Here is a 57085-nt window from a genome sequence, read left to right on the forward strand (position 1 = left end):
TGTGTTAGGCCTGCCGCCAGCGTTCAATCTGAGCCATGATCAAACTCTTCAATTTAAGTTTGATGCTCGTGAATTAAACTTCGTAATGAATTACGTATGTTCACTCAGAGACTTGGTATTCATTTTTCGTCCGAGGACGTTAAGAATCCATGTCACTTTGAGTGCCCACACAGATTGTCTGATAAATTGTTAAAGAGCAGTTGCAACGCGGCTTTCAGCTCACCGTTGCGAGGTCCCGTATATTACGTTTTCCTCATTCAGAGTCAAGCGCTTATTTCGCTTTTCTCTGTCGGCTTTCAGCGTCGTATTTCACTGCTGAAACCCTGCTGACCCGGCGGCTTGTTTGCCGTTGTTCCGTGTCAGTGGAGGCGCATTATAGGGAGTAATTCTGAAGTGACAAGCATAAATTCAAAAAAACAATCCAAGCGCTCACTTTTCAACCAAATCATCGTTTGGACTTTAATTCTTGCCTGGTTTTTAAACAAAAACGAGCCCAGAGGGCCCGTTTTTGTCGTTTTGTGACTTACTGCACTGCCACGATACGGTCGTCTTTCACCACCAGCTCGACGGTTTTACCCGGAACCAGCTCGCCAGACAGGATTTGCTGGGCTAACGGGTTCTCTATCTGTTGCTGGATGGCACGTTTCAATGGACGCGCACCGTATACCGGGTCGTAGCCATTTTCGCTCAGCAGCTTCAGCGCCTCATCGGACATATGCACTTCATAGCCGCGCTCTTCCAGACGTTTATACAAACGCTGTAGTTGGATCTGCGCAATAGAAGCAATGTGTTTTTCACCCAACGGATGGAAGACCACCACTTCATCAATACGGTTGATAAACTCCGGACGGAAGCGCTGACTAACCACGCCAAGCACCAGATCCTTCATATGACCGTAGTCCAGCTCGCCGAAACGTTCCTGAATCAGATCGGAACCGAGGTTAGAGGTCATGATGACAACCGTATTACGGAAGTCGACCGTTCTCCCCTGCCCGTCGGTCAGGCGACCATCGTCAAGCACCTGCAGCAGAATGTTAAATACATCCGGATGCGCTTTTTCCACTTCATCCAGCAGGATGACGGAATAAGGACGACGACGAACCGCTTCGGTCAGATACCCGCCCTCTTCGTAACCCACATATCCCGGAGGCGCACCGACCAGACGCGAGACGGAGTGTTTCTCCATAAATTCGGACATATCGATACGCACCATCGCGTCGTCGCTGTCGAACATGAAGTTAGCCAGCGTTTTGCAAAGCTCAGTTTTACCCACCCCGGTCGGGCCGAGGAACAGGAACGAACCAATAGGCCGGTTCGGGTCAGACAATCCGGCGCGGCTACGGCGAATGGCGTTGGATACCGCTTCAACCGCTTCATCCTGGCCAATGACGCGGTGATGCAGATCCTGCTCCATACGCAGCAGTTTTTCGCGCTCGCTTTCCATCATCCGCGCCACCGGAATGCCGGTCCAACGCGCCAGCACTTCGGCGATCTCGGCATCGGTTACTTTGTTACGTAACAGGCGCATCGTTTTGCCTTCAGACTGAGTGGCTGCCGCCAGCTGTTTTTCCAGCTCCGGAATTTTACCGTATTGCAGTTCGGACATCCGCGCGAGGTCGCCAAGACGTCGTGCTTGTTCGATGGCAATTTTGGCTTGTTCCAGCTCGGCTTTAATAGTCTGCGTACCGGAGAGTGATGCTTTTTCCGCTTTCCACTCTTCTTCCAGCACCGAATACTGGCTTTCTTTGTCCGCCAGCTCTTCATTAAGCATATCGAGACGTTTCAGGCTCGCTTCATCGGCCTCTTTCTTCAGCGCCTGCTGTTCCAGCTTCAACTGGATGATACGGCGATCGAGACGGTCCAGCTCTTCCGGCTTCGAGTCGATCTGCATACGGATGCTGGATGCCGCTTCATCGATAAGGTCGATAGCTTTATCCGGCAACTGACGGTCGGCAATATAGCGATGCGACAGGGTCGCCGCCGCCACGATGGCCGGGTCAGTGATCTGCACGTGGTGGTGCAGTTCATAACGTTCTTTCAGACCGCGCAAAATCGCGATGGTATCTTCTACCGTCGGCTCAGCGACGAACACTTTCTGGAAACGACGTTCCAGCGCGGCGTCTTTTTCAATGTACTGGCGGTATTCATCAAGGGTGGTGGCGCCGACGCAGTGCAGTTCACCGCGCGCCAGGGCCGGTTTCAGCATGTTGCCGGCATCCATCGCGCCGTCGGCTTTACCCGCGCCGACCATGGTGTGCAGCTCATCGATAAACAGGATAACGTTGCCTTCCTGTTTCGCCAGATCGTTCAGCACGCCTTTCAGACGTTCTTCGAACTCGCCGCGATATTTCGCCCCGGCCACCAGCGCGCCCATATCCAGCGCCAATACCCGACGGCCTTTCAGCCCTTCAGGTACTTCGCCGTTGACGATACGCTGCGCCAGTCCTTCGACGATTGCCGTTTTACCCACCCCGGGCTCACCAATCAGTACCGGGTTGTTTTTAGTACGGCGCTGAAGTACCTGGATGGTACGACGAATCTCTTCATCACGACCGATCACCGGGTCCAGTTTGCCTTGTTCGGCCCGTTCGGTCAGATCGACGGTAAATTTTTTCAATGCCTGACGTTGGTCTTCGGCACCCTGATCGTTCACGCTTTCACCTCCGCGCATTTGTTCAATCGCCTGAGTCACATTGGCGGTTGTTGCTCCGGCAGATTTCAGCAGGTCGGTCAGCGTACCGCGTGATTCAAGCGCCGCCAGAACGAACAGTTCTGACGAAATAAAGTTATCCTTTCTCTTTTGCGCCAGCTTGTCGCAAAGATTGAGAATACGCACCAGATCCTGAGACGGCTGCACGTCGCCGCCGGTACCTTCTACCTGCGGTAAACGGCTCAGCGCCTGTTCGATTTGGCTGCGTAACGCCACGGCGTTAACACCCGCCGAGGTTAATAAAGGATGTACCGATCCCCCTTCCTGATTCAGCAAGGCGCTCATTAGATGAAGTGGTTCGATGAATTGGTTGTCGTGCCCGAGTGCTAGCGACTGGGCATCGGCAAGAGCAAGCTGGAATTTATTAGTAAGACGATCCAGACGCATAACTCCTCCCATAAACAGGTCAAATTTGCTACTGGAGATTAAATGAGGTCATCCCTCAATTATTCAAGGTTAAAGACCTGAACTATGTGAAAAATAAGTTTGCCTTCTGGATCGTCTTGATTCTCTAGGTTATATCAGCCAAATGAAACTTGCCATACGACCTGTGGTCTTGTCGCGACGATAAGAGAAAAAATCATCCTTTTCACTTAGAGTGCAACGATCGCCGCCGAAAATCTGCTCCACGCCGACGTTTGCCAGGCGCTGACGAGCCAATTGATAGATATTAGCAAAATATTTTTCACCGGCAGGACGGAAGGCGCTCTCCGCCTGGGCATCTTTGGCGATGAAAGCCTCGCGCACTTCCGCACCGACTTCAAACGCCTCAGGGCCTATTGCCGGACCAAGCCAGGCCAGGATATTTTCCGGTTTATCATTAAAGCAGGCGACCGTTTCTTCCAGTACGCCTTCACATAAGCCGCGCCATCCGGCGTGCGCTGCCGCCACCTCAGTTCCGGCGCGGTTACAGAACAGCACCGGCAGGCAGTCCGCGGTCATCACCGCACAAACGGTACCCGGCGTATTACAGTATGACGCATCGGCGCGTTTTGACACGTACGGCCCGCCATCCAATTTTAGTACCGTGGTGCCATGCACCTGCTCCAGCCACACCGGATAAGAGGGTAATCCGCCAGCGGCAAACATCCGCCGGCGGTTTTCTTCGACATGCAGGAGATCGTCGCCGCAATGGGCGCCAAGGTTCAACGAGTCATACGGAGGCAGGCTCACGCCGCCCACACGAGTAGAACTACAGGCCGCCACGCCTTTCGGCATTGGCCACTGCGGAACAATCAGCTTTGTCATAACCAGTCAATATCGTCCTTATGGGCTTCAAAATCGGCGCGCATGGCGTCGATCAGTTCCACCATATCCTGCGGGATCGGCGCGTGCCATTCCATCTCAATACCGGTAATTGGGTGATACAGACGCAGCATGGTCGCGTGCAATGCCTGGCGATCGAATTTGCGCAGCGCGCTGATGAACTCGTCCGATGCCCCTTTCGGCGGACGCGGGCGGCCGCCGTAAACCTGATCGCCCACCAGCGGATGGGTGATATGCGCCATATGCACGCGAATCTGGTGGGTACGGCCGGTTTCCAGACGCAGGCGCAAACGGGTGTGGATTCGGAAATGTTCCATAATGCGGTAATGGGTCACCGCCGGTTTCCCCATCGGGTGAACCGCCATATGCGTGCGCTTGGTTGGGTGACGGCTGATCGGTTCTTCAACCGTACCGCCAGCGGTCATGTGGCCGATGGCCACCGCTTCATACTCGCGGGTAATTTCGCGCAGCTGCAGCGACTCGACCAGACGCGTTTGCGCCGGAATAGTCTTCGCCACGACCATCAGACCGGTGGTGTCTTTATCCAGACGGTGGACAATTCCCGCGCGCGGTACATCGGCAATGGGCGGATAGTAATGCAGCAGCGCATTCAGCACAGTACCGTCAGGGTTGCCCGCACCGGGGTGCACAACCAAATCACGTGGTTTGTTGATGACCAGGATGTCGTCATCTTCATAGACGATATTGAGCGGAATATCCTGCGGTTCAAAACGCACGTCTTCCTCGATCTCAACATCGATAGAGACGGCCTCGCCGCCAAAAACTTTTTCTTTCGGCTTGTCGATGACATTGCCATTTACCAGCACGCGCTGGTCAAGGATCCATTCTTTTATCCGCGAACGTGAATAATCCGGGAACAATTCGGCCAAAGCCTGATCTAAGCGTTGACCGAGTTGATTTTCGGACACCGTTGCGGTGAGTTGTACTCGTTGTGCCATATACAGCTTCTTCGTTTAACGTTGGGTTTTACGGCTTTGCCGTTTAATATAGTGTGCTATTGTAGCTGGTCTTAATCGGGAGCAGGAACAGAGATTCTCCCGCATAAACATTTTGAGGAAGTCAAAACGTCATGACGCGCATGAAATACCTGGTGGCAGCAGCCACACTGAGCCTGGCTTTGGTGGGTTGCTCTGGCTCAAAGGAGGAGGTGCCTGATAATCCGCCGAATGAAATTTACGCGACCGCCCAGCAAAAGTTGCAGGACGGTAACTGGAAACAGGCAATAACGCAACTGGAAGCGTTGGATAATCGCTATCCATTTGGTCCTTACTCCCAACAGGTACAGCTGGACCTGATTTATGCGTATTACAAAAATGCCGATTTGCCGCTGGCTCAGGCCGCAATCGATCGTTTCGCTCGTCTGAATCCTACGCATCCAAACATTGACTACGTCATCTATATGCGCGGCCTGACTAACATGGCCCTCGATGACAGCGCTCTGCAGGGCTTCTTCGGCGTCGATCGTTCCGACCGCGACCCGCAGCACGCTCGCGACGCATTCAATGATTTCTCGAAGCTGGTTCGCGGTTATCCGAACAGCCAGTACGCCACTGACGCCTACAAGCGTCTGGTGTTCCTGAAAGATCGTCTGGCGAAGTATGAGCTATCGGTGGTGGATTATTACACCGACCGCGGCGCCTGGGTTGCCGTTGTGAACCGCGTTGACGGTATGCTGCGTAACTACCCGGATACACAGGCCACTCGCGATGCGCTGCCGAAGATGGAAAACGCCTATCGTCAGATGCAAATGAATGCGCAGGCTGACAAAGTCGCCAAAATCATCGCCGCCAACGGCAAAAACACCTGAGGGTGATAGCAGAAAGCAAAACGGCAGCCACGCGGCTGCCGTTTTTTTATTCAATGAACACCAGCGCTGAAGCGGTTTAGCGCCGAGTTAACTCATCAAATATGGCCCCCTTTCTTCATTTCGACAAGTAAAATCTCATCCGTTCCTGTCCTGTCTCACAAAATGAATTCGTTGACAAAAAGTGACATTTAAATGTGATTTAGATCACACATTTTGACATTGGGCGAGGTATGCTGGGTTCACCAAGACGGGAAAGACAAGAGGTAAAATTTATGACAATGAACATTACCAGTAAACAAATGGAAATTACTCCGGCAATCCGCCAGCATGTCGCAGACCGTCTCGCCAAACTGGATAAGTGGCAAACTCATTTAATCAACCCGCACATCATTCTCTCTAAGGAGCCGCAGGGTTTTATTGCTGACGCAACCATCAATACGCCGAACGGTCATCTGGTTGCCAGCGCGCGTCATGAAGACATGTACGCCGCCATTAACGAATTGATCAACAAGCTGGAACGGCAGCTGAATAAAGTGCAACACAAAGGGGAAGCCCGCCGCGCCGCCACATCGGTGAAAGAGGCAGGCTTTGTGGAAGAAGAAGAGTAATCCTTAACTTAAGTTGTGTCATGCCACGCGCCTTCGGGCGCGTTTTTCGTTTTTTATTGACAGGATGAAAACAGTACAGGTACTGTAATCCACACTAACCTAAGGAATTCATCGTGAAACGACTCCCGTTCTTCTTCGCATTCTTTTTTACCTTCCCCTGACTGGGAGGCGGTTCGTCGTATAAGAAAGAATGCGAAGACGAATAACAAGGCCTCCCACGCGGGAGGCCTTTTTTATTGATAACAAGAAAGGCAACACAATTATGACCGAGGAAAACCCATTACTGGCCCTGCGCGACAAAATAAGCGCCCTGGATGAAAAACTGCTCGCGCTGCTGGCCGAACGCCGCGGCCTGGCGGTGGAAGTCGGGAAAGCGAAGCTGGAATCGCACCGTCCGGTACGCGATATCGACCGCGAACGCGACCTGCTGGAGCGTTTAATGACGCTTGGCAAAAAGCATCATCTGGACGCCCACTACATTACCCGCCTGTTCCAGCTGATTATTGAAGACTCCGTTCTTACCCAACAGGCGCTACTGCAGCAGCATCTCAATAAGATTAACCCCCACTCCGCGCGTATCGCCTTCCTGGGGCCTAAAGGTTCGTACTCACATCTTGCCGCGCGCCAGTACGCCGCGCGTCATTTTGAGCAATTTATCGAAAGCGGCTGCGCGAAATTCGCCGATATCTTTGAGCAGGTCGAAACCGGTCAGGCCGATTACGCCGTCGTGCCGATCGAAAACACCAGCTCCGGCGGGATCAACGATGTGTACGATCTGCTGCAGCACACCAGTCTGTCGATCGTTGGCGAACTGACGCTGCCAATCGATCACTGTGTGCTCGTTTCGTCCTCAACGGACGCCGATAAGATCGAGACCGTCTATAGTCATCCGCAGCCGTTCCAGCAGTGCAGCCAGTATTTAAGCCGCTATCCGCACTGGAAAATCGAGTACACCGAGAGCACCTCGGCGGCGATGGAAAAAGTCGCGCAGGCAAAATCTCCCACCGTTGCCGCGCTGGGTAGCGAAGCCGGCGGCGCGCTGTACGGGCTGCAGGTGCTGGAGCACTGCCAGGCTAACCAGACGCAAAACATCACTCGTTTCCTGGTGCTGGCGCGTAAAGCGGTGAACGTATCCGATCAGGTGCCGGCGAAAACGACGTTGTTAATCGCCACCGGCCAACAGGCGGGCGCGCTGGTTGAAGCGCTACTGGTGCTGCGTAACCACAACCTGATCATGAGCAAGCTGGAATCGCGCCCAATCCACGGTAACCCGTGGGAAGAGATGTTTTATCTGGATATTCAGGCCAACCTGGAATCCCTTCCCTTACGTAAAGCTTTAAAAGAGCTGGCCGAAATTACCCGTTCGATGAAAGTACTGGGCTGTTACCCGAGCGAAAACGTCGTGCCGGTCGACCCGGCTTAACGTTCAATAAATTGCCGTTTCTTCATCCCTGCCACCGCAACCGGCAGGGTGAAGATGGCGCCGGAAAGCGGATATTGCGCCACTTCGTCGGCGTCCATATTTTCCCGGGTGGTAGTGATGTAGAGCGTTTTCATATCCGCGCCGCCGAAACACACCATCGTGGGACAACGCACCGGTAAGCGATACTCTTCCAGTTGTTCTCCCTTCGGCGAAAAACGGGCAATCCGCCAGCCGTCAAACATCGCGCTCCAGTAACAGCCTTCTTCATCAACCGCCGCACCATCAGGGATCCCCTCTCCCGGATGGAAACGACGAAACACTTCCCGTTTGCCCGGCTCGCCCTGCTCATCCAGCGGCGTGCGGTAAATCACCGCGTTTGGCGTATCGGAGGTATACATCCAGCGCTTATCGTCGCTAAATGCCAGACCATTAGCACCATGAATATCGCACTGCACCACCTTTGGCGTCAGGTCATTATCAATCCGTACCAGCAGCGCGCCATTGTAATCCCCCGGCCCCCAGAAGGTGCCTGCGTAAAAACGGCCATCCCGGTCGGTGCCGCCGTCGTTAAAACGCGCCAGATCCGGGTTACTTGGGTTATCACAGATTTTGCGTTGCAGCAGACCGCGGGCATCACAAAGCCAGATACCGCTACGTAATGCGACGATAAAACCGCCCTTCTCGCGCAGAGCAAAGCATCCCACTTCTTCGGGAAATTGCAGAACCTGGTGTTCTTTACTGCGTGTATCGTAGCGGTGAATTTCGCACTCCAGAATATCCGCCCAGTACAGTGCCTGCTCGGCATCGCTCCAGGTTGGGCATTCCGGCAGGTGCCCGACGTAATCAAACAGCGGTTGCGGTTGAGCCATCTTTTCATCCCTATAAAAAAAGCCAGCGGGTTACCCCTCTGGCTTTATTGTATACACGTTTAGCGGACTTACTGTCGATTATCATTCGCCTGACGCAACAGCGTGCGGCTTTCGCTCTGGAAGCGCTGGGCGTAATCGCCAAACCAGTGTTCGACTTTACGGAAGCTGTCGATAAACGCCTGTTTATCGCCCTGCTCCAGCAGGCCAATCGCTTCGCCGAAACGCTGGTAGTAGCGCTTAATCAACGCCAGATTATTTTCTGACGACATAATGATGTCGGCATACAACTGCGGATCCTGGGCAAACAGACGCCCCACCATCGCCAGCTCCAGCCGATAAATCGGCGAAGAGAGCGCCAATAGTTGCTCAAGACGAACGTTCTCTTCGGCCAGATGCAGGCCATAGGCGAAAGTGGCAAAGTGACGCAACGCCTGAATAAACGCCATGTTCTGATCGTGCTCAACGGCGCTGATGCGGTGCAGTCGCGCCCCCCAGACCTGAATCTGTTCAAGGAACCACTGGTACGCTTCCGGCTGACGCCCATCGCAGTAAACCACTACCTGTTTCGCCAGGCTGCCGCTGTCCGGGCCAAACATCGGGTGCAATCCCAATACCGGGCCGTTATGCGCCGCCAGCATCGCCTGCAGTGGCTCGGCTTTGATGGAAGCCAGATCGACCAGAATGCAATCTGCCGGCAGCGGCGGCAGACGTGAAATCGTCTCGGCTGTGGTATGGATCGGAACGCTGACGATAACCATCCCGGCATCGGCGACAATCTCTGTCGCCCGCGGCCAGTCTTCTTTTTCCAGTACCCGCACCTGATAGCCAGACAGCGTCAGCATCTTCTCAAACAGACGTCCCATCTGCCCGCCGCCGCCAACAATGACCACCGGGCGCAGATTCGGATGCAGCGTTTTGAAGCCTTTGTCGTTTTCACTTGAATACGATTCGCGCATCACCCGACGCAGAACATCCTCGATAAGATCCGGCGGCACGCCTAGAGCCGCCGCCTCTTCGCGGCGGGAAGCCAGCATCGCGGCTTCCCGTTCCGGTACGTAAATCGGCAGGCCATATTTACTCTTAACCTCGCCAACCTCCGCCACCAGCTCCAGGCGCTTTGCCAGCAAATCAAGCAGCGCCTTATCAACTTCATCAATTTGATCGCGCAATGCGGTCAGTTCAGCAACCATACAATCCTCTTAAGCCAGACGTGCCGCCAGATGTCCGCGCAGATCGCTATCGAGCTCGCGCAGCAGTGCATCGGTAGTTTCCCAGCTGATGCAGGCATCGGTGACGGATACGCCATACTTCATATCGCAACGGGGCTGCTCAGAAGACTGATTGCCTTCGTGGATATTGCTCTCAATCATCAGGCCAATGATGGAACGGTTGCCATCTTTGATCTGCGCGACGACGGATTCCGCAACCGCCGGCTGACGACGGAAGTCTTTATTGGAATTACCATGACTGCAATCTATCATCAGCGACGGTTTCAGTCCCGCCTGCGCCATCTCTTTTTCGCACTTCTCAACATCTTCCGGGCCGTAGTTAGGCGCTTTGCCGCCGCGCAGAATGACGTGACCATCCGGATTCCCCTGGGTCTGCAGCAGGCAAACCTGGCCGGCCTGGTTGATGCCGACAAAACGGTGCGGCATGGCGGCGGCGCGCATGGCGTTAATCGCCGTCGCCAGGCTGCCATCGGTACCGTTTTTAAAACCAACCGGCATCGACAGACCGGATGCCATTTCACGGTGGGTCTGCGATTCGGTGGTACGCGCGCCGATGGCGGACCAGCTGAACAGATCGCCAAGGTATTGCGGGCTATTTGGATCGAGCGCTTCTGTCGCCAGCGGCAGGCCCATATTGACCAAATCAACCAGCAGGCGACGCGCGATCTTGAGACCGCCTTCAACATCAAACGAGCCATCCATGTGCGGATCGTTAATCAGCCCTTTCCAGCCAACGGTAGTACGGGGCTTTTCAAAATAGACGCGCATCACCAGGTAGAGGCTATCGCTGACCTCTGCGGCAAGGGCTTTAAATCGACGAGCATATTCGATAGCAGCTTCCGGATCGTGAATTGAGCAAGGACCGCAGACTACCAGCAGACGCGGATCGCGGCCGGCAATAATATTGGAAATAGTCTGCCGGGAGTGGGCGATCTGCGCTTCCTGCTCCACGGTTAACGGGAATTCGGCTTTCAGCTGATCCGGGGTAATCAGAACTTGTTCATCGGTAATATGTACGTTATTCAGCGCGTCTTTTTGCATGATGGCGATCCTGTATAGCTCGTTTGCGATAGTTGTTGCCTCAGCGGGCATGACGTAACCATACCATATAAAGTAAAGATATCAATCCATATTACGTAAACTTTAATTTACACCAGCAAAATAATTGGCATCAGATTGGCCGAAAACTGTTCATATAAATGTACACATGACGAAAGACTCTTTTTGCCGCCGCGCTTTACTCATTCCTTTACTAAAATTCCTGGTAAGGATTATCTCAAAGCGGCCGGGGCAGCTAATGACGCTTTTTGCCAATAATGCTATTCTCCGCTCAGGCAACTGCGAACTGCGTTTCCCGTGCAATAACGATTTGACGGACCCGTTAATGAAAGAGTTTTACCGTCTATTTTTGCTTTTCTTTTTGCTCATCGCGGGAGTTCCCGCTTTTGCCGCTGAGACATCTGAGAACGTTCGCGCCATAGTTTCGGGGATTGTGACTTATACGCGCTGGCCAAATTTATCCGGCCCGCCGAAGTTATGCGTTTTTTCCACCTCCCGATATATCCGCAGTTTGGCTCAGGAAGCGCCGGAAAATTTACCTTATCAACCGGTGATAGTTCGAAATTCACAGGAAGCCCTAAAGGCCAGCTGCGACGGTTTGTATTTCGGCAGTGAAACCCCGGATCAGCAGTCTGCATTAACAAAAAAATATGGCTCCCGTCCCCTATTACTCATAGCGGAACAAAATACCGATTGCTCTTTTGGCAGCGCTTTTTGCTTGCTCATAAATGACGATAGGGTGAGGTTTTCCGTTAATCTGGATGTCCTGACGCATAGCGGTGTACGGGTCAATCCGGACGTACTGATGCTTGCCCGGAAGAAATCACATGAATAAGGATTTTTCTCAGGCCCCGCGCCCCACTTTCAAAAACGCGTTACGCCGAATCAGCATGATAAGCGTAGTGATTTCGATGACGCTGGTCTGGCTTTTGCTCAGCGCCGCCTCTGTCATCACGTTAAAACAGTACGCGCAAAAAAATCTTGAGCTCACCGCGGCAACCATGGGCCGCAGCCTCGAAGCGGCACTGGTTTTTGGCGATGCCACCGCCGCAGAAGATACGCTGGCGACGCTTGGAAGACAGGGGCAATTTTCCGAAGCCACGCTTCTGGACAGCCGTCAGCGTCATTTCGCCGACTGGCGTAATGACGCCTTAGTTAAAAACGAAAAATTCAGTGGTTATATTAGTAAATGGCTGTTTCCTGAACCGACTGTCCAGCCAATCTGGCATCAGGGAAAAATAATCGGTGAGCTTCGTCTGAAGGCGCTCGATCGGTTAATCAGTCATTTTCTCGGTGTTTCGCTGATCGTATTGACCGGCAGTATTCTGCTGGCGTCCGTTATCGCCCTGATGCTCACCCATTCTCTGCACCGCGGTATTGTCACCGCGCTGCAAAGTATTACCGAAGTGGTACATGATATCCGCGAAAACCGCCATTTCTCGCGCCGTGTACCGGAAGAACGTATTGAGGAATTCCATCTCTTCGCCCAGGACTTCAATAGCCTGCTCGGAGAAATGGAGGATTGGCAGCGTCAGCTGCAGGCAAAAAATGCGCAACTGCTGCGCAGCTCGTTACATGATCCACTAACGGGATTGGCGAATCGCGCGGCGTTTCGCAACGTCATCGGTAAACTGATGGACGATGACGCGGCACGCCATAGCTCGGCGCTGCTGTTTCTTGACGGCGATAATTTCAAACTCATTAACGATAACTGGGGACACGCCGCCGGCGATAAAGTCCTTATTGAGGTCGCCAGCCGCCTGATGGCATTCGTTGGCGACCAACACCAGGCATGGCGTCTGGGCGGCGATGAATTCGCCATTTTATTGCACGATGTGCATACAGAAACCGAAGTCCAGGCGCTTTGCGCAACGCTGTCCGAACAGTTTCTCCAGCCATTCAACCTTCACAATGGCCACACGGCAACGCTCTCTCTGAGTATTGGCTATGCTTTGACCTGGGAGCACACCTCGGTGGAGGAGCTGCAGGAACTGGCCGATCAGAATATGTATCGGATGAAAAACCAGCGTTTTCATCACACACAAAAATAAGAAGGAATTACTATGCTCAGGCAATTTATTGCACCCACTCTTCTGGCTGCATTTCTCCTCACCGGGTGCCAGGCGCCAGGTAAGTTCTCTAAAGAACAGGTCGCAGCAATGAAGTCTTACGGCTTTACCGAAGCCGCTGGTGATTGGTCTTTAGGTTTGTCTGACAGCATTCTGTTTGACAAAAACGACTATCGCCTGCGTCCCGAAAGCCAGCAGCAAATCCACAGTATGGCCGCACGGTTAGCTGAGACCGGTATTACCCATAGCCGTCTTGAAGGTCATACCGATAACTACGGCGAAGACAGCTACAACGAAGCGCTGTCATTAAAGCGCGCCAACAGCGTGGCGGATGCCTGGGCTGAAGGCGCGAAAATCCCGCGCAGTAATCTAACCACCCGCGGATTAGGTAAAAAGTACCCCATCGCCAGCAACGATACCGCTGCAGGCCGTGCTGAAAACCGCCGCGTTACCGTGGTGATCAGCACGCCTTAAGCAGGTTAGTCTACCGATTTAGCCAGCCTCATCGCTGAAGCCGCGCGCCAGCGCAGGTAATCAACCACGAGGCACGCCGCGAGGCTGACGCCCATCAGCGGCACCGCCAGCCCGAGCAGGAGCGCGATTAGCAGCGCAAGCGCCCGGGCGGCGACACTTAACCCCAACCACGCTTGCACCAACGTCTGTGCTGGATTAAACGCACTCTGCGTCGGACGGCGGATCCACCACAGGCGGTAGCCGACGATGATCATGACGCACAGAGCCACCCCGAACGCCACCAACAGCAACTGGTTAGCCAACCCGAACAGTAAACCCATATGAAAATCGACGCCCCATCGGGTCAGCTTAGCCATCAGCGGGAAATCGCTAAAGCGGGTACGATCCACGACTTGTAACGTCTCGCCATCAATGGCCACCGCATCGACCCGTGTCGGCCAGCTACGGTCAATTTCATTCACCGTCCACGCCATCCCCGCGCTTTTGGGCGGCCGGATCTCCAGCTTGCTGGCCGTCAGCCCTGCGGCCTGCGCCACCTGCAATACGCTATCGAACCGATCCGCAGTCACTTTCACCTGTGGCTCATCCATTGCCATATGCGCCATGTGGTGCCCGGCATGCGGATCGGGCGGCATCGCCTCCCCGCCATGAAGTTGCGTATTGACCTGCGGCGTTAGCCAGCCAAACGCGGCGCGCATCTTATCGACGTTACCGCCCGCCCACTGCGACCAGGTTAAGCCAGTGGCGGAAAACAGCAACATGCCAACCAGCAACATCCAGCCCAGCGTCACGTGCAGACGGCGGGTATTTTGCAGCCGATTGTTTATACGCCGCTTCGGACGGGTCATCGCCCATAGCGCAATACCGCCCAACGCCGCGACCCACATCCAGGAGGCCGCCAGTTCGCTGTACAGCCTGCCACTGTCACCCAACAGCAAGGATTTATGCGCGTAATCAATCCACTGGCGCAGCGGTAAAATACCGCTGGTACCGTAAACCGTCAGATCGCCTTTGACCCGTAGCGTCACCGGGTCAACAAAAATAGCCCGGTTTTCTGATTCCCCCAGCCGCGGGTCGGCAAACATCACCCGCGTCGTTTCGCCAGCAGTAATACCCGGGCGCACGGCCTGCAGGCGGAGATTGTTTTGCGTAGCCTCTTTGGCGACGGCAATTTGCGCGCTAAGCGGCTGTTTTTCGCCGTTGAGCGAGCCCTGTAAGGCGTCATGGTACAGCCAGTTTTCCAGCTGCGGCGTGGCGACATACAGCGTGCCGGTCAAGGCCGCGACAAAGATAAATGGTCCGATAAACAGACCAATATAGAAATGGAGGCGCCGCAGCAGGTTTAACCATGCCGCGCGCGAGGTGCAGGTTGTCATACTCTTCCTTTTTTAAAGCAAAAGAGGTCGTTGCGCAGTACGCAGATTCATTTTTATTAAAGGGAAAAAGCAGACAGCCGCGGCGGCGCGCGGGTTTCAGGGTAGAGCCAGGGGAAGTAGCGCCAGTGTTTTAATACCGGGCGAGAAACCGGCAGGCGAATGCGCCGTAGGATCATGGCGAAGAACAGCGCCAGCGCGAACAGCAGCCCCGGTACGTGCGCTAATAGCACGCAATAGCCGCAGGCTTCGGCGTGATCAACCGGCATGCTATGCGCCGGCTGTGACGCGCTGTCAGCGCCGTGCATCATGGTCATCTCATGCCCGGACATCCCGGCATCGGACTCGCCCATCGGCATAGCATGATGCATGCCCGGCATCGCGCTCATGGGATCTTTCTGTAGCGAAATGGAGATCAGCGGCGCCACCACAATCAGCAGGATCGCAAACAGCGCCAGCCAGGCGGCCCGCCGTTGCAATGCTGGTTGTGAGAAAATAGTGCCGTTCACCGCCCCTCCGAAATCCGGGCGATATTGTAATTGATTTACATCAAAATAGTTAAAATTTAGATAAAAAAAGGGCCAGCCATCTGGCCAGCCCTTTCTATCAGGATGTCGCGAAAGCGAATCTTAGTTAAGACGCTCTTTGATACGAGCAGACTTACCGGTACGCTCACGCAGGTAGTACAGTTTAGCTTTACGTACAGCACCACGACGTTTAACAGCAATGCTGTCAACTACCGGAGAGTGAGTCTGGAAGACACGCTCAACGCCTTCGCCGTTGGAAATTTTACGAACAGTGAATGCAGAGTGCAGACCGCGGTTACGAATAGCGATAACCACGCCCTCGAATGCCTGCAGACGTTTTTTGGAACCTTCAACAACCCATACTTTCACTTCCACGGTATCACCCGGACGGAAGGAAGGTACGTCCTGCTTCATCTGTTCTTGTTCAAGTTGCTTAATAATGTTGCTCATAATTTAATCTCTTATCCTGGGTAAACTGATATTGGGGGCTCACGCCTGCCCATCATGTTTATGCTGCTGTTGCGCGTGTTCGCTTTTGAACTGCGCCAGCAACTTTGCTTGCTCTTCAGTCAGAGCCAGGTTTTCCAGAAGTTCAGGTCTTCTAAGCCAGGTGCGGCCCAGCGACTGCTTCAGACGCCAGCGACGAATCTCAGCATGGTTTCCCGACAGCAATACTGGCGGTACTTCCATCTCTTCTAACACTTCAGGACGGGTATAGTGCGGGCAATCCAGCAACCCATCAGCAAAGGAATCTTCCGTTGCCGATGCTTCATGTCCCAGTACTCCCGGAATGAACCGGGAAACGGAGTCAATCAGCGTCATTGCCGGTAACTCACCACCGCTGAGAACGTAATCGCCGATTGACCATTCTTCGTCAATTTCGGTTTGGATTACGCGCTCGTCTATCCCTTCGTAGCGACCGCACACCAGAATCAGTTTCTGATTCGTTGCCAGTTCGCTGACGCCCGCTTGATCAAGCTTGCGCCCCTGAGGTGACAGATAAATCACCTTTGCGCCTTCACCTGCCGCGGCTTTTGCTGCATGAATGGCATCCCGTAAGGGTTGAACCATCATTAGCATCCCCGGTCCGCCGCCGTAAGGACGATCGTCCACGGTACGGTGCCGGTCATGAGCGAAGTCGCGAGGACTCCAGCTTTCGATGCTCAGCAGGCCATTTTTTACTGCCCGGCCAGTTACCCCGTAATCGGTAATTGCGCGGAACATTTCAGGAAACAGGCTAATTATGCCAATCCACATAGCGCCGTCTTTTACCGTTTATCCGGAGAATTTAAAAACCAGGATCCCAGTCTACTTCGATAGTACGAGTAGCGAGATCGACTTTCTTGATAACCTGCCCATCGAGGAACGGAACCAACCGCTCCTTGATGCCAAATGCATCTTTCAGGTTTGCCTTGATGACGAGAACGTCATTCGACCCGGTTTCCATCATATCAATGACTTTACCCAGGCTATAGCCTTCGGTGGTAACTACCTGGCAGCCCATCAGGTCTTTCCAGTAATAGTCGCCCTCTTCCAGCGCCGGCAGCTGCGATGAATCCACAATAATTTCGCAATTAGTCAGGAGATTCGCCGCATCACGATCGTCAATGCCTTTCAGCTTGATGATGATGTCCTGATTGTGGTGGCGCCAGCTTTCCAGCTCAACAACCTGCCACTGACCCGCCTTCTGGATTAACCAGGGCTGATAGTCAAAAATGCTTTCAGCGTCTTCGGTGGAGGAAAACACTCTGAGCCAACCACGGATACCGTAGGAAGAACCCATTTTCCCCAATACAATCGGATCAACAGGTGCTTGTGCGGTGTGTTGCTTGCTCATCATGACCACCGTGACAGATTAAGCTGCTTTGTTAGCGGCTTTGATCAGCGCGGCAACGCGATCGGAAACAGTAGCGCCCTGGCCAACCCAGTGAGCGATACGATCCAGATCCAGGCGGGTGCCTTCTTCTTTCTCGGTAGCGATCGGGTTGAAGAAGCCAACGCGCTCGATGAAGCGACCGTTGCGTGCATTACGGCTGTCGGTGACAACAACCTGGTAGAACGGACGCTTTTTAGCGCCGTGACGTGCTAAACGAATAGTTACCATAACATCCTCTTGTGTGAATAAAACAACCGGGCCCCATCGAGGAACGGAGCCCGGTGTCATATTAAAAGCCCGAAAATTTTACTGATTTCTGTGCAAAAATCAATTCAAAACTACATACGCTAAATAATTCGAGTTGCAGGAAGGCGGCAAGTGAGTAAATCCCCGGGAGCGTACACAAGTACGTGACCGGGGTGAACGAACGCAGCCAACGCATCTGCGGCTTGAATTATGACGCGTATTAGCGGCCAGGGAATCCTGGCGGCATCATCCCTTTCATCCCGCGCATCATCTTCATCATGCCGCCTTTCGACTTCATCTTCTTCATCATGCGCTGCATGTCGTCGAACTGCTTCAGCAGTCGGTTCACGTCCTGCACCTGCATTCCGCAACCGGCGGCGATACGGCGTTTACGCGAACCTTTAATGATTTCCGGCTTGGCGCGCTCTTTCATCGTCATCGAGTTGATGATCGCTTCCATACGCACCAGCACTTTGTCGTCCATCTGCGCTTTCACGTTATCGGGAATTTGCCCCATGCCCGGCAGTTTGCCCATCAGGCTGGCCATGCCGCCCATGTTTTTCATCTGGCGCAGTTGCTCAAGGAAGTCGGTCAGGTCGAAACCGTCGCCTTTCTTCAGCTTGGATGCCAGCTTCTCGGCCTGCGCGCGGTCAACTTTGCTCTCGATATCTTCGATAAGCGACAGCACGTCGCCCATGCCGAGAATACGAGAAGCGATACGGTCCGGGTGGAACGGCTCCAGCGCTTCGGTTTTCTCGCCGACGCCGAGGAATTTAATCGGCTTGCCGGTGATATGACGAATCGACAGCGCCGCACCGCCGCGGGCGTCGCCGTCTACTTTGGTCAGCACCACGCCGGTCAAAGGCAGCGCTTCGTTAAAAGCCTTCGCGGTATTCGCCGCATCCTGACCGGTCATCGCATCGACGACGAACAGCGTCTCAACCGGATTAATCGCGGCGTGGACCTGTTTGATTTCGTCCATCATCGCTTCATCGACGTGCAGACGACCGGCGGTATCCACCAGCAGCACGTCGTAGAATTTAAGCTTCGCTTCTTTCAGCGCCGCGTTGACGATATCAACCGGCTTCTGGCCCACGTCGGACGGGAAGAAATCCACGCCGACCTGCTCTGCCAGCGTTTCCAGCTGTTTAATCGCCGCCGGGCGGTATACGTCCGCGGAAACGACCAGCACTTTTTTCTTGTGCTTCTCGCGCAGGAATTTACCCAGCTTACCGACGCTGGTCGTTTTACCCGCACCCTGCAGGCCCGCCATCAGGACGACGGCCGGCGGCTGCGCGGCTAAATCCAGCGTCTGGTTTTCTTCGCCCATCGCCGCAACCAGCTCGTTGCGAACAATTTTGACGAACTCCTGACCTGGCGTCAGGCTTTTATTGACTTCATGGCCTACCGCGCTCTCTTTGACGCGGCTGATGAAATCACGCACCACCGGAAGCGCGACGTCGGCCTCCAGCAGCGCCATGCGCACTTCGCGCAGGGTGTCTTTAATGTTGTCTTCGGTAAGGCGTCCGCGGCCGCTAATGTTGCGCAGCGTACGCGACAAACGATCGGTTAAATTATCAAACATTGTCTCTCGCCTGAGGTGGAAACGGTCGGTCGCCGCAGCGACACAAAAATACGAATTTGGCGCAGTATAACACGACATAAACCTGAATGTGCTGCAACGGTTGGAGCAGACGTCGCGTGACGCTATACTGCTTCTCTTTCTTATTTAGTCAACAGTCGACGCTCCTATGCCTGTGTTTGCTCTACTTGCCCTTGTCGCCTACTCCATCAGCCTTGCGCTGATCATCCCTGGCTTGCTGCAAAAAAACAGCAGCTGGCGACGGATGGCGATTCTCTCCGCGACGATAGCGCTGATTTGCCACGCCTTCGCGCTGGAGTCACGTATTTTCCCCGGCGGCGAAGGTGGGCAAAATCTCAGCTTACTTAACGTCGGCTCGCTGGTCAGCCTGATGATCTGTACGGTGATGACCATCGTCGCCTCGCGTAATCGCGGTTGGCTATTGCTACCTATCGTATACGCCTTCGCGCTGATCAACCTCGCCTTCGCCACCTTCGTGCCTAACGAGTACATCACCCACCTCGAAACCACTCCTGGGATGTTGGTGCATATCGGCCTGTCGCTCTTTGCCTACGCCACGCTTATCATCGCCGCGCTGTACGCGCTGCAGCTGGCGTGGATTGACTACCAGCTGAAAAATAAAAAGCTGGCTTTCAGCAGCGAAATGCCGCCGCTGATGAGTATTGAGCGTAAAATGTTTCATATCACCCAGGTTGGCGTAGTGCTGCTGACCCTGACGCTATGCACCGGGTTGTTCTATATGCACAACCTGTTCAATACCGAAAATATTGATAAAGCGGTGCTGTCTATCGTGGCCTGGTTTGTCTATATCGTACTGCTGTGGGGGCACTACCACGAAGGCTGGCGCGGCCGCCGGGTGGTCTGGTTTAACGTCGCCGGAGCCGGGTTGCTGACCCTGGCTTATTTTGGCAGCCGCGTCCTTCAGCAGTTTGTTAGTTAAAGACTAAGGAGTCTCTCCTGGAACACATTTCTACCACCACGCTGATCGTCACGCTGATCATCATGGTGATTATCTCCGCCTATTTCTCCGGTTCCGAAACCGGCATGATGACGCTGAACCGCTATCGGCTGCGTCATATGGCGAAACAAGGCAACCGCCCGGCTAAGCGTGTGGAAAAGCTGCTGCGTAAGCCGGACCGCCTCATTAGCCTGGTGCTCATCGGCAACAACCTCGTCAATATCCTGGCCTCAGCGCTGGGGACCATCGTCGGCATGCGTCTGTACGGCGACGCTGGCGTGGCTATCGCCACCGGCGTGCTCACCTTTGTCGTGCTGGTGTTTGCCGAAGTCTTACCTAAAACCATTGCCGCCCTGTATCCGGAAAAGGTCGCCTACCCCAGCAGTTTCCTGTTGGCGCCGCTACAGGTACTGATGATGCCGCTGGTGTGGCTGTTGAACACCATTACCCGCGTACTGATGCGCATGATGGGTATTAAGACCGATCACGTCATTAGCGGCGCATTAAGCAAAGATGAACTACGAACGATTGTGAATGAATCCCGTTCACAAATCTCACGGCGGAATCAGGACATGCTGCTGTCGGTCCTGGATCTGGAAAAGGTCAGCGTTAATGACATCATGGTGCCGCGCAATGAGATCGTCGGTATCGATATCAACGATGACTGGAAATCTATAGTCCGCCAGCTAACCCACTCGCCGCATGGCCGTATCGTGCTTTATCGTGATTCGCTGGACGATGCCATCAGCATGCTGCGCGTCCGTGAAGCCTATCGTCTGATGACGGAAAAGAAAGAGTTCACAAAAGAGATCATGTTACGAGCGGCAGATGAGATTTACTTTGTGCCAGAAGGTACGCCACTCAGCACGCAATTGGTGAAATTCCAACGTAATAAAAAGAAAGTCGGTCTGGTGGTCGATGAATATGGTGATATTCAAGGACTGGTCACCGTTGAAGATATTCTTGAAGAGATCGTGGGAGACTTCACTACCTCAATGTCGCCAACCCTTGCCGAAGAAGTGACGCCGCTTAATGACGGCTCGGTAATTATTGACGGCGGCGCCAACGTGCGGGAAATCAACAAAGCGTTCAACTGGCATCTGCCGGAAGACGACGCGCGTACCGTTAACGGCATCATTCTGGAAGCGCTGGAAGAAATCCCGGTCCCTGGAACCCGCGTACGTATCGAACAGTATGATATCGATATTCTCGACGTACAGGACAATATGATTAAGCAGGTGAAGGTGATGCCGGTGAAATCATTACGCGAAAGCGTGGCGGAATAGCGCAGCCAGCAAAGAATAACGGCGAACTTCGGTTCGCCGTTATTTTATTTAAAGCCAATAAAAACGGCCACCCGCAGGCAGCCGTTACTGGCGAACTAACGAATTACTTCGCTTTCGCGACGGTTACCATCGCGGCGCGAATAGTACGACCGTTCAGGGTATAACCCTTCTGCATCACGCCCAGCACGTTGCCGGCAGCCACATCGTCAGACTCGACCATCGCGATGGCCTGGTGCACGTTTGGATCCAGCGGTACGTTGGTATCGGCAACCACTTCAACGCCAAACTTACGCACGACGTCCAGCATCGATTTCAGGGTCAGTTCGATCCCTTCAACCATTGGCGCCATATCCGGGTTAGCTTTATCAGCCACTTCCAGCGCGCGATCCAGGCTATCGATAACCGGCAGCAGTTCGTTGACGAACTTCTCCAGCGCAAATTTATGCGCTTTCTCGATATCCTGTTCGGTGCGACGACGCAGGTTGTCTTCTTCCGCTTTTGCGCGCAGCATCACATCACGTTCACGCTTTTGCGCTTCGGCCAGCTGTGCTTCCAGATTCGCAATTTTTTCATCGCGCGGATCCACCTGCTCAGCAGAAACCTCAGGCTCTACAGCCTCTACGTTGTCGTGCTGCTCCGTGATAATTTCTTCCGGGGCTTGCCCCTCAGGCGTTTTCTGTTCTTTACTACTCATGAATTTCTCCGCGTTTTTTTCGCATTCATCTCGCTAACTTCGCTTATTATGGGGATCAGTTTCCGGGATTCAAGGGAAGCAGACAGATTGTCATCATTCATTTAACCCAAGGACATCCAGATCATGAAGAACCATTTCAAGTGTATCGGCATTGTGGGACACCCTCGTCACCCAACCGCCCTGACCACACATGAAATGCTCTGGCGCTGGCTATGCGGCAAAGGCTATGAAGTATTGGTCGAGCAGCAAATCGCCCATGAACTCCAGCTTAGCAATGTAAAAACCGGCACGCTGGCGGAAATCGGCCAGCAGGCGGATCTGGCGGTGGTGGTCGGCGGCGACGGCAATATGCTCGGCGCGGCGCGTACCCTGGCGCGCTATGACATCAACGTCATCGGCATTAACCGCGGCAATCTTGGTTTTCTTACCGACCTTGACCCGGATAACGCGCTTCAGCAATTGGCCGACGTACTAGAAGGCCACTATATCGCAGAAAAACGTTTTCTGCTGGAAGCCCAGGTATGCCAGCATGACTGCCAGAAGCGCATCAGCACGGCTATTAATGAAGTGGTGCTGCATCCGGGTAAAGTCGCGCACATGATTGAGTTCGAAGTCTATATCGATGAAGTGTTCGCCTTCTCCCAGCGCTCCGACGGCCTGATCATCTCCACGCCTACCGGTTCGACGGCCTATTCGCTCTCTGCGGGCGGCCCTATTCTCACGCCTTCTCTGGACGCCATCACCCTGGTGCCGATGTTCCCGCATACGCTATCAGCGCGACCGCTGGTGATTAACGGCGATAGCACCATTCGCCTGCGCTTCTCGCAGCGCTGCAACGATCTGGAAATCAGTTGCGACAGCCAGATTGCGCTCCCCATTCAGGACGGCGAAGATGTGCTCATCCGCCGCTGTGATTATCACCTCAATCTGATTCATCCGAAAGACTACAGTTATTTCAATACATTAAGCACTAAGTTGGGCTGGTCGAAAAAATTGTTCTGATTTTACAAGCTGCCTCTTTACTGGATAAAAAACCAGTTTATACTGTACGAAAACACAGTAATGGTTTTTCATACAGGAAGGCAGCTATGTTGGCGCAACTCACCATCAGCAATTTCGCTATCGTTCGTGAACTGGAAATTGATTTTCACAGTGGCATGACCGCCATTACCGGGGAAACCGGCGCCGGGAAATCCATTGCCATCGACGCGCTGGGGTTGTGCCTCGGCGGCCGAGCCGAAGCTGACATGGTGCGCCGCGGCGCCAGCCGTGCCGACCTGTGCGCGCGCTTCGCGCTGAAAGATACCCCTGCCGCCCAGCGCTGGCTGGAAGAGAACCAACTGGAAAGCGGGCGTGAGTGTTTACTTCGCCGCGTGATCAGCGCTGACGGTCGCTCCCGCGGTTTTATCAACGGTACCGCCGTGCCCCTTTCTCAACTTCGCGAGCTGGGCCAGTTGCTGATCCAGATCCATGGCCAGCATGCCCATCAGTTACTCACCAAAGCCGAACATCAGAAAACCCTGCTCGATGGTTATACCGGTGAGTATGCGCTTACTCAGCGCATGGCGGAACGCTACCGCCAGTGGCACCAGAGCTGCCGGGAGCTGGCTCAGCATCAGCAGCAGAGCCAGGAGCGCGCCGCCCGCGCAGACCTGCTGCAATACCAGCTCAAAGAACTGAACGAATTTAATCCTCTGCCGGGCGAGTTCGAACAGATAGACGAAGAGTACAAACGTTTGGCCAACAGCGGCCAGCTGCTCAGTACCTGTCAGCATGCGTTAACGGTACTGGCCGACGGCGAAGAGGCCAATTTGCAAAGCCAGCTTTATACCGCTAAACAGCTGGTTAGCGAGCTGGTCGGTATGGATAGCAAACTCTCCAGCGTGCACGATATGCTGGAAGAAGCCTCTATTCAGCTCAGCGAGGCGACCGATGAGCTGCGCCACTACAATGACCGTCTCGATCTCGACCCTAACCGTCTGTTCGAGCTGGAACAGCGCATTTCCCGGCAGATTGCGCTGGCGCGTAAGCATCAGATTGCTCCGGAAGAGCTGCCGGCGTTCTATCAGGCCATGCTGGATGAGCAGCGCCTGCTGGACGACAGCGCCGGTTCGCTGGAGTCGCTGAGCCAGTTGGTCATTGAGCATCACCGCCTGGCGCTGGAAACGGCGCAAGAACTGCACGCCCTGCGTCAGCGCAGCGCCGATGAACTCACCCAGTTGATAACCGAAAGTATGCACTCACTTTCTATGCCACACGGCGTGTTTGCCATTGATGTCGCCTTTGATGAACGCCATCTGACCGCCGAAGGCGCCGACCATATTGAGTTCCGCGTCACCACCAACCCGGGGCAACCGCTGCAGCCGATCGCTAAAGTGGCCTCCGGCGGCGAGCTGTCGCGTATCGCACTGGCTATTCAGGTTATTACCGCCCGTAAAATGGAAACTCCGGCGCTGATTTTCGATGAGGTCGATGTCGGCATCAGCGGCCCGACGGCGGCGGTGGTCGGCAAACTGCTCCGCCAGTTGGGAGAATCCACGCAGGTCATGTGCGTGACTCACCTGCCGCAGGTTGCTGGCTGTGGTCACCATCATTTCTTTGTCTGCAAAGAGACCGATGGTGAGATGACCGAGACGCACATGCATGCGCTGGATAAACGCGCCAGACTGCAGGAACTGGCCCGTCTGCTGGGCGGTAGCGAGGTGACCCGCAACACCCTGGCGAACGCGAAAGAGTTGCTTGCGGCGTAAACTTTTTGATTTTCACAGAGTCATAGTGAACAGCAAATTGCCAATAGACCTGCAGTCGAAGGTTCCCAACCGGGCAAAGGTCTATTATTATCGGCATATTACAGATGAGCCACGTATTGCTCGGGCCCAAAAAGGAATCAAATCACTATGCGCTGTAAAACGCTGACTGCTGCCGCAGCGGTTCTCCTTATGTTGACCGCAGGCTGTTCCACTCTGGAACGAGTGGTTTACCGTCCTGATATCAACCAGGGTAACTATCTGGCACCAACCGATGTCGCAAAAATTCGTGTCGGCATGACACAACAGCAGGTTGCTTATGCGCTGGGTACGCCGATGATGTCAGATCCATTTGGTAGCAACACCTGGTTCTACGTTTTCCGCCAGCAGCCGGGCCATGAGAAAGTGACCCAGCAGACCCTGACGCTGACCTTCGACAGCAGCGGTGTGTTAACCAACATTGATAACAAACCGGCGCTGACCAAGTAATCTCAGGCCAGTTGAAATGCAAAAAGCGCTCAATGAGCGCTTTTTTATTGTGCATTCCCGCTTATTTCTCGGCGTGCTTTTCAGCCCGCTGTCGGCGCAGCTCTTTCGGGTCAGCAATCAGTGGGCGATAAATCTCTACGCGGTCGCCATCATGGACTTCGTCATGCAGCTTGACCGGACGGCTGTAGATACCGACTTTATTCTTCGCCAGATCGATATCTTCGCGCAGCGCCAGAATACCGCTCGAGATAATCGCCTGCTCGACCGTTGCCCCAGCCTGCAGCTTCACGCGTTGCAGGTACTGTTTTTCCGGCAACGCATAGGCGACTTCAACCACAATATTAGCCGACACGATACACCTCTTTGGCGCGCGTGGTGAACGCCTGCACCATATTGGCGGCCAGCTCTTTAAAGATGCGACCAAAAGCCATTTCAATCAGCTTGTTGGTGAACTCAAAATCGAGATGAAACTCAATTTTGCACGCATCCGGGCTGAGCGGAATAAACTTCCAGCCGCCAATCAGCTTTTTGAACGGCCCATCGACCAGGCTCATCAGGATACTCTGGTTATCGGTCAGCGTATTACGCGTCGTGAAAGTCTTGCTGATGCCGGCCTTGGACACATCAACCGCCGCCGTCATTTGCGTCGGCCCGGCCTCCAGCACTCGGCTACCGGTGCAGCCTGGCAGGAAATCGGGATAGGACTTCACATCATTTACGAGTTGATACATCTGTTCCACGCTGAAAGGCACCAGCGCAGTACGGCTAATCTGAGGCATAGCAGGTTCCACATTTAAACACGGGACAAATAATATCATTTATCTGCTGCTAAAAAAAACGCTGTACCATAACTCGTGCTAAGATAGCCCATTACGCCTCGCAGGAAGGATTGAGGTAACAATGTTTAGAACTAGCGATGACTTCAGGACATTATGACTAAGAAAAAAGCCCACAAACCTGGATCAGCCACCATTGCGCTGAATAAACGCGCCCGTCACGAATACTTTATCGAAGATGAATACGAGGCAGGCCTCGCGCTGCAGGGTTGGGAAGTGAAATCTCTGCGTGCCGGCAAAGCCAACATCGGCGATAGCTATGTCATTCTGAGAGATGGCGAAGCCTATCTTTTCGGCGCCAACTTTACGCCAATGGCGGTCGCCTCCACGCATTACGTTTGCGATCCGACCCGTACCCGCAAGCTACTGCTTAATCAGCGCGAGCTCGATGCGCTATACGGCCGCATCAACCGCGAAGGTTATACCGTCGTCGCCCTGTCGTTGTACTGGAAGAACGCCTGGTGCAAAGTGAAAATCGGCGTGGCGAAAGGTAAGAAACAGCACGATAAGCGCACCGACGTGAAAGATCGTGAATGGGCGGTAGATAAAGCGCGCATCATGAAGAACGCCGGGCGATAATCTCCCCTCTATCTGCGGGCCAGCTTTCCCTGGCCCCACGCTATATTGCTGTTGTCGCTGCTTTTTCACTCGATATGCCGCCAGAATCCTCGCTGCAGGGGCTGGTAACCACCCTCACAAATCTGTTATACTTCAAGTACACATTGGGGCTGATTCTGGATTCGACGGGATTCGCGAAACCCAAGGTGCATGCCGAGGGGCGGTTGGCCTCGTAAAAAGCCGCAAAAAAATAGTCGCAAACGACGAAAACTACGCTTTAGCAGCTTAATAACCTGCTTAGAGCCCTCTCTCCCTAGCCTCCGCTCTTAGGACGGGGATCAAGAGAGGTCAAACCCAAAAGAGATCGCGCGGATGCCCTGCCTGGGGTTGAAGTGCTAAAACTAATCAGGCTAGTTCGTTAGTGGCGTGTCTGTCCGCAGCTGGCGTGCGAATGTAAAGACAAACTAAGCATGTAGTGCCGAGGATGTAGGAATTTCGGACGCGGGTTCAACTCCCGCCAGCTCCACCAAAATTCTCCATCGGTGATTACCAGAGTCATCCGATGAAGTCCTAAGAGCCCGCACGGCGCAAGCCCTGCGGGCTTTTTTGTGCCTTGAATTTGTCCCGCGAAGTCCGAAGAGAAATCATTAAATCCGAACCTTTTAGGCACCTCATAAAGCTTTATTGTTTTTGAGGTGCCTAAAACTATGGAAACCCGGCAAAAGGGACTGAACACACCCCGGTAGACGATCCTGCCAGTCTTATACTACGAATAAAACCCAGCACCATATATAAAACTCATAAAAATATTATCTAACAACTTAAAGTGAATCAATCGCTATATTTTTAAATATAGAAAGACACTATGTAAAAAATTTGCCGATACCTCTCTCGATCATATAAAACATAGTTTTATATAAGCCCAAATTATAGGTTACACCGACAAAACTCACCCGTAAAAAAACCAAAAGCCAAGAAACAAAAATTACTTGTAGAGATTCATTTGCGAATCACGATAATGTTTTTTACTATCGCCAGGTAGATATCAGGGGGCACTATGAATAATGGATTATATATTGTAATGTCGCCAGTTCAGTTGGCGGCAGTAATGTCTGATAAAACAGTGACAGAAGCGGAGACACTACAAAACAGATTGCTAGGTGGGCTCGATGTAGCAATGAGTACTGTTGAATTAGCCGGAGCTACGATTTTATGCGCGGCTCCTGACCCAACTATGTTGACCAAAGCGGCCTGTGTCGTCGTTGGCGCCCATGGACTCGATAGCCTTCATGCATCAATTGACCAAATCATCACAGGCCGCGATACCCGTACAGCGGCTTACCAGTTAGCTGTTGAAACTGCACGTCAGTTAGGCGCCGACGAAAAGACAGCAATGAGCATTGGCCTGACCGTAGATATTGCTGTCCCGGCTGCATTTGGCCTCGCTTTAGGCGCTGCTCGTGTTGCTTATGTCCGCGCAGGAAATTTTAGAATCATAGATCATGAAGCCGTACGCCCAGTAAAAATTGGCGGTCACACGCTATCCAAACACGTATCGATTTCAGAAAAAGAGTTACTGGAACGTCTGGCGCGAAGCCCTCAGATGAGGTCTGTATCATCATTTTATTCTGTACAACATGCGGAAAAGGCTATCAGTAACGCATTAAAAGCCAATAAACTCAAAGTAGTATATTGGGCAAATTCAGGCGCAGGTTCTCGTCCACTTGAATTGACCTATAAAACCGGTAGTGCAATTGGATACGGGTTCCGGCAGGGACTAAATGTCAAAGAAACCAGTTATACTGTCCGTGTAGTGTTACTGAAACAAGTTTATCAGGGGAAACCGTACTATGTTCTCACGTCTTACCCATATATGGGATAAAAAACCGGGTCGTAAGTACCCTGCCATACAGGATATGCTCACTATTTATTTTAGTAACGAGCACGATGATTTTGGCAATTCGATTAATGAGATTATCGACAGATATCGTGACTATAGTATTTCATCAATTGAAGATGCTAAATTAGAAATTTCCTCTTTATTAGAAATCGAAGATGAAGAAGCGCTTAGCTCCATTATGAAGAAAATTGCGAATGACAGGTTCCATCCCGAACCGTGGGGTGAAACATGGCGTAGCTTCCTGGAAAAAATCCTTTTTTTATTAAAACATTAGCATCAAAAAGATCTTATTCAGTAAGTTCTAATCTGCATTAAGAAGATCGCTTACTGTTAATATTATTTCAGAGTATCGAGTTATTTATATTCAGGCCAGATATTTTTGCCTTGTAAGTCCGGTGCTATTTCTGACTATCGTTTATCCAGATATCTGACATACACTGTAGCATCGGGCCATTGGGTATTGCCGGCCACAGGGGAGAAACTAATATGCAACTAACAGAAGCTCAACTGATGACCCGAGTTCCTGTCTGGCACGCATTATCGGAGCTGTTTACCGGGCGCGAACTCCAGGACTACGACTACCGATGGATGGCGCAGAAGTTAAAGGAGTCTGGTTTAAGTCGGGAAGAGATCTTTGTGATTCTGGATGAGGAGGTTGCCCCTGCCCTCCAGTCAAATCTTCTCTACAACCCAACGCCGGTGATGGACGGTTGGTCAGAGAAAGATATTAAACAGCTCGTGACAGAGTATGTATATAAGAAACCGACAATTATCGAGCGCGTCATTCCAGCCCGCGTACTGTTAAAACAGCGCCGTAAATACATTCAGAACGAACTCAATAAGCTTTCCCACGAACTGGATAAATGCTTCTGAAAGGGTTTTAAACGAGGCGATTGGCATACATTTAGGTATATATCCAAAAGCCAGGCTCATGCAGTACAGGGAATAAGACGTTATAAAATTAGCGATGCCGTGAATATATTCACTTTCATCAGATAAACGGACACCCCTTACGGAAGTGTCCGTTTTGTCTTTCAGATCCGGCTGCGGGTTACGCGCCTACCGGCACATCGTGCGCAGTGTTTTTCAGCGCCGGTCCGGTGTACTTCTCGATCTGCAGCTGCGACATCTGGCCACAGTTCCCCTGCGCCAGGCTGGAGGAGCCGACGTCAAAGGTCAGACAGTTGACGTTACCGTTTTTACACAGCGATCCCGGCTGTGACGGATCGGCCGGATCAAACCATGCCCCTTCGCTGATGCGCACCACGCCTTCGCGAACGTTATCGGTAATCACCGCTCCGACCAGGATCTGCCCGCGATCGTTAAAGGCGCGAACCAGATCGCCTTCACTGATGCCGCGCGCGCTCGCATCTTTCGGATGGATCCAGATGGCTTCGCGATCGGCTACCGCGTATTTCTTGCGCAGCGGCGTATTATCGAGCTGAGAATGCAGACGGTTAATCGGGTGACCGGTATTGAGCGACAGCGGATATTTCTCGGCTTCCGGCCCGCGATACCACTCGTGCGGCGGCATCCAGGTTGGAATCGCTTTGCAGTCCTCGTAGCCCATTTTGGCGATGGCGTCAGAGTAGATCTCGATTTTCCCTGACGGCGTCCCCAGCGGGTTGAGCAGCGGGTTCTCACGGAAATCGGCGAAACGCACCCATTGGGTGTTCTCTTGCGGGATCGGGAAGCGAATGTAGTTGTTGGAAGCCCAGAACATATCAAACGGCGGCAGCGCCACGCGAGCGTTGCGCGCCTGGGCTTTCATCTCGTCATACATGCCCTTCAACCACAGCATCTCATCTTTGCCTTCGGTAAAGGCCTCATGCACCCCAAGGATCTCGGAAATCCCCGCAAAGACATCAAAGTCGTTTTTCGCTTCGTTCTGCGGCGGTACGCACTGGCGCAGCGGGAAGACATAAAGCTGCGAATAGTCGCCGCCCATATCCATGTCGTTGCGCTCGTAGGTGGTGGTCACCGGCAGTACGATGTCCGCGTGTTTCGCCGTCGCCGTCCAGTACGGTTCGTTCACCACCACGGTTTCCGGATGCTGCCAGGCTTTCACCAGGTTGTTGGTATCCTGATGCTGGTGGAAGGTGTTACCGCCCGCCACGTACACCATTTTAATATCCGGATAGGTGACTTTCGTGCCGTTATAGTCGATGGTCTTGCCTGGGTTCGCCAGCGCATCGGCGATGCGCGCCACCGGGAACGGCGTAATATCTTTCGCCGCCGGCGACGTTGGGCTACCGGCGGAGATCCCCGCCAGAATACCGCCGCGCGCGGTTGGGCTACCGCCGGAAGAGTAGTGATAGCTAAAGCCGAAACCGCCGCCGGGCAGGCCAATCTGCCCCAGCATCGCCGCCAGCGTCACCATCATCCAGTGGGCCTGTTCGCCATGATGCTGACGCTGGATGCCCCAGCCGCCCATGATCATGGTGCGATGCTTCGCCATATCTCGCGCCAGCTGCTTGATGGTCTCTGCATCAACGCCGCTGATATCCGCAGCCCAGTTGGCATCCTTGACGACGCCATCTTCTTTACCGTTCAGGTAGGCTTCAAATTTATCGAACCCTACGGTGTAGGTTTTCAGGAAATCTGGGTTATGCAGATTTTCAGCCAGCAGCGTATGGGCCACCCCCGCCATCAGCGCGCAGTCGGTGTAGCTGCGCGGGGCGATCCACTCGGCGCCTAACTCACGCGCGCTGTCGCTGCGCACCGGGTCGATACAGATCATCCGGGTGCCCTTTTTCTTCAGCGCTTCAAAGCCCGTCTGGCCGACGTGATCCGGCAGGTTCCAGCTGTTTTTCAGCGTGATCATTGGGTTACAACCGATCATCACCACCAGCTCGCTGTTATCAATCACGTTTGGCCACGCGGTCTGCTGTTCGTAAACCTCAACGGAACCGACCACGTGCGGCATAATCACCTGCGCCGCGCCGGTGGAGTAGTCACCGGAATAGCCGACAAAGCCGCCCGCCAGGTTCATCATGCGCTGCAGCAGCGTTCTTGGGTTGTGGAACATCCCGACGCTTTTCCAGCCGTAAGAACCGGCATAAATAGATGATGGGCCATGCTCTTTTTGCAGACGGCTGATTTCACCCGCCACCAGATGCAGGGCTTTATCCCAGCTGACGCGGACCCACTCATCGCGGCCGCGCAGCTCTGGCTTACCGTTTTTCGCCCCGCCTTCTAACCAGCTTTTACGCACCATCGGATATTTAATCCGGTTTTCGGCGTGAACCTGATACGGCGCCATGGTAATCAGTTCGTTGGGATACGGATCGTCTTTGATCGGGCGTACGTCAACCATTTTGCCGTCGCGGACGATGGCTTCAAACGCGCCCCAGTGGGCGCCGGTGAGAATCCCGCTTTCCGCCTGGCGCAATGCAATAAACTGCGGCATCGCCTGGCTGATGGCCTCCGCCAGCGCCGAACGCGGCCATAACCCCGCCAGCAGCGGCGCCGCCATCAGGGCGCTGGCGCCAGCCAGAAAACGGCGACGCGTCAGATTCATACCGGGTTCCTGGCTCTGATCCGCCATGTCATAATCGTTATTCTTTTTCATCATGGCTCCTTATTGTTTGTCCTGATTGGCCGCTGCTGGCATGTCGCTCGCATGTTTTTGTACGTACTGGGTCAGGAGACGAACCTGTTCCTGAGTCAGTGAAGTACGGCCGGACATACCTTTAACCACCCCAATCCACTGGTTGGCGTTAAAGCGATTCAACTCGGTCAGGCCATGACAGCCGGTACAGTTGTTAGCCATTAATTCAGAAGCGTAACTCCAGATTTTTTGTTGATCGCCAATCAGATTTTTCGCCGGCAGCCAGACCTGCAGATCGACTTCATGCCAGACCTGTTTGGTCTCTTCATCGGTAACGGAACCAGAGACTTTTAACGCTTTGCGAGCCTCTTCGCCCAGCAGCGCGCTCATAATGCGTTTACCGCGCGCGGCGTAGAAGGCTTCGGTAACGCCATCCTGTTGCCAGCCATGAACATCCGCCAGCACCATGTCGCCTTCACGTTTCACCACTTTCACTTCAGTGGAGGCCATCAGGTTACCGTCGTTATGGTCACCCGCTTTCTCGCTCAGCCAGAACGGCTGGGTCTGAATGGTGTAAAGAGTGGTCGCGGTCGCCGGGGTTTTCGCCGCCGCGTTAGCGAGCTCGCTCGCCCCTGCCGCCGCCAGGCCGCTCATGTTCGGCAGAATATGCGCCACGCCTTTATGGCAGTCGATGCAGGTTTCGCCCTCTTTGATCGCGACCGGGTGCTGCTTACGGGCTTCAGGAGTCTGCGCCAGAATATCCATCGCTTTATAGTCGTGGCAGGAACGGCAGGTCGCCGAATCGCTCTTCTTCAACCCATCCCAGACGCTCTGGGCCATCGCCAGTTTATGCGCCTCGTATTTTTCCGGGGTGTCGATTTTGCCGGTCATTTCACCCCAGACATCTTTCAGGGCGCCAATTTTGGTTAGCATATAATCGATCGGCTGATGAGGAACGTGGCAATCGGCGCACTCGGCGCGAATACCTTTATCGTTCTGGAAATGCACGCTGCCCTGATATTCCGCCAGAGGCTGCTGCATGGTATGACACGACACACAAAATTCGGTATCGCTGGTTTTATGCATAATAGTCGCAGTGCCGGCCAGCAACACCACGCCAATAATGATCCCAACCAGCAAGGCGATAAATATAATTTTTCGCCTACCAGAGCGTTCCAGTGAAAGTTTACTCATCTTATTATTTAACCCTTTTCCTAAATGAAAGACGCAAAAGTCCCTGCCAGATGGCAATCGTTATATAAATAAATCTATAACGATTGCACTCACCTTCTAATCCAACTGTGTTTTTGGAGATTTTCGGAGCCAGGATAATCAGCCGGGGATGATTATCCTGTGATTTCAGAGCGATAACCCATTGCAAATCCAATATGCCTTCGAGCAATACTCACGTTATTTTAATTATTTCAGTGTAGCGGCTTGTTCTTTTTTCGCCCGGTCAATACTACGAATGATAATTTCACGTTGAGTATCATCCGCCGGTAACAGTTGCAGCATCAGCTGCCACGCCGCGATCGCTTTGTCATACTGCTGATGTTCAAAGGCGTTAAACGCCGCGAGGCTAAGCACCCGCACATCGTTATGATTATTCTTCAGCAACGTATCGAGCAGTTGCTGGGCTTCACGGCTATCGTTGGGATCCGTAGAGTGAAGTAACGCTTCGGTGTATCCCAGCTGCGCATCGGCGTTGCCTGGCGCCAGCTGTCGTGCCTTATCAAACGCCTGTAACGCGGCGCCTGGATTATTGAGCACCAGTTGCAGCCTGCCGAGCATCGTCCAGCTCAGCTGGTCGGCCGGGTATTGCTGCAGGCGGGTACGTAACCCCAGCGCCAGTCGAAACAGCTCTTCTTCCGACAACGGTTTGCCCTGCGGATCCATCACCCGCTGCATCAGCTGCGGCGTTTGCTGGACAACTTGCTGCCACTCAACCACGCGGGTCATGTAACTCGTTCGGATAAAAACCCCTACGCATAAAGAGGTTAGTATAATAACCCCAAGAATATACACCCAATAACTACTATTTTTGTGATTCGTTTCGGCAGATTCAGGCAAATCTTCCAATAAATTCAAGCGTAAATCGTCAACCAGCTGCTGTTGCTGCGCCGCGTTCACCGCTGAAAGATCCTCATCAAGCTCCTGCAGGCGCGCCCGATAAATCATATGGTTCATGGTATTGCGGTCAACGCGCTGCCTGCCGCTCCACGGAATAAACAGCAGAGCCGCGGTTCCCAGCAGTAACACCAACATGATGAGCAAAGCGACAATCATTTCAGGGTCCTTTTATTGTCATCAAGCAGCGCCTTTAAGCGTTCCTGTTCCTGCGCGCTCAGCTCGCTGATGCGTTCAGCCCGTGAGCGACGGCTTAAACGGAAAATCACCAGCGCGCCGCCCACAACGAAACAAGCCGGCAGCAGCCAGAGGATAATCGTCGCGGGGGTCACCGGCGGTTCGTAGGTCACGAAGTTGCCGTAGCGCGCCACCATGTAATCGGTGATTTGCTGATTGCTTTGTCCCTGCTCCATCAATTGCCAGACCTTTTTGCGCATGTCGGCGGCAATCATCGAGTTCGAATCGGCAATACTGTTGTTCTGGCATTTCGGGCAGCGTAGCTGTTCGGTCAACTGGCGGAACTGCTGCTCCTGGGCTTCATCTTTAAATGGATAGGTATCAATCGCCGCCAGCGCCTGAAACGAGAGCAGCGCCGTCAGTAAAGTGATGAGCAGATATCTCACGCGCCCCCCTGCTGGCTGTATTTATTCCACAGCGGCAGAATCTCCTGCTGCCAGACCCGCTCGTTCACATCGCCGGCATGGCGGTAGCGGATAATGCCTTTGCCGTCGATGAGGAAAGTTTCCGGCGCGCCATACACGCCAAGATCCAGCCCCAGCATGCCGTCGCCGTCAAACACCCCCAGCGCATACGGGTTGCCCAATTCGTGCAGCCAGTTCACCGCTTTCTGGCGATCGTCTTTATAGTTGATGCCAACGATGCGAATACCCTGCGCCGCCAGGGAGCGTAAATACTGATGCTCCGCCCGACAGGTGGGGCACCAGGTGGCCCAGACGTTAATCAGCACCGGCTTACCATTGATAATGTTAGAGGGATCCAGCATGACATCCGGTTTTTCCAGTGACGCCAGGCGGAAATCCGGCAGAGGCTTACCCACCAGCGCCGATTCAAGCACGGTAGGATCGTCGCCGTCGCTGTTGCGCATTAGTTGCCACATCAGCGCCGCCGCCAGAATCAGAAAGATAGCCAGCGGTAAATATAAGACTTTGCGGTTCATGACGCGTTCTCCGGCAGTGATTTACGTAAGCGGTAACGTGGGTCCAGAATGCACAGCACGCCGCCAAACGCCATTAACATCCCGCCGAACCAGATCCAGCGAACAAAAGGTTTATAGTACAAGCGCACCGCCCAGCTACCGTCGGCCAGCTCTTCACCCAGCGCAGCGTACAGGTCGCGTACCAGCTCGCCGTCGATGGCGGCTTCGGTCATTTCCATGCGGCTGCTGCTGTAAATGCGCTTCTCCGCCCGCAGCGTACTCACGTGACGGCCATTCTGCGAAACTTCGATCACCCCTTCACCGCCAAAGTAGTTCGGCCCGGTGATATCCCGCACGTCACGGAACACAAAGTGATACTGGTGGATATCGACGCTATCGCCCGGCTTCATCCGCACGTCGCGTTCGATGCTGTAATTCTGACTGAAGGCGATGCCAATGACGGTGACCACCAGCCCTACGTGGCCGGCGACCATTCCCCAGTGACTGCGTCCGAGGCGGGTCAGCCCGCGCCAGAAGGGGTGGCGGTCGGTGGCGCGCTCCACCACTTCCATCACGGTAAGCACGAATGCCCATAGCGACATCAGCAGGCCAACCACGGTCATGGCTTTAATACGATCCTGCATCAGCCACGGCAGTGCGATGGCCAGTACGATGGCAACCACCGCGGCAATCAGCAGCCGCTTACGCAGCTTGTGGAATTCATCGCGACGCCAGCGCACCAGCGGCCCGATGCCAAGCAGCAGCGAGAACGGGATCATCAGCGCAATAAAGAGGGAATTAAAGAACGGCTCGCCGATAGAAATGCTGCCTAATCCCAATAACTTATGTATCAGCGGCAGCAGCGTTCCCAGCAGTACCACCAGCATGGCGGCAATCAGCAGCACATTGTTGCCCAGCAGCAGCGACTCGCGCGACCACAGTTCGTGACGCACCCGGGAGCGTACCTTGCCGCCTTTGATGGCGAATAACAGCAGCGAACCACCGATAGTGATCACCAGCAGCGCCAGAATAAACATGCCGCGCGTAGGATCAGAAGCGAAGGAGTGTACGGAAATCAGTACCCCGGAACGCACCAGGAAAGTGCCCAGCAGGCACAGCGAGAACGCCAGAATCGCCAGCAGCACGGTCCAGGATTTAAAGCTGCCGCGCTTTTCGGTGACCGATAGCGAGTGGATCAGCGCGGTTCCCGCCAGCCACGGCATCAGGGAGGCGTTTTCTACCGGATCCCAGAACCACCAGCCGCCCCAGCCGAGCTCATAATAGGCCCACGCAGACCCCAGCACGATACCGACCGTCAGAAAGCTCCACGCCGCCAGCGTCCACGGCCGTGACCAGCGCGCCCACGCGCTATCAAGACGCCCGGTCATCAGCGACGCAATGGCGAAAGCGAAAGCCACGGAGAAGCCCACGTAGCCCATGTACAGCATAGGCGGGTGGAAGATCAGCCCGATATCCTGCAACATCGGGTTCAGATCGCGCCCTTCGATGGGGAAATCAGGTAGCGTGCGCACGAACGGATTTGAGGTCAGCAGGATAAACGCCAGGAAGCAGAAGGAGATCATCCCCATCACCGCCAGCACGCGCGAAGAGGCTTCCAGCGGAATATTACGGCTCAGGGCCGCGACCGCGCAGGTCCAGCCGCTCATCAGCAATACCCACAGCAACAACGATCCCTCGTGCGCCCCCCAGGTCGCCGCGACGCGATACCACACCGGCAGCAGCGTATTCGAGTTACTGACGACATACAGAACGGTGAAGTCATTCACCACAAAGGCGTACACCAGAATGAGAAACGCCCCGAGGATGGCGGCAAACATCGCTACCGACAGCGGCTTCGCCAGCGCCATCATCCGCGCATCCTGCCGCATCGCGCCCCAGCTGGGAAATAGCGCCAGCAGGCAGGAAATGCCCAACGCCAGGCACAGCAGGAAGAGGCCGATTTCAGGGATCATTGCGCGGCTCCCTGCGGCTTCTCAGCCGGATGATGATTCTCTTCCATCGCTTCTTTCACTTCCGGAGGGGTGTAATTTTCATCGTGTTTCGCCAGCACTTCTTTCGCGCGGATATGCGTCCCGTCCTGCAGCGTCCCCTGGGCTACGACCCCCTGCCCTTCGCGGAACAACGCCGGCAGGATCCCGGTATAGCTCACCTCGACGACGCCGCGGGCATCATAGAGTTTGAAGGTCACATCGAGGGTTTTATCGTCACGCTTCACGCTGCCGGGCATCACCATGCCGCCGATACGTAGACGCTGCCCCGGCTCTGGCTTCTGGCCATTTTCCCGTTTGCCGTATATCACTTCGCCCGGTGTATAGAAGAGATCGATATTGGAGCTTAATGCATACATCACCAGACCAACGGTCAGCGCCAGCCCCCCAATCACTCCGCAGGCGAGCCAGAGACGTACTTTACGCCGAGGATTCACAACGCATCTCCCTTCATTGACCTTTGCTTACGCGCCGCCGATACCCGGCGCTCGCGCGCCATCTGCCGGCGTATATCCGCCAGTAGCGCCCGGCGCTGCCAGCGGGTGTGGATGAACAAAATCAGCAGCGCGATGACCGTCACTGCAACCGCCAGCCAGACATAAAAGGCGTAGCCGCCCATCTGCCAGAAATCGCTCCAGGAGTGAAAAGCGCTGGTCATGAGTTCTCCTCACGCTTACTTGCGCCAGCCAGCGCCACGACCCACGGGCGGCGGCGCTCCTGCAACAGAATTAAATTACGCATACGCATTAATGTCAGAGTAATAAAGAGGAATAAGAAACCGAAAATGGTTAAACGCAACGGCATGCGCATCGACGGGTCGATGGTTTTCTGCATATTGGTCGAGCCCTGATGGAGGGTGTTCCACCACTCCACGGAATAATGAATAATCGGCAGGTTGACCACCCCGACCAGCACCAGTATCCCGGCGGCGCGCCCGGCCAGCCGGCGATCGTCAAAAGCGTGATACAGGCCAATCACCCCGACGTATAAAAACAGCAGGACCAGTTCGGATGTCAGACGCGCATCCCACACCCACCAGGTTCCCCACATCGGTTTTCCCCACGCGGAACCGGTCACCAGCGCTATAAAGGTATAAACCGCGCCTGGCAGCGCCATCGCCATCACCGCTTTATCCGCCATTTTCATCTGCCAGACCAGGCCGACAAAAGCGGTCACGGCCATTGAGCCGTAAATCCCCATCGACCACATCGCCGCCGGGACGTGCAGATACATGATGCGATAGCTTTCACCCTGTTGATAATCTGCCGGGGCGTAGACAAATCCCCAGACGCAGCCCACCACCAGAAACAGCGCGCTGAGGATAGCCATCAGCGGAATGCATCGTCCGCATACGCTATACAGGCGCTCTGGAATGGCGAGTTGATGTAACACTTTCCACATTTTTTTTGCCTCATTGCCCCGAGGGAACGGGAATTATTGCACGCTAATTCTGAGTGCCGCCGCGGTAGCAAACGGACTTAAAGTGGCGCTTCCTGCCAGAAAGGCGCCAAGGATGGCCATATAGCCGTCAACCGGTAACTGCATCTGCGCCGCGCCCACGGCGGCGGTGGCGAAAATCAGTAACGGAATCATCAGCGGCAGCACCAGCAGGCTCAGCAATACGCCGCCGCGCCGAAGGCCGACGGTCAGCCCCACGCCGATGGCGCCAATAAAGCTCAGCGTTGGCGTGCCCATCAATAGCGTCAGGGCCAGCACCTGCCACTCCGCCGTCGAAAGTCCAAATAACATGGCGATCAGCGGAGAGATTATCAGCAGCGGCAGCCCGGAGACCACCCAATGCGCCGCAATCTTTGCCAGCACCACCAGCGACAGCGGTACCGGCATCAGCATCATTTGCTGCAGCGAGCCATCCAGCCAGTCATCGCGAAACAGCCGGTCCATTGCCAGCAGCGAAGAGAGCAGCGCCGCCACCCACACAATGCCCGGCGCAATCTGCCGGAGCAGCTGCGGTTCAGGGCCGATACTGAGGGGGAACAGGGTGATAATAATCAGGAAAAACCACAGCGGGTTGATAATTTCGGCGTAATTGCGAAAGGCAAGGCGCAGGTCGCGCCAGAATATCTGCTTGATCATGCCGCAGCCGCCTCATCGTCATTCAGCATAATCGTGCGTAAGGGAACGCAGAGCGGGCGCAGGGGTTGATGGGTGGTCAGGATGACCGCACCGCCCTGGCCGACGTGCTGCTCCAGCCGGGTGGTCAGCGTTTGTACGCCAGCCGCATCGAGCGCGGTGAAGGGTTCATCTAAAATCCAGAACGTCGCCCGGCTGAGCCATAGTCTCGCCAGCGCGACGCGCCGCTGTTGCCCGGCGGAGAGTTGCGCTACCTGAACATCTTCAAAGCCCACCAGCTCAACCTGCGCCAGCGCCTGCCAGCGCGCCTCAATGGTCGCCTCGGGATGGTAAAAGCGCAGATTTTCGTCCGCCGTGAGCGCCCCTTTCACACCAACCTGATGACCGAGCCATAAGAGCTGCGCGTGCCAGCTATCGCGAGTACGCCGCAGCGGTTTGCCCTGCCAGAGAATTTCCCCTTCTTCTGGCGTCGATAACCCGGTTAAGAGATGTAATAACGAGGTTTTTCCCGCGCCGTTGGGGCCTGAAATTTGAATAATCTCGCCTGGCTGTACCGAAAACGATAAGTGGGTAAAAAGGGTTCGTTCATCCCGCAGGCAGGCGATATTTTGTATGTCCAGCATCAGAAAGCAGGTCCAGTCCGGGCGTCAGCGCATTCAAGTGCCTTATTATAACGAAAGAAAACAATCTGTTTTGCTGAATGTATTAAAAATTTTATACCGGAGCTAAGCGGGTAAAAATGCTAAAAACACATAATCGAACATGCCAGTAGCGGTTGCATTTTCACCACTACCGGCATTCCCTTCTTTAGCGATGCAAGCGTAAGGTGCTGGCAATAGAGGATATTGCCGCAATAGCGCAGGCGAAGCCAAACACATAAACGGCAAACTGTGCGCCGCCTGGGCCGGTTAAGCCGTTCAACAGCGCAATGACCATCGCCACCAGCGCCGCACCGATGGACTGCCCTGTCGTCCTGGCCGTTGATAGCACGCCGGAGGCCGTTACCGTGCGATTTGCTGAAACATTGGCAAACATCTCCTTGTTGTTTGGCGGCAGGAATAAGCCATACCCCACCCCGCAAACGGCAACGCGCCACAAGAAATCATTCACCGTCGCGGCGTGCGGCAATAGCGCCAACGACCCTAAGCCAAGACAAAAGATAACCACCCCGACGGTAGAAATTTGCGTCGGATTAAAACGGTTTGACAGTCTTCCCGCTACCGGGGCGCAGAAGGCGACAGCTACCGGCCACGGCGTAAAGATAAACGCCGATTCAAGCACTGAATAGTGATAGCTATGTTGCAACACAAACGGTAAGCCGACCAGCGCCATTCCCTGAGCCACGAACATAGAGACGGATGAAAGCACCGCAAAGCTATATTGCCGTGAACGAAATATATCAAGCGGCAATAAGGGGTGCTTTGCTCGCGTCTGGACGATAATAAAGAAGGCAAATAACGCCACTGACGCCGCCGCGCAATAGATAAGCGTCAGGCTCTCCCAGCGGCCAATTTGATCGACTGCCACCACCATCAAGCCCAATGCCGCTGCCGAACTCAGAGCCCCTGCCCAATCAAAGCCCTTCTCCTTTTCGTTATCCGCCCCTAATGAAATCAGGGAGAAAATAATCGCAGCGCCGCCAAGCGGGATATTGATATAGAAAAGCCACGGCCAGGAAAGATACGAAATGATAAGTCCGCCCAACGCCGGACCGATTGCCGTGCCAACCGCAAAGGCCAGCGCATTCAGCCCGAATATCGTTCCTAGCGCGCGAGGTGGAAAAATAACCCGATATAATCCCAGCCCCACGCTTATCATGACCGCATAACTTACCCCTTGTAGTATCCGCATGGTAACCAGTACGCCAAAGGTCGGCGCAAGGCTACAGCCCAGCGAAGAGAGCGTAAATAACACCATTCCCGCCGTGTAAAAACGCTTCTCACCGATTCTGCTGCCCAGGGACGCGCAAATCAGCATCGTCGCCGCGCTGGCTACCTGATAGCCGTTGGTGATCCAGATACTGGACGCCGAATCGACCTGTAACGCACTGGCAATGGTGGGCAATGCGATATTGACAATAGAGCTATCCAGCGCCGCCATCAGCACGCCAATTAATATGGCCGCGGCGGCTAAATAGCGCCTCGGCGCCTCAAAACCTTGATCAAGAGTACTACTACTTACCAACGACATATCCGCAGGTCCTTTATTAGAATGAAATTACGCGCACAGACTTTCGCTCGCGACGCTCGCCCCTTCGAGATAGGTCAGCATCCCAAGCATAAGTACCTCCTCAGGCCGGGCGATAACCGGAGAGCGCGGCGTTTTCCACGGCTGCTTGCTGCCATTAATACGGATGCTCCTGAGGAAGCAGTAAGCGGTGAGGACATAAAAGCGATGACGCATATTCTCGCCCATTATCGGCAGCAGCCCGGAAATACCGCCAATTTCCGGAATTTCGCTGAGAATATTGCCGTAATCCTGTTTCGCCAGAACAAACATGAGTGCGTCAGACATCGGTACCATTTTCACTGCGTCTTCAACCTCGGCTGCCAGCTCATGCCAGAACGAAAAAGCAAAGCGCGAAAAGCCGAAAAGGGGATCGAGGCCACTGACGGAAAAATCAGGATCGATGAAATGAGTCAATGAACGTTCTTCGTCATAAAGCACGTTGCCAAAGTGAAAATTGAAATGAGCCTTTTCTACCGATCGAAATTCTTCACCACGCGCCATCTCGATCGCTTTTTCGATAACCTCTCTGGCGGTAATGCTAAAACGGACGCCATTCAGTAAAACCGGTTTATCAAACAGATCGTGCGCAAATCGCGTAGCTTCCCACTCCTCCTGCAACCTGGCAGGCATATCGCTGACCCCTGCAGGTTGGTTTTCTATCTCCAGTCCAATCGCGGTTTGGATGTTCTCCAGGGCATTCAGAACTATTTTGCGCCGCGCCGCGAGCGTCCTTTGTTCATCAAGCACGATAGCCGATAGCGGAAGTGAGGCTTTCTTTTCCAGAACATAAAACTGACGTCCGGCGGCAACTCCCTCGTGTAACACCGGCACCATCAGTTCCGGATAAAGAGCATGTAATGCGCGGATTTGCTCAACCTCAGCCTTTAGCTTGCTATTAAAATCAGGAGACATGGCGGTTTTCACCACAAAACCAGAATTTAAAAAATCAACGGTATGGGAACGTGTCATTTTTCAATCTCCTGAAAGGTTGCCACCGGTAGACCTTGGGCAATATTGCGCGCAACGGCGCGAACAACTGCGGTATACCCTACCGAATTGTTAACAAAGGACTGGATAATCACTTCGCTCAGATTCTGCTTCGCCAGATATGCGGGTCGAAGAATGAGTAAATGGTTAGCGTCAGAGAGAATTGTCGAACAGCGGCGCTCATAAGCATAAGCGCGTCCCCCAAGAGGCGACCGCGAGGCCATCACTACATGAGGATGCAGCTTGTTCACGCGCTCAATAGCGGCTTCAATTAAACCAGTCGTTAAAGCACCGTTATCTTCGACGATAAAGCGGTTAATCTGATAGCCAGGGGCATGAACTGGCGCGCGAAGCGACACCGTATTCACCAACGGCGCCCACGGCATAACTTTTTTCTGGCTCATGGCAATTTGCGAGAAGCTGGGACGCAGATTGTCGCGAGCATCCTGCATACGGCCTTCAAAGGAGCGAGTGCCAAGTACGCCATTCGGCGTATCTGGATGCACAATATCGGTTTCAACCGACACAATTTGCGAAGCGTTGCCATGGATAGCATTTAGTGCCTCAACCACAACACGTAATGAAGCATGCATCCCATTGGTCTGGCAGGAACCCAGACAGTACATACCAGAACTTACTACCTTACGCTGAATCGTACTGATATCGTCACTCGTCAGATCGCCAAGGCAGCCATAAATACTTTTTAGGCTATCAGCCTCAGCGACACCCAGCACTACATTGGCCAGCTCCTGCATGTTGCGAGCCACAGGACTGTGCTGATCCATATCCTGTTTGCTGGTGGCAATAAAACCGATATCAAAGCGCCCGTTAACGGGTGGGCACACTTTGGCTAAATCGCCAAAGAAGAAATGAATTTCACGACCGTCAATTTGCAACGTATCGTCATTGATTATCTCGACCCGGGATTGAATGCCAGGTTGCGCCATCGCCAGACGCGCCACAATGCCATCAATCGGACGTAACTCCGGATAGTGTTTATCAGTAGCAGGCGGATTCGTTACTACGGTCTGCACCACGAAACCATCATTCTGCGGATCGTTTTGAATCAACAGATTTGCGCCAATCTCTGCACCACAGCCAACCAGTATTGCCTTTTTCACTTCATTCACCTTTAGCGTTATAAATTTATGTCAATGATTCAGAAATGGATTAATGCCAGGAAAAAAGTTTCAGGAACTCATTAACAGACATAGTCTCAAGCGCCGGGCCAGTGGTCAGGATATCGGCCAGTCTGTCCGCCCGATCGCGGAGCGGGCTGTCTGAAAGATTCAGATGGAATTTGGTTAACAGTGCGTCAAAACACTCCTCACGACGGCGGACGTGACCAAGCGGATATTCAATAAGCTCGGCAATCTCCTCCGTCATTCCACGACATTTAATGTACAGCGCATTCGGGATCGCGCGTTTTTCTGGGTCGTAGTAGCTTTCGGTAAAAGAAGGACGTTCAGTGCAGGTAATTTTGTGGCGTAAGGCTTCCAGTTGCGGATCGCAGGCCAATGGCTCATGGAAATCCCTAATCGTCAGATTTCCAGTTTGTAGCCCTACCGCTACCATATATTGCAGGCAGTGGTCGCGATCGGCTGAGTTATTCAGCACACCTGATTTATCAATAATTTGAATCGCCGGACGCGTCGTTTCTACGCGAACATATTCGATTGATTCAGGTGAATAACCGGCGGCAAGTATTTTTCCACGCAGGTTAATTGCCGCCTCGACCGCGGTCTGAGCATGATATTCAGCAGGATTGGGAACTTTAAACAATATATTATTGATGACGAAGTCTGAGAGATCTCGCGTCAGGTTGAACGACTGACCGCGTAGCACCGCGTCATCAAATCCCCAGCGTTTAGCCGTTAACGCCGTCGGATACCCCATTTCATCTGCCTGGGCAAACAGCGCCAATTGCAGTCCGCGAGCTGTGGCATCGCCGGCGGCCCATGATTTACGGGTGCCTGCATTAGGTGCATGTCGGTAAGTTCTGAGCGCATGGCCATCAATAATCACGTTGGAAAGCGCACTCAGCGCCTGATCCTTCGATAATCCCATGATCTGTGCAGCTGCAATCGCCGAAGCCACCTTGACCAGCACGACATGATCAATACCTAGCGCATTAAAACAGTTCGACAGGCACAGTACGCCATGAATTTCATACGCCCTGATCATGGTGTTCAGAACCGCCGCCATACTTACCTCTGGCTGGGCGCTATCGGAGAGGCTCCGCCACGCGGCAGCGGCCAGGATTGCCCCAAGGTTATCGGACGGATGTCCCCACTCTTGCGCCAGCCAGGTATCGTTAAACTCAAGCCAGCGGATCATCGAACCAATTTGAAAAGCCGCTTCGATTGGCCCTAACCGCAATGGCGTCCCCATGACCGGGACCCCCTGAGGGTTGCGACTGAATTGCGCGCTGCGCATGAGTCTGGAACAGTCGGCATCTGTAGAGGCGGCTATCGCGCAGCCAATTGAATCCAGCAGACAAAAACGCGCCATCCGGAGCGTCTCATTATTAAAGGCTGTTTGCTCGTAGGCATAATCAACCAGATCGATCATTATTTTATCAAACTCAGCGTGCGCCATGTTTTATCCCATAAACGAAATGAAGGTTTCATCAATACGAGTAATAAAGGCCAGAAAAGCGAGATGACTGAATACAAGAGGATGCGTAACCACTTGATTATAAAATGAATAATTGGCCTTACTGAATAAATCGTAATTGGCGCAGCAATAAAAAACCAGCGAATAAAATCGAGGTATTCATCGAAAAGATTGATACCTTAATGATATTCAACAGAGCATGGCTCATTGCAATGGAGATTCAGGGCATACGAATTGATATACGAATAAGCTTATTGATGTCGAACGTCTTCGCTGTGACGCTCTCTTGCCAGCACTACCAACACTGGCAATTAGAAACATGATGACAAAACAAACGTCACAAATTATAAATACCATTGCAACATTAAACTAACCTTTAGCATGAGGTCTCAAATGAAGCTAAGTGAACTTCTTGCGTTCGTGACGGTGGTGGAGACAGGGAATATAACCCAAGCCGCAGAGCGCCTGAATCGAGTGCAATCAAGCATTTCCCACCGAATACGAAGTCTCGAGGACAACCTGGATGTCACCCTGTTAGACAGGAAAACCGAAGGATGCACTCCCACAGCGCAAGGCCAGATACTTTATGAGTATGCACTCAAAATTCTGAACCTGGCGGACGATTGCAAAAACAACATTTCCTACTCTAAAAGCAGTCAGTTGACGATAAGAGTTGGAATAATTGAATGTTTACCCCCCTATATTATTAGTTCCTTGATTGATTTAGGCCAGGAGCTGGGCTGGAACATCGACATATCAATCGGCAACACAATTAGTTTGCTCAGCGCCTTTGATAAAAACGAATTTGATGCGGTAATTATTGGAGCCGGATTTTCCAATACACAACATGCACGTTCCATATTGCTCTCAAGCGAGCTGGTAATTATCACCGAGAAAAATCAACCTCCCATTACTGATATCTCCAGTCTGGATGGCGAAGTCTTTTTGCTCAGTAGTAAAAAATGTGCAACGTCTACGCGCAACTTCAATGTGCTGTTCAATGAAGGCAATATCACGCCAAAACGTGTCGTTGAATGCGGATCTTATCCAGTGCTGTTCTCAAGCATTGCCGCGGGTAAAGGGGTATCGTTGGTGTTGCGCTGTTCTATTAGTAGTGAAGTTAAGAGCAAGATTAAGATTCATCAGCTCTCCGGGCAGTTCAATGACTTCAAAATAGAGTTGGTGTACCGAACAGACTGTGCCTATCTGGATATCGCCAAATTCACCGGTATGATGACCTCTGTGTTCCAGGATCCTCGGCTGCGCGATATCGGTTATTAACTAACTCATATGAACTGCATAAATTATGCTCGCACCACATTATAAAATACACCTACCTATTGAAGACGATCGGTAAAGGTGATTAGCGGGGATATGTTGTCATTCAAGGAAAATCTTGTAGAAAGCTGCGGCTTTCATACTGATTAAGCAGTAAAGCGTGGGAGTGCATCTCATTGACGCATGCCTCCCACCAGAAATGCTGAATATTCAATCTGTCATCATGAGGGTTCGCGCAGGCTGACCAACCTTCTTTCCCGAAACTTTGCCAGAATCGTTTTCATCATTGGTACTTCGAAGTATTTGTATAAAAAAGCGGCGAAAGCAATTGACAGAACCAGAGCAACAGCGATAAGCCCAATCCCTTCAGCTAAATCAAACTTTCTTCCTGCCGTTAAATTCAAAAAATAAAACAGTACTAAGAAATGAACCATATAGAATGCATAAGAGATCTCTCCTAACCAAACCGAGGTTGGCGAATTCAATGCAGTTTTCCTGGTTTTCAAGTCATCGCCGGCAAAAGAGGTAATTAACAAGCAAACAGGAATGATAAATACGACACTCATACTAAATTGGTATGGAATATACATAGAAGCAATATACGTTGCCACCAGTAAAGCAAGTGATACCGTTTTCGACAACATAATTGCCCGGCCATTGATGAGTAGTCGTGCAGCAAACATACCGGCCAGAAACTCAAAAATACGTGCCGGAGGGAAAATATACGAAATCCAGAAATGATGTTGGGAAATAGGGAATGCTCCCATCATTTTATTCGGTTCAGCCCACAGATAGATCGCAACCTGGACTGCTAACGATGCCATTGTGACCAACAACAGAGCAAATAAATCATGCTTTGTCGGGATCGTCTTCATAATCCGGTAAAGGAATGGAAAAGAGAGATAAAACATCGCTTCGATGCATAAAGACCAACTCGGCCGGTTACCAACGAAAAAGTAATGTACATCGTTAAACCAGGTATTCACCAACAGCAGATTGGTCGACCATAATTTATATTGATAAATACTGACTGCACCAATTAAAAATGCAACCAACCATGTCAGGAAATGTGTTGGATAAATTTTAGCAAAACGCCGCAGATAAAAATCACCAACGGTATCCGTATCTTTCGCGGACCATACCATGATAAACCCGCTCAAAATAAAGAAGTATGACACTCCCAGCCAACCAGCTTTACCGACAATAACGGTATAGATATGTTGAATCGTCGGATTGGCGAATGGGGCGAGATCGCTGGGCAGTGATGCATGAAATAAAAAAACTAAAAAAGCAGCCCAAAACCTGCTTCCGGTGATGGAAGGAAGCTTAGGCCGCACTGAAAATGCTCCTGCCGCTATTGATTGCATCCCTGGCGTGATATGTGCTTCACCGTAAAGCTTATCACTACTCATTTCTTTTGTTATTACAGAACTCATTACACTCCTCCACAGATGGTATTTTTATATCACCAAGTTATTCTGAAATAGAAAGATGATTACTGGTATAAAAATTAATAACGGCAAAGCAGCATCGACTCAGATTAATGTCTATTACTCATCGGTAATAATGCAATATCCTGTGTTAAGCTTTTTAATATAACCAAAACCCTGCTGACCAAAATGCATACCGCCAACAAGAACTTGATCGGAGCTGGCCATCTCAAGGATGCGCGCACGCGTCTCCGCTGCCAACTGTGGATCATAATCAAAGGCGATAGTGACATCCGGCTTTAATAGCTGAATATGTGGGAAATGCACAATATCCCCCCAAATCAATAGGCTGTTATGACTCCCGACAATGCTATAGCCGGTATGTCCAGGTGTATGGCCTTTCAAGGGAATAGCATGTATGCCGGCAAGCACTTCACCATCATCAATTAACTGAAGCCGATCTTGATACTGTTTAAAAACGCTGCGCGCCAACAGGAAATTACCTTTAACGCGATCGCTGACCGTCGCAAACTGGTTATCGTCTTGCAGATAATCATATTCATCACGACTGATGAATAGCTCCGCGCGAGGAAATATAGCTTCTCCCTGAGCATTAACCAGGCCACCAATATGATCGGGATGAGCATGAGTGAGTAGAACGGCATCAATATCATCTGGTTGCAAGCCCAGTTTAGCTAAATTCTTAACTAAACCGCCCCCCCAACCTTTAATGCCACCAGCACCGCTATCAATGAGGATATTCTTCCCCTGCTGTTGCACTAAAAAGGTATTGATATGAACTGAATTTGGTTCCTCAGGACAGGATTTTTGCTGAATGGCCCTGCACTCCGTTTCATCTACATTTGCCAGTAGCCCGAAGTCAACCTGCAAGTAGCCATCGCTAACCGCAGTCACTAAGACATCCCCAAGGTCCTTCATTGGCAATTTTTCATTCATATTTTATCCTTTAATTTTTAGCGAAAATATTATTGGCTTGATAAAGGAAACAGCGAATTCTCGCCACAACGCCGATCCTCTCTTTAATTAACAAATCTACCTGATGTAAAAATTCATTCATCACCGGCTCGCTACGAAATATTTCTTGTCTGAGTTTTGCCTCGACATAAACCGGCGTACCATAGCCGATTTCAGCAGTGAGATAAGTAATGTGGATATTATTGTCTTTAGCTTGCAGTATCTCTTTGGCTAAATTTGCCAGGGCAATAGAAAATTCAGCAAAGGCGGCGGAATCCAACCGATATCTTGCTGATGTAGATACAGTAATACTGGGCATTTAGAAACTACTCCTGCAACAGGTATTTTAGCAACGTGGAACTACACGGTATGGGTAGTCACCAGACGCATGCGTTTAATCACATCCGGATTAACCACCGTGCCCAACTCGGCATCACCACGGCGGAGTTTATCCACCCATTCCATTCCTTTGGTAACCTGACCAAAGACGGTATAGTTTTGATCTAAATATCGAGCGCGGGTTGAGGTGATAAAAAATTGATGGCAAGCGCTGTGCGGATTTCGCGATCTGGCCATGCCAATAGTGCCGCGTTCAAACGGCAAATGATTAATCTCCGCAGCCAGTTTTGGCATTACGCGGGGATCAAACCGTGTATTTTGTAGCGGCTCACCAGTTTGCGCCATAAACCCATCAATAACCCTGGAAAAAGGCATACCATCATAAAATTTAGACTGTACGAGTGTCTTAATCCGCGCCACATGATTAGGGGCAATATCAGAAAATAACTTTATCGTGACGATGCCACTATCCAACTCCATCTCAATAGTATCATCTGCAGAACCTAGCCATTTTAACGCGGCAGGCAACGCGACGGCTCCCGCACATAATCCCAGGCAGCCGCCAATAAATAACCGACGATTCATATCATTTACTCCATTCTGGCGACAGAAATTACCGCCTGTCGCTGCATTTGCTCATTAGCCGCGCTGATTGGCCCCTTATCGCGGCATTGATCTATTAATGTGTTTGCGCTTTCTCAATAAATGTAATGATCTCATCGGTAAGCGCATCCGGTTTTTCTAAATTAGGTAAATGTGAAGCGCCGGGGATAACATGTAATTCGGCATTACGCTTTTTCGCCAGACGTTGCGCGTAGTCTTGCGGAGTCAGCTTATCTTCCGCTCCCCTGACTATAACCGCACTAACATCATGGATATTCATATTAGTCAAATCAGTATCGGCAATAGCTAAAGAACACCCGGAGAAAGCTTCGACCGTTGTATTGCGCAGCATTTTCCTCAGACCGTCAGCCTCAGGCGAGTCGATAAATTGCGGCGTGACCCAATTACTGATAATTCCTCTCTCAAGGTGCTCAAGACCATGCTGGAAAACATCCTCCGCCCTTGCGCGCCATAGCGAGGGCGGAGCGGCATTCACCAGCGAAGTATCAATAATCACCATTCCCTGTACGCGTTGCGGTAATTTGAAGCCAATCCATTGTGCTATCGTGCCGCCAATTGAAACACCGACGACATAGAACTTATTGATGTTCAGATGATCGACGACAGCAATAACATCATCGGCAAGATCTTCCATTGAAAAAGGCAACGCGTCGACGGCACTGAGTCCATGTCCGCGAATATCCAGGCGGACTACTCGATAACGCTCGGTTAATCGCGGCATTTGCAGATCCCAAAGATGCATATCCGTTCCTAACGAGTGAAGAAGAATCACTGTCTTCGCATTTTCTGGGCCCTGTACATCGACGTGCTGAGTTAATTTCAGTGGTCGGATAAACATTTAAAATCTCCGTATGCTTATTTTTACTTTTATCATTGACTCCGGATGCCGGTACACAGGCTCAGACGCACGGTTATACCAAAGGAATGTTTATCTGTTTAAGCTATCCCGCAAGCGCACTCATCAGGAAAAACGTGAGGTTATTTCCCGCATTAACATCGGATAAATGTTCTTATCTTGTTAGTACTGCTAGTATTATTAGAGTAATTTAATCCTGTGCTCTAACGGATAATTTCGATATCGCTATCGAATTTGTTGATGTGGTAAAGCCCCCCAATTCCCACCTGCTACGCTTACTACTCCATTCCATAAAAAAGGCTCAACCATGAATATTGATTTATCGGGGAAAGTCGCGCTGGTGACGGCGTCCACGGCCGGTATTGGTTACGCCATTGCGAAGGGGCTGGCGGCCAGCGGTGCGGAAGTGATTATCAACGGCCGCAGCGAACATAGCGTTAATGCGGCGATGGCGCGGCTGCAACAGGAGGTGCCGGGATTCAGGCCCTATCCCGCAGTGGCCGATCTCAGTGACGCCGCCGGGGTGAGTCAACTGCTGCAGGCGGTGAATGAAGTCGATATCCTGGTGAATAACGCCGGTATTTACGGCCCGCAGGATTTTTACGCCACCGATGACGCCACCTGGGAAAACTACTGGCAAACCAACGTGATGTCTGGCGTTCGCCTGTCACGCGCGCTGTTGCCCGCCATGGTGCGTAAAGGCTGGGGACGGGTGGTCTTTATCTCTTCCGAATCGGCACGCAATATTCCCGCCGACATGATCCACTACGGCGTGACCAAAACCGCGCAGCTGTCGCTGGCCCGCGGGCTGGCGAAATACGTCGCCGGCAGCGGCGTCACCGTAAACAGCGTGCTACCCGGCCCGACCCTCTCAGACGGTTTTGCCGAAATGATGAAAGAGGAAGTCGCCCGCACCGGTAAGCCGCTGGAACAACTGGCGAAAGAGTTTGTTATGGCGCAGCGCCCCGCTTCCGTTATTCAGCGTGCGGCCTCGGTGGACGAGGTGGCCAATATGGTGGTCTACGTCTGTTCGCCGCAGGCTTCTGCCACCTCCGGCGCCGCGCTGCGGGTCGATGGCGGCGTGGTCGATGATATTGTCTGAATTACCCGCTAAGCAGGGGGAGAAAGCTCCCCTGAGATTGATGACAAACCTCATGCAACCGTTGGACTTACAGATTGCAAGAGACAAATAACAAGGAAAATCAATTTATTGGTTTTCGGCTGATAACCACAAAGAAGGAAAAACCACGCTTTTTCCTTCTTTGTCAGCAGTCTGGGGGGAGCAAAGCTCCCCTTTCTCACCTGCAGTTGCGCTATTTAGCGCTAAATAGCTCAAAAGGTTTAAAACACGCCGCGATGTCGCACAAAGTGAACAGGAAGCAACATTCATGATACTTATCATTGCTGTTTTGAACATAAATAGTGGTGTTAATGTCTGTCATCAGAAGCTTACTTTTCTTTCTCGGCGCGGCGGCGGCTTCCGCCATCGCGGTACTTTGTTTGTGGGTGGATATCCGGGTGTTTGGCAACGATATTCCGGAGATTTCGCTTACCGAGGTGGTGCAGGAGGGCGTGCTGGCGATAATCGTGCTGATTCACTTCCTGCTGGCGAAAAAATATGAGCTCCTGCGCTACTGTAATATCCTCGTTGGCGGCTTTTTCCTGGCGATGCTGATCCGCGAACTGGACGCGCTTTTTGACCTTATTTCTCACGGTAGCTGGGTATGGTTCGCGCTGGCAACGACGATAGCCGCGCTAATCGTTCCACTGCGCCATTCTCGTCAAACGCTGTCGCAACTGGCGCAATACACCCGCACGCCTTACTACGGCATGATGATAAGCGGCCTGCTGGCGATTCTGGTCTTCTCACGACTGTTCGGCATGCATGGCTTATGGTACGCCGTACTTGATGAGAACTACGCGCGGGTGGTGAAAAACACCGTTGAAGAGGGTAGCGAGTCGTTCGGCTACATGCTTTGCCTGACCGCCTCGATTGGCTACTACTGCTACTTCCGCTATCAGGCGCGACAGAAAAGCTAATCCACAGCGCCGCCAGAATCTGATGCTCTGGCGGCAGCGCGAATCATGAATTACCCCTGAATTTTCCACTTCCGCTTGAGCACATTTTTGTCCTGGCTATCCAGCCAGTGGTTCACTTTCTCAAGCAGCGCCGGATTATCCTTATTCATCATATAGACCTTATAGCTGGCGGTACCGGGAAACGGCGTCTCATTCGCTACGCAGAATACGCCGGGCTCCTTGCTCTGGTAATACTCCCCTTCAATCAGGTCGGTCACCATCATATCGGCCGTTTTTTGCCGTAGCGCCTGCAGATTATCGACATTGTTCTGCACGCGAATGATCTGCGCATGCTTGATGTGCTCATCAACGAAACTTTGGTTAGTGCCGCCGGGGTTCACAATCACCTTCACATTCGGCTGGTCGATTTTTTCAAGGCTGCCGAGCGCTGGCGCGGCGCTGCAGTTAGCGAGGGCGATTTTGCCATTGGCCACCACCGGATGGCTCAGGGAGAAATCTTTCGCTCGTGCCGCCGTCTCCGTTACGCCGCCCATGGCGATATCAAACTTATCGGCTTTTAAATCAGTCGATAGCGTTGGCCAACTGGTGATGATAAACGTCACCTTCACCCCCAGCGTTTTACCCAGATCGTGCGCCATATCGACGTCGTAGCCGATAAGTTCGCCAGCGCCGTTATGAAACGCCAACGGCGCGTAGTCCCCCGGTACGCCGACTTTTAACTCGCCGCTTTGTTGAATCGACTGCATATCGCGCGCATGGCCCGCCAGTGCGGCCAGGGATAGCGTCAGGGCAAGCACCGCCTTCACTTTCATTTTATGATCCTTTTTTAATCATCAGTTTTTTGGTTATCACTCTGTCTGTCGCTGACGGCAAGCAAAATTATCTCTCTACCGCTCCGGCCCACAACCACATTGTTAACGATATGTTTTATTTTTGTGATGCACAACCAGGATTCATTGCACCTGATTTGTGCAATGAATAACCAAATCCTACGCTCAGGATCCGCTCACCTCCCAATAGATTAGCGATATTGCTGGAAATACTATTTCCCGCAATAGCTGGCACACATCGTGCTTTGTTAATTGAGTATCAGAATTCTGTTAAATGAGAGCGAACTATCATTAAGGGCAGAGATGAACGATAGCAACGGCTTGTTTCACATTATTGAATCCACTTTCAGCCAGCTCACGCCGAGCGAAAAACGTATTGGCAGTTGGCTGTTAAGCCATCGGGAGCATATCCCGTTTGAGACCGCCGACAGCATTGCGCAGGCCACCGGCACCAGCGGGATAACCGTAGGCCGCTATCTGCGCAAGCTGGGCTATCGCAATCTCGATGACGTGAAGCACAGCCTGAAAGAGCCCGCATCAACGCCCTATCGCCAGTGGGGAGTGATTGACCGGCTTGACTCCTGGTCACAGCAGCAGACGCAGCCGGATCGCGCCAGCCTGTCGTTGCAGATGGAGCTGGATGCCATTCGCTATGTCTACCAACTGGCGCAGGAACCGACCTTCGCCCGCGTCAGTCAACGCATCGCCGAGGCCGACGCGGTTATCATCATTGGCATTCAGTCGACTCGCGGCATCGCCAACACGTTCTTCAGCCATCTGGAATACCTGCGCCCGCGCGTGACCTACGCCGACGGCAGCTCCGGTAGCTGGCTGGAATCATTGAATTCTGAATACCAGCACCCCTATGTGGTGCTGACCGATACCCGCGCTTACTCCGTCGCCGCGCGCCAGTTTTGCCGGGTCGCCTGCGAACGCGGAGTTGCCACCGCGCTGGTCACCGATATCTGGTGCCCGTGGGCGCGCGACTATCCGGTTGATTTACTACAGGTGAAAACCGATACCGGCCACTTCTGGGATTCGCTGGCGCCGATCGGTTGTCTTTTTAATCTGCTGCTCTCCGCGGTGGTGGAACGGCTGGGGCCGAGCCTCTCCAGCCGCCTTGCCGCGAACCGCGCGCTGCAGCAGGAATTTGGTCAGTTTGAACGTTAAGGAAATTTTCGATGAGCCATCTTTCCCTGGTGGATATCGCCGCGCGTTTTCCCACGCTGCCTGTCGACCTGAAATACGCCACCGCCGATAACATTACCGGCCAACCGATTTATCGCGAAGCCCGCTGCCTGCTGCACCCCGATGCGGCCGTCGCGCTGGAGAAATCCATCGCCATCGCTGCGCTTGCGGGCTATCGCCTGCTGGTGCTTGACGCCTATCGTCCACAGCGCGCCCAGCAGCTGCTATGGAATGCCTGCCCGAACCAGGATTACGTCGTGCCGGCCGATATCGGTTCCAACCACAGCCGCGGCACCGCCATCGATGTAACGCTACTCGATGACCACAACAACCTACTCGACATGGGCACCGCCTTTGACGAAATGGACGATCGCTCGCATCCCTACCACCCGGCGGTGGCGCAGGAGGCGCAGCGTAATCGCCTGTTACTGAACGCCATTATGTTCGGCGGCGGCTTTAAAGGCATTACCACGGAATGGTGGCACTTCGAACTACCGGGCGCGGCCGGTTATCCGCTACTCGACGATGTTTTCGCCTGTTTCTCCCCCGCTCAGATTGACGGAGTTTCACCATGAACATGACTCGCCCAGCATCCTTAGGTTTTCGCCCGTTACTGTTAGCCGCCGCGCTCTGCGCCGCCATCCCTTCCGCCTTTGCCGCGGTGCCGAAAGATATGCTGGTGATCGGCAAAGCCGCTGACCCGCAAACGCTCGACCCGGCCGTCACCATCGATAACAATGACTGGACGGTGACCTACCCGGCCTATCAGCGGCTGGTCAAATACAAAACCGATAATGGTAAAGGTTCCACCGATGTCGAAGGGGATCTCGCCGAAAACTGGCAGGCCTCCGACGACGGCAAAACCTGGACCTTCGCCCTGCGCAAAGGCGCGCAGTTTGACGACGGCTCGCCGGTGACGGCAGAGGCGGTCAAACTCTCTTTTGAACGCCTGATGCGTATTAAACAGGGGCCATCGGAGGCGTTTCCCAGCGGGCTGAAGGTAGATGTCGTCGATCCGGCCACCGTTCGTTTCACGCTGCCGGAATCTTTCGCGCCGTTCCTGCATACCCTCGCCAATGACGGCGCCTCCATCATTAACCCGGCGGTGCTGAAAGCCAACGCCGCCGATGACGCCCGCGCCTATCTGGCCGAGCACACCGCGGGCTCCGGCGCGTATAGCCTGCAGCGCTGGCAGAAAGGCCAACAGTTGGTGCTGGTGCCCAACCCGCACTTCAGCGGCAATAAGCCGGCCTTTAAGCGCGTCACGGTGAAAATCATCGGCGAAAGCGCCGCCCGTCGTCTGCAGTTGACTAAAGGCGACCTGGATATCGCCGACGCCCTGCCGGTCGATCAGTTTGCGGCGTTGAAGAAAGAGGACAAGGTGGCGGTCTACGACTACCCGGCACTGCGCGTCACCTATCTGTATCTCAACAACAGCAAAGCGCCGATGAACCAGGCGGATCTGCGCCGCGTGGTGTCGTGGGCAACGGACTATAAAGGCATGGTCGACGGCATTCTCGGCGGTTACGGTAAGCAGATGCGCGGGCCGATCCCCGATGGCATGTGGGGCTACGACGCCAGCGCTATGCAGTATTCATTAGATCTCGACAAAGCCAAAGCGGCGCTGGATAAGGTGGCGGATAAGCCGAAAACGCTGACGTTCCTCTACTCCGATAACGATCCGAACTGGGAGCCGATTGCGCTCTCCACCCAGGCCAATCTGCAGGCGCTGGGTATCCAGGTCAAGCTGGAGAAACTAGCCAACGCCACCATGCGCGAGCGCGTGGGGAAAGGTGATTACGACATCGCGATCGGTAACTGGAGCCCGGACTTCGCCGACCCCTATATGTTTATGAACTACTGGTTCGAGTCGGACAAAAAAGGGCTGCCGGGAAACCGTGCGTTCTACGACAACCCGCAGGTTGATGCGTTGTTGAAACAGGCGGTCGCCACCACCGATCAGGCGGCGCGAACCAAAGATTATCAGCAGGCGCAAAAGACCGTCATTGATGACGCCGCCTACGTCTATCTGTTCCAGAAAAACTATCAGGTCGCCATGAACAAAGAGGTGAAAGGCTTCGTTTTCAACCCGATGCTTGAGCAGATTTACAATATCGCCGACATGCACAAGT

59 protein-coding genes, 1 other RNA gene and 1 other annotated feature (1 of these 61 cut by a window edge) are annotated in these 57085 nt (G+C 53.0%); of the genes, 23 read left to right on the forward strand and 37 right to left on the reverse strand.

The genetic code is table 11. The features are described from left to right. Window positions 1-523: 523 nt before the first annotated feature. From clpB to rluD, 3 genes are all read right to left on the reverse strand, one after another. Window positions 524-3097 carry an ATP-dependent chaperone ClpB gene (gene clpB, locus PGR23_RS21430; RefSeq protein ID WP_015703191.1) on the reverse strand — a complete coding sequence of 858 codons (2574 nt, stop codon included), beginning with the start codon at window positions 3095-3097 and terminating at the stop codon, window positions 524-526. Between the two features lie 129 nt (window positions 3098-3226). After that, window positions 3227-3958, reverse strand: a complete 732-nt coding sequence (gene yfiH, locus PGR23_RS21435) for a purine nucleoside phosphorylase YfiH (RefSeq protein WP_015703192.1) — start codon at window positions 3956-3958, stop codon at window positions 3227-3229. Further along, window positions 3955-4935 carry a 23S rRNA pseudouridine(1911/1915/1917) synthase RluD gene (rluD, locus tag PGR23_RS21440; protein WP_015370269.1) on the reverse strand — a complete coding sequence of 327 codons (981 nt, stop codon included), beginning with the start codon at window positions 4933-4935 and terminating at the stop codon, window positions 3955-3957. Before rluD ends, yfiH begins: the two co-directional genes overlap by 4 nt. 131 nt (window positions 4936-5066) lie before the next feature. Between rluD and bamD the strand changes: the two genes are divergently transcribed. The 4 genes from bamD to pheA all read left to right on the forward strand — a co-directional run bounded on the left by bamD (window position 5067) and on the right by pheA (window position 7835). Continuing rightward, window positions 5067-5804 carry an outer membrane protein assembly factor BamD gene (gene bamD, locus PGR23_RS21445; protein ID WP_015370268.1) on the forward strand — a complete coding sequence of 246 codons (738 nt, stop codon included), beginning with the start codon at window positions 5067-5069 and terminating at the stop codon, window positions 5802-5804. Window positions 5805-6076: 272 nt separating this feature from the next. Beyond that, a complete protein-coding gene (gene raiA, locus PGR23_RS21450; protein ID WP_002914111.1) occupies window positions 6077-6412 on the forward strand; it encodes a ribosome-associated translation inhibitor RaiA in 336 nt (111 codons plus the stop codon). 112 nt (window positions 6413-6524) lie between these two features. Further along, window positions 6525-6649: a sequence feature (Phe leader region), on the forward strand. Further along, on the forward strand, window positions 6526-6573 hold the full coding sequence (gene pheL / locus PGR23_RS21455) for a pheA operon leader peptide PheL (RefSeq protein WP_100279143.1): 48 nt from the start codon (window positions 6526-6528) through the stop codon (window positions 6571-6573). Its footprint overlaps the feature before it by 48 nt. Window positions 6650-6674: 25 nt before the next feature. Continuing rightward, a complete protein-coding gene (pheA, locus tag PGR23_RS21460; RefSeq protein WP_045395094.1) occupies window positions 6675-7835 on the forward strand; it encodes a bifunctional chorismate mutase/prephenate dehydratase in 1161 nt (386 codons plus the stop codon). Here the strand turns inward: pheA and PGR23_RS21465 are convergent. The 3 genes from PGR23_RS21465 to aroF form a co-directional block, all read right to left on the reverse strand. Then, window positions 7832-8704 carry an SMP-30/gluconolactonase/LRE family protein gene (locus PGR23_RS21465; RefSeq protein ID WP_396279481.1) on the reverse strand — a complete coding sequence of 291 codons (873 nt, stop codon included), beginning with the start codon at window positions 8702-8704 and terminating at the stop codon, window positions 7832-7834. The genes pheA and PGR23_RS21465 overlap by 4 nt on opposite strands. A gap of 68 nt (window positions 8705-8772) precedes the next feature. Beyond that, window positions 8773-9894 carry a bifunctional chorismate mutase/prephenate dehydrogenase gene (gene tyrA / locus PGR23_RS21470; protein ID WP_015703194.1) on the reverse strand — a complete coding sequence of 374 codons (1122 nt, stop codon included), beginning with the start codon at window positions 9892-9894 and terminating at the stop codon, window positions 8773-8775. Between the two features lie 9 nt (window positions 9895-9903). Continuing rightward, a complete protein-coding gene (gene aroF, locus PGR23_RS21475; protein ID WP_348876863.1) occupies window positions 9904-10974 on the reverse strand; it encodes a 3-deoxy-7-phosphoheptulonate synthase AroF in 1071 nt (356 codons plus the stop codon). A 343-nt stretch (window positions 10975-11317) separates the two neighbouring features. Here aroF and PGR23_RS21480 point away from each other — a divergent pair, with 343 nt between their 5' ends. The 3 genes from PGR23_RS21480 to PGR23_RS21490 are packed head-to-tail and all read left to right on the forward strand — an operon-like array spanning window position 11318 to window position 13535. Further along, on the forward strand, window positions 11318-11827 hold the full coding sequence (locus PGR23_RS21480; protein WP_026612240.1) for a YfiR family protein: 510 nt from the start codon (window positions 11318-11320) through the stop codon (window positions 11825-11827). Then, the gene (dgcN, locus tag PGR23_RS21485) at window positions 11820-13043 is read left to right on the forward strand and encodes a diguanylate cyclase DgcN (RefSeq protein ID WP_047044434.1); all 1224 of its coding nucleotides are present in this window, start codon (window positions 11820-11822) and stop codon (window positions 13041-13043) included. The genes PGR23_RS21480 and dgcN overlap by 8 nt, the downstream gene beginning before the upstream one ends. 12 nt (window positions 13044-13055) lie before the next feature. After that, entirely contained in the window at window positions 13056-13535 is a 480-nt protein-coding gene (locus PGR23_RS21490) for an OmpA family protein (RefSeq protein ID WP_045395099.1), read from the forward strand. A 5-nt stretch (window positions 13536-13540) separates the two neighbouring features. Here the strand turns inward: PGR23_RS21490 and PGR23_RS21495 are convergent, their stop codons facing one another. From PGR23_RS21495 to ffh, 7 genes are all read right to left on the reverse strand, one after another. Beyond that, window positions 13541-14911, reverse strand: a complete 1371-nt coding sequence (locus PGR23_RS21495; RefSeq protein ID WP_396279480.1) for a PepSY-associated TM helix domain-containing protein — start codon at window positions 14909-14911, stop codon at window positions 13541-13543. A gap of 56 nt (window positions 14912-14967) precedes the next feature. Next, a complete protein-coding gene (locus tag PGR23_RS21500) occupies window positions 14968-15417 on the reverse strand; it encodes a DUF2946 domain-containing protein (protein WP_396279479.1) in 450 nt (149 codons plus the stop codon). 120 nt (window positions 15418-15537) lie between these two features. Next, window positions 15538-15885 (reverse strand): 50S ribosomal protein L19, encoded by a 348-nt coding sequence (rplS, locus tag PGR23_RS21505; RefSeq protein WP_002914145.1) that lies wholly within the window; start codon window positions 15883-15885, stop codon window positions 15538-15540. Window positions 15886-15924: 39 nt separating this feature from the next. Next, window positions 15925-16692 (reverse strand): tRNA (guanosine(37)-N1)-methyltransferase TrmD, encoded by a 768-nt coding sequence (trmD, locus tag PGR23_RS21510; protein WP_008806092.1) that lies wholly within the window; start codon window positions 16690-16692, stop codon window positions 15925-15927. Window positions 16693-16723: 31 nt separating this feature from the next. Further along, window positions 16724-17272, reverse strand: coding sequence for a ribosome maturation factor RimM (gene rimM / locus PGR23_RS21515; RefSeq protein WP_015703198.1), 549 nt, complete (start codon window positions 17270-17272; stop codon window positions 16724-16726). 18 nt (window positions 17273-17290) lie between these two features. Further along, window positions 17291-17539 carry a 30S ribosomal protein S16 gene (gene rpsP / locus PGR23_RS21520; RefSeq protein ID WP_015370257.1) on the reverse strand — a complete coding sequence of 83 codons (249 nt, stop codon included), beginning with the start codon at window positions 17537-17539 and terminating at the stop codon, window positions 17291-17293. 238 nt (window positions 17540-17777) lie between these two features. Further along, on the reverse strand, window positions 17778-19142 hold the full coding sequence (gene ffh, locus PGR23_RS21525) for a signal recognition particle protein (protein WP_020078159.1): 1365 nt from the start codon (window positions 19140-19142) through the stop codon (window positions 17778-17780). A gap of 166 nt (window positions 19143-19308) precedes the next feature. Here ffh and PGR23_RS21530 point away from each other — a divergent pair, with 166 nt between their 5' ends. Continuing rightward, window positions 19309-20100: a cytochrome C assembly family protein gene (locus tag PGR23_RS21530; RefSeq protein WP_015703199.1), complete on the forward strand. Its 792-nt coding sequence runs from the start codon at window positions 19309-19311 to the stop codon at window positions 20098-20100. 17 nt (window positions 20101-20117) lie between these two features. After that, window positions 20118-21404 (forward strand): HlyC/CorC family transporter, encoded by a 1287-nt coding sequence (locus PGR23_RS21535; RefSeq protein ID WP_026612238.1) that lies wholly within the window; start codon window positions 20118-20120, stop codon window positions 21402-21404. 103 nt (window positions 21405-21507) lie between these two features. Here PGR23_RS21535 and grpE read toward each other — a convergent pair whose 3' ends face one another. Then, window positions 21508-22098, reverse strand: a complete 591-nt coding sequence (gene grpE, locus PGR23_RS21540; protein WP_015370253.1) for a nucleotide exchange factor GrpE — start codon at window positions 22096-22098, stop codon at window positions 21508-21510. Window positions 22099-22221: 123 nt separating this feature from the next. Here grpE and nadK point away from each other — a divergent pair, with 123 nt between their 5' ends. The 3 genes from nadK to bamE all read left to right on the forward strand — a co-directional run bounded on the left by nadK (window position 22222) and on the right by bamE (window position 25334). Further along, window positions 22222-23100: an NAD(+) kinase gene (gene nadK / locus PGR23_RS21545; RefSeq protein ID WP_015370252.1), complete on the forward strand. Its 879-nt coding sequence runs from the start codon at window positions 22222-22224 to the stop codon at window positions 23098-23100. Between the two features lie 86 nt (window positions 23101-23186). Continuing rightward, the gene (gene recN, locus PGR23_RS21550; RefSeq protein ID WP_396279478.1) at window positions 23187-24848 is read left to right on the forward strand and encodes a DNA repair protein RecN; all 1662 of its coding nucleotides are present in this window, start codon (window positions 23187-23189) and stop codon (window positions 24846-24848) included. Between the two features lie 147 nt (window positions 24849-24995). Then, window positions 24996-25334 (forward strand): outer membrane protein assembly factor BamE, encoded by a 339-nt coding sequence (bamE, locus tag PGR23_RS21555; RefSeq protein WP_047044418.1) that lies wholly within the window; start codon window positions 24996-24998, stop codon window positions 25332-25334. Between the two features lie 61 nt (window positions 25335-25395). Here bamE and PGR23_RS21560 read toward each other — a convergent pair whose 3' ends face one another. Then, window positions 25396-25686 (reverse strand): RnfH family protein, encoded by a 291-nt coding sequence (locus PGR23_RS21560; protein ID WP_015370249.1) that lies wholly within the window; start codon window positions 25684-25686, stop codon window positions 25396-25398. Further along, entirely contained in the window at window positions 25676-26113 is a 438-nt protein-coding gene (locus PGR23_RS21565) for a type II toxin-antitoxin system RatA family toxin (protein WP_015370248.1), read from the reverse strand. Before PGR23_RS21565 ends, PGR23_RS21560 begins: the two co-directional genes overlap by 11 nt. 153 nt (window positions 26114-26266) lie before the next feature. On the opposite strand from PGR23_RS21565, the gene smpB reads away from it, so the two are divergent. From smpB to PGR23_RS21590, 5 genes are all read left to right on the forward strand, one after another. Further along, window positions 26267-26749: an SsrA-binding protein SmpB gene (gene smpB, locus PGR23_RS21570; protein ID WP_015370247.1), complete on the forward strand. Its 483-nt coding sequence runs from the start codon at window positions 26267-26269 to the stop codon at window positions 26747-26749. Between the two features lie 145 nt (window positions 26750-26894). Further along, window positions 26895-27257: a transfer-messenger RNA gene (gene ssrA, locus PGR23_RS21575) on the forward strand. A 528-nt stretch (window positions 27258-27785) separates the two neighbouring features. Continuing rightward, window positions 27786-28610: an RNase A-like domain-containing protein gene (locus PGR23_RS21580; RefSeq protein WP_047044416.1), complete on the forward strand. Its 825-nt coding sequence runs from the start codon at window positions 27786-27788 to the stop codon at window positions 28608-28610. Continuing rightward, a complete protein-coding gene (locus PGR23_RS21585; RefSeq protein ID WP_047044412.1) occupies window positions 28579-28902 on the forward strand; it encodes a contact-dependent growth inhibition system immunity protein in 324 nt (107 codons plus the stop codon). The genes PGR23_RS21580 and PGR23_RS21585 overlap by 32 nt, the downstream gene beginning before the upstream one ends. 212 nt (window positions 28903-29114) lie before the next feature. Beyond that, window positions 29115-29501, forward strand: coding sequence for a DUF7079 family protein (locus PGR23_RS21590; RefSeq protein ID WP_047044410.1), 387 nt, complete (start codon window positions 29115-29117; stop codon window positions 29499-29501). A 178-nt stretch (window positions 29502-29679) separates the two neighbouring features. On the opposite strand, the gene torA is transcribed toward PGR23_RS21590, so the two are convergent. The 15 genes from torA to PGR23_RS21665 form a co-directional block, all read right to left on the reverse strand. Continuing rightward, on the reverse strand, window positions 29680-32199 hold the full coding sequence (gene torA, locus PGR23_RS21595) for a trimethylamine-N-oxide reductase TorA (RefSeq protein WP_020078142.1): 2520 nt from the start codon (window positions 32197-32199) through the stop codon (window positions 29680-29682). 9 nt (window positions 32200-32208) lie between these two features. Then, window positions 32209-33372 carry a NapC/NirT family cytochrome c gene (locus tag PGR23_RS21600; RefSeq protein ID WP_006798114.1) on the reverse strand — a complete coding sequence of 388 codons (1164 nt, stop codon included), beginning with the start codon at window positions 33370-33372 and terminating at the stop codon, window positions 32209-32211. A 225-nt stretch (window positions 33373-33597) separates the two neighbouring features. Continuing rightward, window positions 33598-34464, reverse strand: a complete 867-nt coding sequence (ccmI, locus tag PGR23_RS21605) for a c-type cytochrome biogenesis protein CcmI (protein ID WP_045395133.1) — start codon at window positions 34462-34464, stop codon at window positions 33598-33600. Continuing rightward, the gene (locus tag PGR23_RS21610) at window positions 34461-34928 is read right to left on the reverse strand and encodes a cytochrome c-type biogenesis protein (RefSeq protein ID WP_047044404.1); all 468 of its coding nucleotides are present in this window, start codon (window positions 34926-34928) and stop codon (window positions 34461-34463) included. Before PGR23_RS21610 ends, ccmI begins: the two co-directional genes overlap by 4 nt. Continuing rightward, a complete protein-coding gene (locus tag PGR23_RS21615; RefSeq protein ID WP_015370115.1) occupies window positions 34925-35482 on the reverse strand; it encodes a DsbE family thiol:disulfide interchange protein in 558 nt (185 codons plus the stop codon). Before PGR23_RS21615 ends, PGR23_RS21610 begins: the two co-directional genes overlap by 4 nt. Then, window positions 35479-37434, reverse strand: coding sequence for a heme lyase CcmF/NrfE family subunit (locus PGR23_RS21620; RefSeq protein WP_430915657.1), 1956 nt, complete (start codon window positions 37432-37434; stop codon window positions 35479-35481). Before PGR23_RS21620 ends, PGR23_RS21615 begins: the two co-directional genes overlap by 4 nt. Next, window positions 37431-37907 (reverse strand): cytochrome c maturation protein CcmE, encoded by a 477-nt coding sequence (gene ccmE / locus PGR23_RS21625; protein ID WP_015703212.1) that lies wholly within the window; start codon window positions 37905-37907, stop codon window positions 37431-37433. The genes PGR23_RS21620 and ccmE overlap by 4 nt, the downstream gene beginning before the upstream one ends. Continuing rightward, window positions 37904-38128, reverse strand: coding sequence for a heme exporter protein CcmD (gene ccmD, locus PGR23_RS21630; RefSeq protein WP_045395139.1), 225 nt, complete (start codon window positions 38126-38128; stop codon window positions 37904-37906). The genes ccmE and ccmD overlap by 4 nt, the downstream gene beginning before the upstream one ends. Then, entirely contained in the window at window positions 38125-38871 is a 747-nt protein-coding gene (locus tag PGR23_RS21635) for a heme ABC transporter permease (RefSeq protein WP_045378274.1), read from the reverse strand. The genes ccmD and PGR23_RS21635 overlap by 4 nt, the downstream gene beginning before the upstream one ends. A gap of 33 nt (window positions 38872-38904) precedes the next feature. Then, window positions 38905-39564 (reverse strand): heme exporter protein CcmB, encoded by a 660-nt coding sequence (gene ccmB, locus PGR23_RS21640; protein ID WP_045378271.1) that lies wholly within the window; start codon window positions 39562-39564, stop codon window positions 38905-38907. Next, a complete protein-coding gene (gene ccmA, locus PGR23_RS21645; RefSeq protein ID WP_045395142.1) occupies window positions 39561-40184 on the reverse strand; it encodes a cytochrome c biogenesis heme-transporting ATPase CcmA in 624 nt (207 codons plus the stop codon). The genes ccmB and ccmA overlap by 4 nt, the downstream gene beginning before the upstream one ends. A 184-nt stretch (window positions 40185-40368) precedes the next feature. Next, a complete protein-coding gene (locus PGR23_RS21650; RefSeq protein WP_047050258.1) occupies window positions 40369-41751 on the reverse strand; it encodes an MFS transporter in 1383 nt (460 codons plus the stop codon). Window positions 41752-41778: 27 nt separating this feature from the next. Then, window positions 41779-42759 carry a hypothetical protein gene (locus PGR23_RS21655; protein ID WP_396279477.1) on the reverse strand — a complete coding sequence of 327 codons (981 nt, stop codon included), beginning with the start codon at window positions 42757-42759 and terminating at the stop codon, window positions 41779-41781. After that, window positions 42756-43898 carry a hypothetical protein gene (locus PGR23_RS21660; protein ID WP_045395149.1) on the reverse strand — a complete coding sequence of 381 codons (1143 nt, stop codon included), beginning with the start codon at window positions 43896-43898 and terminating at the stop codon, window positions 42756-42758. The genes PGR23_RS21655 and PGR23_RS21660 overlap by 4 nt, the downstream gene beginning before the upstream one ends. A gap of 49 nt (window positions 43899-43947) precedes the next feature. After that, window positions 43948-45375 (reverse strand): bifunctional 2-methylcitrate dehydratase/aconitate hydratase, encoded by a 1428-nt coding sequence (locus PGR23_RS21665; RefSeq protein WP_047044395.1) that lies wholly within the window; start codon window positions 45373-45375, stop codon window positions 43948-43950. A 411-nt stretch (window positions 45376-45786) separates the two neighbouring features. On the opposite strand from PGR23_RS21665, the gene PGR23_RS21670 reads away from it, so the two are divergent. Continuing rightward, window positions 45787-46674, forward strand: a complete 888-nt coding sequence (locus PGR23_RS21670) for a LysR family transcriptional regulator (protein ID WP_047044392.1) — start codon at window positions 45787-45789, stop codon at window positions 46672-46674. Window positions 46675-46892: 218 nt separating this feature from the next. Here the strand turns inward: PGR23_RS21670 and PGR23_RS21675 are convergent, their stop codons facing one another. The 5 genes from PGR23_RS21675 to PGR23_RS21695 all read right to left on the reverse strand — a co-directional run bounded on the left by PGR23_RS21675 (window position 46893) and on the right by PGR23_RS21695 (window position 50877). After that, window positions 46893-48107, reverse strand: a complete 1215-nt coding sequence (locus PGR23_RS21675) for an acyltransferase family protein (protein ID WP_047078457.1) — start codon at window positions 48105-48107, stop codon at window positions 46893-46895. A 114-nt stretch (window positions 48108-48221) separates the two neighbouring features. Then, a complete protein-coding gene (locus tag PGR23_RS21680; RefSeq protein WP_047044388.1) occupies window positions 48222-49058 on the reverse strand; it encodes an MBL fold metallo-hydrolase in 837 nt (278 codons plus the stop codon). A gap of 10 nt (window positions 49059-49068) precedes the next feature. Then, on the reverse strand, window positions 49069-49395 hold the full coding sequence (locus PGR23_RS21685) for a hypothetical protein (RefSeq protein WP_045395158.1): 327 nt from the start codon (window positions 49393-49395) through the stop codon (window positions 49069-49071). Window positions 49396-49436: 41 nt separating this feature from the next. Beyond that, window positions 49437-50000: a peptidylprolyl isomerase gene (locus PGR23_RS21690; protein WP_047078456.1), complete on the reverse strand. Its 564-nt coding sequence runs from the start codon at window positions 49998-50000 to the stop codon at window positions 49437-49439. 94 nt (window positions 50001-50094) lie between these two features. Then, window positions 50095-50877, reverse strand: coding sequence for an alpha/beta fold hydrolase (locus PGR23_RS21695; protein ID WP_396279476.1), 783 nt, complete (start codon window positions 50875-50877; stop codon window positions 50095-50097). 325 nt (window positions 50878-51202) lie between these two features. Here PGR23_RS21695 and PGR23_RS21700 point away from each other — a divergent pair, with 325 nt between their 5' ends. Together PGR23_RS21700 and PGR23_RS21705 are read left to right on the forward strand one after the other, a co-directional pair. Next, on the forward strand, window positions 51203-51997 hold the full coding sequence (locus tag PGR23_RS21700; RefSeq protein ID WP_045395163.1) for an SDR family NAD(P)-dependent oxidoreductase: 795 nt from the start codon (window positions 51203-51205) through the stop codon (window positions 51995-51997). Window positions 51998-52326: 329 nt separating this feature from the next. Beyond that, window positions 52327-52935, forward strand: coding sequence for a hypothetical protein (locus PGR23_RS21705; protein ID WP_047078453.1), 609 nt, complete (start codon window positions 52327-52329; stop codon window positions 52933-52935). A gap of 50 nt (window positions 52936-52985) precedes the next feature. On the opposite strand, the gene PGR23_RS21710 is transcribed toward PGR23_RS21705, so the two are convergent. Further along, on the reverse strand, window positions 52986-53747 hold the full coding sequence (locus PGR23_RS21710; protein WP_047044377.1) for a transporter substrate-binding domain-containing protein: 762 nt from the start codon (window positions 53745-53747) through the stop codon (window positions 52986-52988). A gap of 321 nt (window positions 53748-54068) precedes the next feature. Between PGR23_RS21710 and PGR23_RS21715 the strand changes: the two genes are divergently transcribed. The 3 genes in view from PGR23_RS21715 to PGR23_RS21725 are tightly spaced (at most 11 nt apart) and all read left to right on the forward strand, a layout consistent with a single transcriptional unit that may run on beyond the window. Beyond that, entirely contained in the window at window positions 54069-54935 is an 867-nt protein-coding gene (locus PGR23_RS21715; RefSeq protein ID WP_316423527.1) for a MurR/RpiR family transcriptional regulator, read from the forward strand. Between the two features lie 11 nt (window positions 54936-54946). Then, window positions 54947-55528, forward strand: coding sequence for a D-alanyl-D-alanine dipeptidase (gene ddpX / locus PGR23_RS21720; protein WP_045378241.1), 582 nt, complete (start codon window positions 54947-54949; stop codon window positions 55526-55528). After that, window positions 55525-57085, forward strand: partial view of an ABC transporter substrate-binding protein gene (locus PGR23_RS21725; protein ID WP_396279475.1) — the 5' portion only. Its footprint extends 2 nt past the window's final position; the window shows 1561 of its 1563 coding nt (coding positions 1-1561); it begins with the start codon at window positions 55525-55527; its stop codon straddles the right edge of the window (only 1 of its three bases is visible, at window position 57085). The genes ddpX and PGR23_RS21725 overlap by 4 nt, the downstream gene beginning before the upstream one ends.

This window comes from Klebsiella sp. 141162, assembly GCF_050600755.1.
Classification (GTDB): domain Bacteria; phylum Pseudomonadota; class Gammaproteobacteria; order Enterobacterales; family Enterobacteriaceae; genus Klebsiella; species Klebsiella aerogenes.

Bases quoted from the DNA above. Each gene is read 5' to 3' on its own strand.
- clpB (WP_015703191.1), bottom strand. From the start codon at position 3,097: ATGCGTCTGGATCGTCTTACTAATAAATTCCAGCTTGCTCTTGCCGAT.
- yfiH (WP_015703192.1), bottom strand. From the start codon at position 3,958: ATGACAAAGCTGATTGTTCCGCAGTGGCCAATGCCGAAAGGCGTGGCG.
- rluD (WP_015370269.1), bottom strand. From the start codon at position 4,935: ATGGCACAACGAGTACAACTCACCGCAACGGTGTCCGAAAATCAACTC.
- bamD (WP_015370268.1), top strand. From the start codon at position 5,067: ATGACGCGCATGAAATACCTGGTGGCAGCAGCCACACTGAGCCTGGCT.
- raiA (WP_002914111.1), top strand. From the start codon at position 6,077: ATGACAATGAACATTACCAGTAAACAAATGGAAATTACTCCGGCAATC.
- pheA (WP_045395094.1), top strand. From the start codon at position 6,675: ATGACCGAGGAAAACCCATTACTGGCCCTGCGCGACAAAATAAGCGCC.
- PGR23_RS21465 (WP_396279481.1), bottom strand. From the start codon at position 8,704: ATGGCTCAACCGCAACCGCTGTTTGATTACGTCGGGCACCTGCCGGAA.
- tyrA (WP_015703194.1), bottom strand. From the start codon at position 9,894: ATGGTTGCTGAACTGACCGCATTGCGCGATCAAATTGATGAAGTTGAT.
- aroF (WP_348876863.1), bottom strand. From the start codon at position 10,974: ATGCAAAAAGACGCGCTGAATAACGTACATATTACCGATGAACAAGTT.
- PGR23_RS21480 (WP_026612240.1), top strand. From the start codon at position 11,318: ATGAAAGAGTTTTACCGTCTATTTTTGCTTTTCTTTTTGCTCATCGCG.
- dgcN (WP_047044434.1), top strand. From the start codon at position 11,820: ATGAATAAGGATTTTTCTCAGGCCCCGCGCCCCACTTTCAAAAACGCG.
- PGR23_RS21490 (WP_045395099.1), top strand. From the start codon at position 13,056: ATGCTCAGGCAATTTATTGCACCCACTCTTCTGGCTGCATTTCTCCTC.
- PGR23_RS21495 (WP_396279480.1), bottom strand. From the start codon at position 14,911: ATGACAACCTGCACCTCGCGCGCGGCATGGTTAAACCTGCTGCGGCGC.
- rplS (WP_002914145.1), bottom strand. From the start codon at position 15,885: ATGAGCAACATTATTAAGCAACTTGAACAAGAACAGATGAAGCAGGAC.
- trmD (WP_008806092.1), bottom strand. From the start codon at position 16,692: ATGTGGATTGGCATAATTAGCCTGTTTCCTGAAATGTTCCGCGCAATT.
- rimM (WP_015703198.1), bottom strand. From the start codon at position 17,272: ATGAGCAAGCAACACACCGCACAAGCACCTGTTGATCCGATTGTATTG.
- rpsP (WP_015370257.1), bottom strand. From the start codon at position 17,539: ATGGTAACTATTCGTTTAGCACGTCACGGCGCTAAAAAGCGTCCGTTC.
- ffh (WP_020078159.1), bottom strand. From the start codon at position 19,142: ATGTTTGATAATTTAACCGATCGTTTGTCGCGTACGCTGCGCAACATT.
- PGR23_RS21530 (WP_015703199.1), top strand. From the start codon at position 19,309: ATGCCTGTGTTTGCTCTACTTGCCCTTGTCGCCTACTCCATCAGCCTT.
- grpE (WP_015370253.1), bottom strand. From the start codon at position 22,098: ATGAGTAGTAAAGAACAGAAAACGCCTGAGGGGCAAGCCCCGGAAGAA.
- nadK (WP_015370252.1), top strand. From the start codon at position 22,222: ATGAAGAACCATTTCAAGTGTATCGGCATTGTGGGACACCCTCGTCAC.
- recN (WP_396279478.1), top strand. From the start codon at position 23,187: ATGTTGGCGCAACTCACCATCAGCAATTTCGCTATCGTTCGTGAACTG.
- bamE (WP_047044418.1), top strand. From the start codon at position 24,996: ATGCGCTGTAAAACGCTGACTGCTGCCGCAGCGGTTCTCCTTATGTTG.
- PGR23_RS21565 (WP_015370248.1), bottom strand. From the start codon at position 26,113: ATGCCTCAGATTAGCCGTACTGCGCTGGTGCCTTTCAGCGTGGAACAG.
- smpB (WP_015370247.1), top strand. From the start codon at position 26,267: ATGACTAAGAAAAAAGCCCACAAACCTGGATCAGCCACCATTGCGCTG.
- PGR23_RS21580 (WP_047044416.1), top strand. From the start codon at position 27,786: ATGAATAATGGATTATATATTGTAATGTCGCCAGTTCAGTTGGCGGCA.
- PGR23_RS21585 (WP_047044412.1), top strand. From the start codon at position 28,579: ATGTTCTCACGTCTTACCCATATATGGGATAAAAAACCGGGTCGTAAG.
- PGR23_RS21590 (WP_047044410.1), top strand. From the start codon at position 29,115: ATGCAACTAACAGAAGCTCAACTGATGACCCGAGTTCCTGTCTGGCAC.
- torA (WP_020078142.1), bottom strand. From the start codon at position 32,199: ATGAAAAAGAATAACGATTATGACATGGCGGATCAGAGCCAGGAACCC.
- PGR23_RS21600 (WP_006798114.1), bottom strand. From the start codon at position 33,372: ATGAGTAAACTTTCACTGGAACGCTCTGGTAGGCGAAAAATTATATTT.
- ccmI (WP_045395133.1), bottom strand. From the start codon at position 34,464: ATGATTGTCGCTTTGCTCATCATGTTGGTGTTACTGCTGGGAACCGCG.
- PGR23_RS21615 (WP_015370115.1), bottom strand. From the start codon at position 35,482: ATGAACCGCAAAGTCTTATATTTACCGCTGGCTATCTTTCTGATTCTG.
- PGR23_RS21620 (WP_430915657.1), bottom strand. From the start codon at position 37,434: ATGATCCCTGAAATCGGCCTCTTCCTGCTGTGCCTGGCGTTGGGCATT.
- ccmD (WP_045395139.1), bottom strand. From the start codon at position 38,128: ATGACCAGCGCTTTTCACTCCTGGAGCGATTTCTGGCAGATGGGCGGC.
- PGR23_RS21635 (WP_045378274.1), bottom strand. From the start codon at position 38,871: ATGTGGAAAGTGTTACATCAACTCGCCATTCCAGAGCGCCTGTATAGC.
- ccmB (WP_045378271.1), bottom strand. From the start codon at position 39,564: ATGATCAAGCAGATATTCTGGCGCGACCTGCGCCTTGCCTTTCGCAAT.
- ccmA (WP_045395142.1), bottom strand. From the start codon at position 40,184: ATGCTGGACATACAAAATATCGCCTGCCTGCGGGATGAACGAACCCTT.
- PGR23_RS21650 (WP_047050258.1), bottom strand. From the start codon at position 41,751: ATGTCGTTGGTAAGTAGTAGTACTCTTGATCAAGGTTTTGAGGCGCCG.
- PGR23_RS21655 (WP_396279477.1), bottom strand. From the start codon at position 42,759: ATGACACGTTCCCATACCGTTGATTTTTTAAATTCTGGTTTTGTGGTG.
- PGR23_RS21665 (WP_047044395.1), bottom strand. From the start codon at position 45,375: ATGGCGCACGCTGAGTTTGATAAAATAATGATCGATCTGGTTGATTAT.
- PGR23_RS21670 (WP_047044392.1), top strand. From the start codon at position 45,787: ATGAAGCTAAGTGAACTTCTTGCGTTCGTGACGGTGGTGGAGACAGGG.
- PGR23_RS21675 (WP_047078457.1), bottom strand. From the start codon at position 48,107: ATGAGTTCTGTAATAACAAAAGAAATGAGTAGTGATAAGCTTTACGGT.
- PGR23_RS21680 (WP_047044388.1), bottom strand. From the start codon at position 49,058: ATGAATGAAAAATTGCCAATGAAGGACCTTGGGGATGTCTTAGTGACT.
- PGR23_RS21685 (WP_045395158.1), bottom strand. From the start codon at position 49,395: ATGCCCAGTATTACTGTATCTACATCAGCAAGATATCGGTTGGATTCC.
- PGR23_RS21690 (WP_047078456.1), bottom strand. From the start codon at position 50,000: ATGAATCGTCGGTTATTTATTGGCGGCTGCCTGGGATTATGTGCGGGA.
- PGR23_RS21695 (WP_396279476.1), bottom strand. From the start codon at position 50,877: ATGTTTATCCGACCACTGAAATTAACTCAGCACGTCGATGTACAGGGC.
- PGR23_RS21700 (WP_045395163.1), top strand. From the start codon at position 51,203: ATGAATATTGATTTATCGGGGAAAGTCGCGCTGGTGACGGCGTCCACG.
- PGR23_RS21705 (WP_047078453.1), top strand. From the start codon at position 52,327: ATGTCTGTCATCAGAAGCTTACTTTTCTTTCTCGGCGCGGCGGCGGCT.
- PGR23_RS21710 (WP_047044377.1), bottom strand. From the start codon at position 53,747: ATGAAAGTGAAGGCGGTGCTTGCCCTGACGCTATCCCTGGCCGCACTG.
- PGR23_RS21715 (WP_316423527.1), top strand. From the start codon at position 54,069: ATGAACGATAGCAACGGCTTGTTTCACATTATTGAATCCACTTTCAGC.
- ddpX (WP_045378241.1), top strand. From the start codon at position 54,947: ATGAGCCATCTTTCCCTGGTGGATATCGCCGCGCGTTTTCCCACGCTG.